The 57,671-nt window shown below is 46.5% G+C and carries 54 protein-coding genes and 1 other annotated feature (2 of these 55 cut by a window edge); of the genes, 38 read left to right on the top strand and 16 right to left on the bottom strand.

The window, feature by feature from the left end:
• From murC to B3G15_RS10635, 3 genes are all read left to right on the top strand, one after another.
• Positions 1–650 carry the 3' portion of a UDP-N-acetylmuramate--L-alanine ligase gene (gene murC / locus B3G15_RS10645; protein ID WP_023469075.1) on the top strand. It extends 646 nt beyond the left edge of the window, so the window shows 650 of its 1,296 coding nt (coding positions 647–1,296); its start codon lies beyond the left edge, outside the window; the stop codon is at positions 648–650.
• 172 nt (positions 651–822) lie between these two features.
• Positions 823–1,338: a DUF2179 domain-containing protein gene (locus tag B3G15_RS10640; protein ID WP_023469074.1), complete on the top strand. Its 516-nt coding sequence runs from the start codon at positions 823–825 to the stop codon at positions 1,336–1,338.
• A 92-nt stretch (positions 1,339–1,430) separates the two neighbouring features.
• Positions 1,431–1,871, top strand: a complete 441-nt coding sequence (locus B3G15_RS10635; RefSeq protein WP_023469073.1) for a Dps family protein — start codon at positions 1,431–1,433, stop codon at positions 1,869–1,871.
• Between the two features lie 53 nt (positions 1,872–1,924).
• Here the strand turns inward: B3G15_RS10635 and B3G15_RS10630 are convergent, their stop codons facing one another.
• The gene (locus B3G15_RS10630; protein WP_029342360.1) at positions 1,925–3,037 is read right to left on the bottom strand and encodes an aminopeptidase; all 1,113 of its coding nucleotides are present in this window, start codon (positions 3,035–3,037) and stop codon (positions 1,925–1,927) included.
• 139 nt (positions 3,038–3,176) lie between these two features.
• On the opposite strand from B3G15_RS10630, the gene B3G15_RS10625 reads away from it, so the two are divergent.
• The 4 genes from B3G15_RS10625 (at position 3,177) to ccpA (ending at position 6,733) form a co-directional block, all read left to right on the top strand.
• Positions 3,177–3,746 carry a DUF948 domain-containing protein gene (locus tag B3G15_RS10625; RefSeq protein WP_029342359.1) on the top strand — a complete coding sequence of 190 codons (570 nt, stop codon included), beginning with the start codon at positions 3,177–3,179 and terminating at the stop codon, positions 3,744–3,746.
• The gene (locus tag B3G15_RS10620) at positions 3,743–4,279 is read left to right on the top strand and encodes a YtxH domain-containing protein (protein ID WP_064299494.1); all 537 of its coding nucleotides are present in this window, start codon (positions 3,743–3,745) and stop codon (positions 4,277–4,279) included. Before B3G15_RS10625 ends, B3G15_RS10620 begins: the two co-directional genes overlap by 4 nt.
• A gap of 199 nt (positions 4,280–4,478) precedes the next feature.
• Complete coding sequence (locus B3G15_RS10615) at positions 4,479–5,564, top strand: bifunctional 3-deoxy-7-phosphoheptulonate synthase/chorismate mutase (RefSeq protein WP_290720749.1); 1,086 nt, start codon at positions 4,479–4,481, stop codon at positions 5,562–5,564.
• A 158-nt stretch (positions 5,565–5,722) separates the two neighbouring features.
• Positions 5,723–6,733: a catabolite control protein A gene (ccpA, locus tag B3G15_RS10610; protein ID WP_023469068.1), complete on the top strand. Its 1,011-nt coding sequence runs from the start codon at positions 5,723–5,725 to the stop codon at positions 6,731–6,733.
• Between the two features lie 53 nt (positions 6,734–6,786).
• Here ccpA and B3G15_RS10605 read toward each other — a convergent pair whose 3' ends face one another.
• From B3G15_RS10605 to B3G15_RS10590, 4 genes are all read right to left on the bottom strand, one after another.
• Positions 6,787–7,542 (bottom strand): FixH family protein, encoded by a 756-nt coding sequence (locus B3G15_RS10605; RefSeq protein WP_156501819.1) that lies wholly within the window; start codon positions 7,540–7,542, stop codon positions 6,787–6,789.
• 105 nt (positions 7,543–7,647) lie between these two features.
• Positions 7,648–8,841: an acetoin utilization protein AcuC gene (locus tag B3G15_RS10600; protein ID WP_290720743.1), complete on the bottom strand. Its 1,194-nt coding sequence runs from the start codon at positions 8,839–8,841 to the stop codon at positions 7,648–7,650.
• Positions 8,838–9,470 carry an acetoin utilization AcuB family protein gene (locus B3G15_RS10595; RefSeq protein WP_023469065.1) on the bottom strand — a complete coding sequence of 211 codons (633 nt, stop codon included), beginning with the start codon at positions 9,468–9,470 and terminating at the stop codon, positions 8,838–8,840. The genes B3G15_RS10600 and B3G15_RS10595 overlap by 4 nt, the downstream gene beginning before the upstream one ends.
• An 18-nt stretch (positions 9,471–9,488) precedes the next feature.
• Entirely contained in the window at positions 9,489–10,121 is a 633-nt protein-coding gene (locus B3G15_RS10590) for a GNAT family N-acetyltransferase (protein WP_023469064.1), read from the bottom strand.
• Between the two features lie 146 nt (positions 10,122–10,267).
• Here B3G15_RS10590 and acsA point away from each other — a divergent pair, with 146 nt between their 5' ends.
• A complete protein-coding gene (acsA, locus tag B3G15_RS10585) occupies positions 10,268–11,971 on the top strand; it encodes an acetate--CoA ligase (protein ID WP_290720738.1) in 1,704 nt (567 codons plus the stop codon).
• Positions 11,972–12,015: 44 nt separating this feature from the next.
• On the opposite strand, the gene B3G15_RS10580 is transcribed toward acsA, so the two are convergent.
• Complete coding sequence (locus tag B3G15_RS10580) at positions 12,016–14,556, bottom strand: transglycosylase domain-containing protein (protein ID WP_214858155.1); 2,541 nt, start codon at positions 14,554–14,556, stop codon at positions 12,016–12,018.
• Between the two features lie 148 nt (positions 14,557–14,704).
• Positions 14,705–14,911: a binding site (T-box leader), on the top strand.
• Positions 14,912–14,967: 56 nt separating this feature from the next.
• Between B3G15_RS10580 and tyrS the strand changes: the two genes are divergently transcribed.
• Positions 14,968–16,215 carry a tyrosine--tRNA ligase gene (tyrS, locus tag B3G15_RS10575; RefSeq protein WP_029342350.1) on the top strand — a complete coding sequence of 416 codons (1,248 nt, stop codon included), beginning with the start codon at positions 14,968–14,970 and terminating at the stop codon, positions 16,213–16,215.
• 45 nt (positions 16,216–16,260) lie between these two features.
• Here tyrS and B3G15_RS10570 read toward each other — a convergent pair whose 3' ends face one another.
• The 3 genes from B3G15_RS10570 to B3G15_RS10560 form a co-directional block, all read right to left on the bottom strand.
• Positions 16,261–16,788 carry a biotin transporter BioY gene (locus B3G15_RS10570; protein ID WP_023469060.1) on the bottom strand — a complete coding sequence of 176 codons (528 nt, stop codon included), beginning with the start codon at positions 16,786–16,788 and terminating at the stop codon, positions 16,261–16,263.
• A 153-nt stretch (positions 16,789–16,941) separates the two neighbouring features.
• On the bottom strand, positions 16,942–17,541 hold the full coding sequence (rpsD, locus tag B3G15_RS10565; RefSeq protein WP_023469059.1) for a 30S ribosomal protein S4: 600 nt from the start codon (positions 17,539–17,541) through the stop codon (positions 16,942–16,944).
• Between the two features lie 233 nt (positions 17,542–17,774).
• Positions 17,775–18,260, bottom strand: a complete 486-nt coding sequence (locus B3G15_RS10560; protein WP_023469058.1) for a GAF domain-containing protein — start codon at positions 18,258–18,260, stop codon at positions 17,775–17,777.
• A gap of 223 nt (positions 18,261–18,483) precedes the next feature.
• Between B3G15_RS10560 and ezrA the strand changes: the two genes are divergently transcribed.
• Positions 18,484–20,190, top strand: coding sequence for a septation ring formation regulator EzrA (gene ezrA / locus B3G15_RS10555; protein ID WP_064299501.1), 1,707 nt, complete (start codon positions 18,484–18,486; stop codon positions 20,188–20,190).
• A gap of 67 nt (positions 20,191–20,257) precedes the next feature.
• Positions 20,258–21,817 (top strand): amidohydrolase, encoded by a 1,560-nt coding sequence (locus B3G15_RS10550; protein WP_290720725.1) that lies wholly within the window; start codon positions 20,258–20,260, stop codon positions 21,815–21,817.
• Here B3G15_RS10550 and B3G15_RS10545 read toward each other — a convergent pair.
• Entirely contained in the window at positions 21,809–22,576 is a 768-nt protein-coding gene (locus B3G15_RS10545) for a MerR family transcriptional regulator (RefSeq protein WP_290720723.1), read from the bottom strand. The genes B3G15_RS10550 and B3G15_RS10545 overlap by 9 nt on opposite strands.
• A gap of 90 nt (positions 22,577–22,666) precedes the next feature.
• Complete coding sequence (locus B3G15_RS10540) at positions 22,667–23,482, bottom strand: NAD kinase (protein WP_023469054.1); 816 nt, start codon at positions 23,480–23,482, stop codon at positions 22,667–22,669.
• A 172-nt stretch (positions 23,483–23,654) separates the two neighbouring features.
• Between B3G15_RS10540 and tpx the strand changes: the two genes are divergently transcribed.
• The 4 genes from tpx to B3G15_RS10520 all read left to right on the top strand — a co-directional run bounded on the left by tpx (position 23,655) and on the right by B3G15_RS10520 (position 27,397).
• Positions 23,655–24,146: a thiol peroxidase gene (gene tpx / locus B3G15_RS10535; RefSeq protein ID WP_035396538.1), complete on the top strand. Its 492-nt coding sequence runs from the start codon at positions 23,655–23,657 to the stop codon at positions 24,144–24,146.
• Between the two features lie 100 nt (positions 24,147–24,246).
• Complete coding sequence (locus B3G15_RS10530) at positions 24,247–25,155, top strand: class I SAM-dependent methyltransferase (RefSeq protein ID WP_064299503.1); 909 nt, start codon at positions 24,247–24,249, stop codon at positions 25,153–25,155.
• A gap of 120 nt (positions 25,156–25,275) precedes the next feature.
• The gene (locus B3G15_RS10525) at positions 25,276–26,487 is read left to right on the top strand and encodes an acetate kinase (RefSeq protein WP_023469051.1); all 1,212 of its coding nucleotides are present in this window, start codon (positions 25,276–25,278) and stop codon (positions 26,485–26,487) included.
• Between the two features lie 304 nt (positions 26,488–26,791).
• Positions 26,792–27,397 carry a 3D domain-containing protein gene (locus B3G15_RS10520; RefSeq protein ID WP_050678579.1) on the top strand — a complete coding sequence of 202 codons (606 nt, stop codon included), beginning with the start codon at positions 26,792–26,794 and terminating at the stop codon, positions 27,395–27,397.
• A 108-nt stretch (positions 27,398–27,505) separates the two neighbouring features.
• On the opposite strand, the gene B3G15_RS10515 is transcribed toward B3G15_RS10520, so the two are convergent.
• Positions 27,506–27,943 (bottom strand): universal stress protein, encoded by a 438-nt coding sequence (locus tag B3G15_RS10515; RefSeq protein WP_029342342.1) that lies wholly within the window; start codon positions 27,941–27,943, stop codon positions 27,506–27,508.
• Positions 27,944–28,097: 154 nt separating this feature from the next.
• Between B3G15_RS10515 and B3G15_RS10510 the strand changes: the two genes are divergently transcribed.
• The gene (locus tag B3G15_RS10510) at positions 28,098–28,823 is read left to right on the top strand and encodes an SDR family oxidoreductase (protein WP_064299505.1); all 726 of its coding nucleotides are present in this window, start codon (positions 28,098–28,100) and stop codon (positions 28,821–28,823) included.
• Positions 28,824–29,259: 436 nt separating this feature from the next.
• Here B3G15_RS10510 and B3G15_RS10505 read toward each other — a convergent pair whose 3' ends face one another.
• The gene (locus B3G15_RS10505) at positions 29,260–30,363 is read right to left on the bottom strand and encodes a M24 family metallopeptidase (RefSeq protein ID WP_064299506.1); all 1,104 of its coding nucleotides are present in this window, start codon (positions 30,361–30,363) and stop codon (positions 29,260–29,262) included.
• Between the two features lie 155 nt (positions 30,364–30,518).
• Here B3G15_RS10505 and B3G15_RS10500 point away from each other — a divergent pair, with 155 nt between their 5' ends.
• Positions 30,519–31,829 (top strand): DRTGG domain-containing protein, encoded by a 1,311-nt coding sequence (locus B3G15_RS10500; protein WP_023469046.1) that lies wholly within the window; start codon positions 30,519–30,521, stop codon positions 31,827–31,829.
• A gap of 51 nt (positions 31,830–31,880) precedes the next feature.
• Here B3G15_RS10500 and B3G15_RS10495 read toward each other — a convergent pair whose 3' ends face one another.
• Positions 31,881–32,189, bottom strand: a complete 309-nt coding sequence (locus B3G15_RS10495; RefSeq protein ID WP_023469045.1) for a YtpI family protein — start codon at positions 32,187–32,189, stop codon at positions 31,881–31,883.
• A gap of 63 nt (positions 32,190–32,252) precedes the next feature.
• Here B3G15_RS10495 and B3G15_RS10490 point away from each other — a divergent pair, with 63 nt between their 5' ends.
• Positions 32,253–33,188, top strand: a complete 936-nt coding sequence (locus B3G15_RS10490) for a DHH family phosphoesterase (RefSeq protein ID WP_290720706.1) — start codon at positions 32,253–32,255, stop codon at positions 33,186–33,188.
• A 65-nt stretch (positions 33,189–33,253) separates the two neighbouring features.
• On the opposite strand, the gene B3G15_RS10485 is transcribed toward B3G15_RS10490, so the two are convergent.
• Positions 33,254–33,448, bottom strand: a complete 195-nt coding sequence (locus B3G15_RS10485; RefSeq protein ID WP_023469043.1) for a hypothetical protein — start codon at positions 33,446–33,448, stop codon at positions 33,254–33,256.
• Between the two features lie 146 nt (positions 33,449–33,594).
• Here B3G15_RS10485 and dnaE point away from each other — a divergent pair, with 146 nt between their 5' ends.
• The 11 genes from dnaE (at position 33,595) to B3G15_RS10430 (ending at position 47,876) form a co-directional block, all read left to right on the top strand.
• A complete protein-coding gene (dnaE, locus tag B3G15_RS10480) occupies positions 33,595–36,756 on the top strand; it encodes a DNA polymerase III subunit alpha (protein ID WP_290720703.1) in 3,162 nt (1,053 codons plus the stop codon).
• A gap of 102 nt (positions 36,757–36,858) precedes the next feature.
• A complete protein-coding gene (locus tag B3G15_RS10475; protein ID WP_050677654.1) occupies positions 36,859–37,377 on the top strand; it encodes a FadR/GntR family transcriptional regulator in 519 nt (172 codons plus the stop codon).
• A gap of 21 nt (positions 37,378–37,398) precedes the next feature.
• Positions 37,399–38,259 (top strand): acetyl-CoA carboxylase, carboxyltransferase subunit beta, encoded by an 861-nt coding sequence (gene accD, locus B3G15_RS10470; RefSeq protein WP_023469040.1) that lies wholly within the window; start codon positions 37,399–37,401, stop codon positions 38,257–38,259.
• Positions 38,246–39,181, top strand: a complete 936-nt coding sequence (gene accA / locus B3G15_RS10465; RefSeq protein ID WP_290720699.1) for an acetyl-CoA carboxylase carboxyl transferase subunit alpha — start codon at positions 38,246–38,248, stop codon at positions 39,179–39,181. Before accD ends, accA begins: the two co-directional genes overlap by 14 nt.
• Positions 39,182–39,328: 147 nt before the next feature.
• Positions 39,329–40,297, top strand: a complete 969-nt coding sequence (pfkA, locus tag B3G15_RS10460; protein ID WP_029342336.1) for a 6-phosphofructokinase — start codon at positions 39,329–39,331, stop codon at positions 40,295–40,297.
• A gap of 65 nt (positions 40,298–40,362) precedes the next feature.
• Entirely contained in the window at positions 40,363–42,111 is a 1,749-nt protein-coding gene (pyk, locus tag B3G15_RS10455; RefSeq protein WP_050677653.1) for a pyruvate kinase, read from the top strand.
• A 60-nt stretch (positions 42,112–42,171) separates the two neighbouring features.
• A complete protein-coding gene (locus tag B3G15_RS10450; RefSeq protein WP_023469036.1) occupies positions 42,172–42,642 on the top strand; it encodes a DUF441 domain-containing protein in 471 nt (156 codons plus the stop codon).
• A gap of 218 nt (positions 42,643–42,860) precedes the next feature.
• On the top strand, positions 42,861–43,973 hold the full coding sequence (citZ, locus tag B3G15_RS10445; protein WP_290720692.1) for a citrate synthase: 1,113 nt from the start codon (positions 42,861–42,863) through the stop codon (positions 43,971–43,973).
• 71 nt (positions 43,974–44,044) lie between these two features.
• Positions 44,045–45,319, top strand: a complete 1,275-nt coding sequence (icd, locus tag B3G15_RS10440; RefSeq protein WP_149427711.1) for an NADP-dependent isocitrate dehydrogenase — start codon at positions 44,045–44,047, stop codon at positions 45,317–45,319.
• Between the two features lie 22 nt (positions 45,320–45,341).
• Complete coding sequence (gene mdh / locus B3G15_RS10435) at positions 45,342–46,280, top strand: malate dehydrogenase (protein ID WP_050677650.1); 939 nt, start codon at positions 45,342–45,344, stop codon at positions 46,278–46,280.
• A 456-nt stretch (positions 46,281–46,736) separates the two neighbouring features.
• A complete protein-coding gene (locus tag B3G15_RS10430; RefSeq protein WP_035396552.1) occupies positions 46,737–47,876 on the top strand; it encodes a zinc-dependent alcohol dehydrogenase in 1,140 nt (379 codons plus the stop codon).
• 59 nt (positions 47,877–47,935) lie between these two features.
• Here B3G15_RS10430 and B3G15_RS10425 read toward each other — a convergent pair whose 3' ends face one another.
• Positions 47,936–48,361, bottom strand: coding sequence for a divergent PAP2 family protein (locus B3G15_RS10425; protein WP_133207611.1), 426 nt, complete (start codon positions 48,359–48,361; stop codon positions 47,936–47,938).
• A gap of 221 nt (positions 48,362–48,582) precedes the next feature.
• On the opposite strand from B3G15_RS10425, the gene B3G15_RS10420 reads away from it, so the two are divergent.
• The 9 genes from B3G15_RS10420 to nrdR form a co-directional block, all read left to right on the top strand.
• Positions 48,583–49,293 (top strand): response regulator transcription factor, encoded by a 711-nt coding sequence (locus tag B3G15_RS10420; protein WP_064299909.1) that lies wholly within the window; start codon positions 48,583–48,585, stop codon positions 49,291–49,293.
• Positions 49,290–51,023, top strand: a complete 1,734-nt coding sequence (pnpS, locus tag B3G15_RS10415; protein WP_290720684.1) for a two-component system histidine kinase PnpS — start codon at positions 49,290–49,292, stop codon at positions 51,021–51,023. The genes B3G15_RS10420 and pnpS overlap by 4 nt, the downstream gene beginning before the upstream one ends.
• Before the next feature lie 212 nt (positions 51,024–51,235).
• Positions 51,236–53,833 (top strand): DNA polymerase I, encoded by a 2,598-nt coding sequence (gene polA / locus B3G15_RS10410; protein WP_290720681.1) that lies wholly within the window; start codon positions 51,236–51,238, stop codon positions 53,831–53,833.
• Positions 53,834–53,849: 16 nt separating this feature from the next.
• On the top strand, positions 53,850–54,680 hold the full coding sequence (gene mutM, locus B3G15_RS10405; protein ID WP_290720678.1) for a DNA-formamidopyrimidine glycosylase: 831 nt from the start codon (positions 53,850–53,852) through the stop codon (positions 54,678–54,680).
• Positions 54,677–55,282 carry a dephospho-CoA kinase gene (gene coaE, locus B3G15_RS10400; RefSeq protein WP_290720676.1) on the top strand — a complete coding sequence of 202 codons (606 nt, stop codon included), beginning with the start codon at positions 54,677–54,679 and terminating at the stop codon, positions 55,280–55,282. The genes mutM and coaE overlap by 4 nt, the downstream gene beginning before the upstream one ends.
• Positions 55,283–55,414: 132 nt before the next feature.
• On the top strand, positions 55,415–56,458 hold the full coding sequence (locus B3G15_RS10395) for a glyceraldehyde-3-phosphate dehydrogenase (protein ID WP_023469025.1): 1,044 nt from the start codon (positions 55,415–55,417) through the stop codon (positions 56,456–56,458).
• 258 nt (positions 56,459–56,716) lie between these two features.
• Positions 56,717–57,103, top strand: a complete 387-nt coding sequence (gene speD / locus B3G15_RS10390; RefSeq protein ID WP_023469024.1) for an adenosylmethionine decarboxylase — start codon at positions 56,717–56,719, stop codon at positions 57,101–57,103.
• A 107-nt stretch (positions 57,104–57,210) separates the two neighbouring features.
• Complete coding sequence (locus tag B3G15_RS10385) at positions 57,211–57,579, top strand: hypothetical protein (RefSeq protein ID WP_023469023.1); 369 nt, start codon at positions 57,211–57,213, stop codon at positions 57,577–57,579.
• Positions 57,580–57,592: 13 nt separating this feature from the next.
• Positions 57,593–57,671: the 5' portion of a transcriptional regulator NrdR gene (gene nrdR, locus B3G15_RS10380; RefSeq protein ID WP_023469022.1), read on the top strand. Its footprint extends 398 nt past the window's final position; the window shows 79 of its 477 coding nt (coding positions 1–79); the start codon lies at positions 57,593–57,595; its stop codon lies off the right edge, out of view.

Here is a 57,671-nt window from a genome sequence, read left to right as displayed (position 1 = left end):
TACCTGTTCTCTATTATGGATTTGGAGAAAACAATGATTTCCGCGCGGAAAACGCGACGTCAACGCCAGATGGTACATCATTTGATGTTTATTTACGTGATGATTTCTACGGCACGTTCCTCATTCCAGGATTCGGTCGTCATCATGTCTTGAATGCACTCTCTGTCATTGCGATCTGTCAGTACGAAGGATTGAGCAAAGACGACGTTGCTGAACGTTTAGCCACATTTGGTGGTGTAAAACGTCGCTTCAGTGAGTCGGAATTCGGCACACAAATCCTAGTAGATGACTACGCGCACCATCCGAAGGAAATCAGCGCGACGATTGAGTCGGCACGGAAGAAATATCCGGACCGCGAAGTCATTGCGATTTTCCAACCGCATACGTACACACGCTTGAAATCATTCATGGATGATTTCGCGACTTCTTTACGTGAAGCAGATGCGACATATCTATGCGAAATCTTTGGATCGGCACGTGAGCAGGAAGGGCAAGTTCGCGTCGAAGATCTGCAGGAGAAAATCCCGCAAGCTTCTATTCTGACGCGCGATAACGTGTCTGTTCTACGTCAGCATGAAAATGCTGTGCTTCTGTTCATGGGAGCGGGCGATATCCAAACGTATCAGCATCAGTATCAAAGTGTGAAATAAGCGAGAATCAAAAGTGTCACTCGACTCGAGTGGCACTTTTTTTGTCGTATTTTTGAATTATGATAGTAATTTCAAAAAAACGATGAGGAAAATCTAAAATAGGATTGCATCTTGAAAAAAAGTTTGAAATAGTGTGTATGTGTTGAAGTTATTAACAGAAAGGAAAGACACCATGGGACAGATTTTACTCATCTTATTGCTCCAGTTGATTTACGTTCCTGTTTTGACATTACGGACGATCATGCTCGTCAAAGGGCGAACTGTCATTGCCGGATTATTTGGCACAGTCGAAACATTGATTTACATTTTTGCACTAGGAATCGTATTCCAAGACTTAACGACACTCGGTATGGTCGTTTACGCGCTTGGATTTGGTCTAGGAATACTCGTCGGTGGATATGTCGAGCGAAAACTCGCCATCGGTTACAATATGATTCAAGTGCATACGCAAGAATTTCCAGCGGAACTGATTCAAGTCATTCGCGATAATGGTTTTGGTGTGACACATTATCAAGGTCAAGGACGAGACGGTGTCCGTTATCGGTTAGATGTGCTCGCGGCTCGAACACGTATGAAAGTGCTTCGTAATCTCGTCGAAGAATACGAACCGAAAGCATTCCTCGTCGCATTCGATTCTGTCGACTTCAAAGGTGGGTATATGTTGAAAGGATTAAAGCGTCCTCGATAGAGCACTTTTCCTGAGAATGATGTTTATTCTTTGTTATTTAAGGATAAAGATGAAATAGAACGTCATTTGAAATCAGGAAAGGGGAATATCAGATGATTAGTAATCATGCAAAATCAGCTTTGAATCAACAGGTAGCAAACTATGGGGTGCTGTTCGTCAAACTCCACAATTATCATTGGTACATTAAAGGACCAGACTTCTTAACGCTTCACGAGAAGCTTGAAGAACTTTATACATGGGTGTCTGAACAATATGATGTCGTTGCAGAACGTCTCCTGATGAATAACGGAACACCTTCTGCGACACTAAAAGAGTATTTAGAGCAAACAACGCTTGAAGAAGCGAAATCGGGATTATCGGCAGATGAGATGATTGATTCCGTCATCAAAGACTTCCAACAAGTCCGAAAAGAGATGCTCGATGCGATTGAACATCTTGAGGCACAAGACGTGACGGTTGAAGATGATCTACTTGGTCAAGCGAAGGAAATCGAAAAACAAATTTGGATGCTTCGTGCGACATTGAAAAAATAAGATAAAGAAACGGATGACCCCGTCCTAATGAAGGACGAGCCATCCGCTTTTTCTTATTTCAGGTTTTCAGGATTGAGGACTTCGAGTTCTGGAAGAACGAAACGACCGTCTTTACGGATCAATACGTCGTCGAACCAGATTTCTCCACCACCGTAATCAGGACGTTGGATGTTGACGAGATCCCAGTGAACGGATGAGTCATTACCGTTGTAGGCTTCTTCGTAAGCTTGACCTGGTGTGAAGTGGAAGCTGCCATCGATTTTTTCATCGAATAGAATATCCTTCATTGGATGCTGAATGAAGGGATTGACGCCGATCGCGAATTCGCCGACAAAACGAGAACCAGCATCTGTATCGAAGACTTGGTTGATCCGATCCGTATCGTTCGCCGTCGCTTCGACGATTTTACCATCTTTGAACGTCAGTTTGACGTTTTCAAACGTGAACCCTTGATACGGAGATGGTGTGTTATATGAGATGACACCGTTGACCGAATCCTTGACGGGTGCCGTAAAGACTTCACCGTCTGGAATGTTAGCATTTCCGGCGCATTTGATGGCTGGGATGTCTTTGATTGAAAACGTTAGATCCGTTCCTGGTCCGACGAGACGAACACGATCCGTCCGGTTCATCAAGTCGACGAGTGGTTCCATCGCTTGTCCCATTTTTTCATAATCAAGCGTGCAGACATCGAAGTAGAAGTCTTCGAATGCTTCTGTCGATTGATTCGCAAGTTGCGCCATCGATGCAGTTGGGAAACGAAGTACGACCCATTTCGTTCCTTTGACACGATCTTGTGTGTGCATCTTACCGATCGTTTGACCGTAAAGTTTCATCTGTTCAGCCGGCACATCTGACAATTCATTGATGTTATCACCAGCACGTAGTCCGATGTATGCGTCCATCGCTTGCATTTGCTTGCGTTCGATGTCTGCCATCAATTGGAGTTGCTCTTCTGAAGCATTTCGGTATAATTTTCGTAGGATACGATTATCCTTAAGTAAGACGAACGGATGTCCGCCAGCCGCGTAGGCAGCTTCAACGAGTGCCTCGACCAGTTCGCGTTCGATGCCGAAGTTTTCAATCAATACTTTTTCACCAGGTTCAAGGGCAACCGAATAGTTAATGAGATTCGTTGCCAGTTGAGTAAGACGTGGGTCACGCATGAAATTTCCCCCTCGAAATGGATTATGTAGGTTTCATTTATCATTGTAACGGAAATAAACCATTTGGAGTAGCAGGAACGACTTGCTACATGTCGAACTAACAACAAAAGACTATGCAAAAAAATTGGAGGCAAGAACCATGGAAATCACATTAGGCGGAATCGCCGGATTAGTCGCTGCGATCGCATTCGTAGTGCTCGTCATTTTCCTTGCCCGTGTATTAGGTGCTGCGAGTAAGACGCTCAACAATGTAGCCAACACGACAGCAGGACTTGAACGTCAATTAGACGGTATCATGATGGAGACGACAGCGTTGTTACATAAGACGAATCGTCTGGTCGATACGATTGAAGAAAAAACAGAATTGCTTGCACCTGTCGCAAACTCGATCGAAGAACTCGGTACGTCTTTAAACAAAGTGACAGATTCTGTCCGGACAGTATCCGATACGGTTGCTGGTGCAGCGGATACGAATAAAGAACAGATTGCGCAAGCAGTCCGTTGGGGCTCAGTCGCTGTAGAGTTATTTAAGAAAAATAAACCGGCAGAGACTACGGTTCAAAATCATTCGACGGCAACGACGACGGTTGAGAAAAAGCCACGTCGTCGATTCCGGAAAAAGGCTGAGGCGCCGGTCACACCGGAAGTCGTGTCAGTACCGGACGTTGAAAGCATTCCAGATGAGTTGAAGGGAGATCGTAAATCATGACGAAACAACACCCATATCAAGCACAAGATTCTTCTAAAGGAGGAGGCTTCCTTGCCGGAGTCATCGTTGGTGGATTGATTGGTGCTGCGGCAGCTCTCCTTTCTAGCCCAAAATCAGGTCGTGAAGTACGCAATCTGATTGACGAGCGTACGGCGCCTGCGCGTCAACGTTTGACGGAACAGACACAAGTTGTCCGTGAAAAAGCGGAGCCACTCGTAGGTGAGTGGATTCAACTAGCGAAAGATAAGGCAGCACCTGTCATTGAAAAAGCGAAGAATAATTCAACGGTTCAAGAAGCGGCACAATATGCGGGCTTTGAGAAGGATCAAGCAAGCATTGATGCTGCTCTCGCAGAAGCGGAGCAACTCGTACGTGACATCGAACGTGAAATCGGCGACGAAGTGGATGGGGCGTCTGTTGCAGAAGAGATCGACACGGAGACGGTCGTTGAACTTTCGGAGTTACGCGAACAGTTAGCAGATGAACAAGAGGAAGACAATGATCCGCAGTCTGATGTGAATCATAAGAAATAATCAATATATGAGGAGCTCTCATCACGAGGGCTCTTTTTCTATGTTTCCTTATAGAGAAAACACAAAAAAATTATATGAAAAAACGTAATTTATTTTCATATTTTAAGAAATCATGCAGCTTCTTTATGTACAACAGGGAAAGAGTTCGCTATAATTAGTTGCTATTACGAGCTATATGCTGATTAGGGAGTGGTAGGACATGGATCAACATGCAGAATTAAAAAGATTACGTGATGAACTCGATTTAGTGAATGCAGAATTATTGGAATTGATGAACAGACGCGGTCAAATTGCCGTTGAAATCGGAAAAGTCAAACGAGCACAAGGGCTTGATCGATACGACCCTGTTCGAGAACGTCAAATGCTCGAATCAATTGCCGCTAATAACCATGGACCTTTTGAAACAGGACGCCTTCAGCATGTATTTAAAGAAATTTTCAAAGCTTCTCTCGAATTACAAGGAGAAGATCGGACTCGGAAATTACTCGTATCACGGAAACAAAAACCGACGAATACGATCATCCGGATCGGAGATGCCGTCATCGGAGACGGTTCGCAACAATTAATCGCTGGACCGTGTGCGGTCGAGAGCGAAGAACAAGTATTTGAGATCGCGGAACAGCTCGCGAAACATGGCGTGAAGTTCATGCGAGGCGGAGCGTACAAACCACGTACATCGCCTTACGACTTCCAAGGTCTAGGACTCGAAGGTCTAAAGATGTTGAAAAAAGCAGCGGACGCGCACGGTTTGCATGTCATCACTGAAATCATGACACCGAGCGCCGTTGAATCTGCTTTACCATATGTCGACATCATCCAGGTCGGCGCACGCAATATGCAAAACTTCGATTTACTCAAGGAAGTCGGTCGTACGAATAAACCGGTTCTTTTAAAACGAGGTCTTTCTGCAACACTCGAGGAATTCATGTACGCGGCTGAGTACATCATGGCGAGTGGTAACGATCAAGTCATCTTATGTGAGCGTGGTATTCGGACGTATGAACGTGCAACACGGAACACGCTTGATATCTCAGCAGTTCCGATTCTGAAGCAAGAGACGCATCTCCCTGTCATGGTCGATGTCACGCACTCGACAGGACGTAAGGATTTACTCTTGCCAACAGCAAAAGCGGCATACGCGATTGGAGCAGACGCTGTCATGGTCGAAGTCCATCCGTTCCCAGCACTTGCGTTGTCTGATGCGAACCAACAACTCGATTTCCAAGAATTCGATACGTTCATCGAAAACTTGACGACTACCTTTCCGGCACTAAACGTTCAATGATTTCCGAAAAAGGGTAACCTAAAGCGAATGAAAACGTTTTACAATGAAGGAAGAATGGGAAAAGAAAACTATCTTTTCCTGTCTTCCTTTCGTGTTGCCTAAAAATGAAAACGAAATGAAAACACTTGAGATGGATCATACTAAAGGAGGAATTTGTTTTGAATAGTAATATTACGATTTACGATGTCGCGCGAGAGGCTGCTGTTTCGATGGCGACTGTATCGCGTGTCGTCAACGGAAACCCGAATGTCAAACCATCTACACGAAAGAAGGTCCAAGACGCAATCGAACAGCTTGGTTATCGTCCGAACGCTGTTGCCCGTGGACTGGCAAGTAAAAAAACAACGACGGTCGGTGTCATCGTGCCCGATATTTCGAACATCTTCTTTGCGGATTTAGCACGCGGGATTGAGGACGTCGCGACAATGTATAAATATAACATCATTTTATGTAACTCCGACCAAAATCGGGAAAAAGAGATTCATTTGCTCAATACATTACTCGGAAAACAGGTGGATGGAATCATCTTCATGGGCGGACGTTTGCATGAGGATCTCGTTCGTGAGTTCAAAACATCACCAGTTCCGATCGTTCTTGCTGCGACGTTGAATCAAGATTATGATCTTCCCGCCGTCAACATCGATTATGAGAGTGCTGCGCACGATGCTGTTAAGTCTTTGATCGACCGTGGACATGAACGGATTGGATTCATCACTGGACCACTCGAACAGCAAATCAATGGTGAAAAGAAATTTGCGGGTTATCGCCGAGCACTCGAAGAAGCAAATCTTCCGTTTAACGAGCAAAATGTCGTCCTTGGAAACTATACGTATGATTCAGGAATGAAGGCGATGAATCAATTGCTTGAACTTGGAGAAGATTGCCCACGCGCGATTTTTGCTGGAACGGATGAGATGGCTCTTGGTGTCATCCATGCCTTACAGGATGCTGGACATCGTGTACCGGAAGACTTCGAAGTTATCGGACACGATAACACACGTCTTGCGACGATGATTCGTCCGAAACTGACGACTGTCGTTCAACCGATGTATGATATCGGAGCAGTCTCGATGCGTCTATTGACGAAAATCTTGAACAAAGAAGAAATTGAAACGAACGATGTCACGTTACCACACCGAATCGAACAACGGGATTCGACACGTCCTTAATCGAAAAAACGTCTCTTCTCTCAAGCAAGCTGCTTGAAAAAAGAGACGTTTTTTTATTTCGCGACGGTAATAAGTTCATCTTGGTGATGGTGGAGTTTGTCATTTTCGACATGGAGTCGAACCGTCGTCTGACCAGGTGCAGTCAATGTCACTTTCCCGCTGTAGGCATCACCCTTTTTTTCTAGAGGAACGTAGTTATGCTTTTCAATGCCCGTTTCAATGACTTCCACTTGTACGTTCGCTTTTAGCGGTTTCCCATCGAGGAAAACATGAAAGGAGACGGGAAGTTCAGCACCAGCTTTCGCTTTTGTTGCGCCCATGTAATGGACAGACAGGCCATCGACGGCTTCGTGATCATGTCCATGCTCGTGCGATGCTTCCTCTTTTTCATGTGAATGATCCATGACGACGAATGAGATCTTATCCATATGATGGAGTCCTTTTTTATCATTGATATGATACAGTCCTTCATACTCACCTTCAGCAAGCTTAGCTTCTGCTTGATAAGAACCCGTCTTTTTCAAGGTTGCCTTGAACTTTTGATGGGCACCGTCTTGTTTTCCGGCTTCCCAAACTTCAAATGTCACGTCCTCAAGATTGACTGGTTTCTTTTGTTCGACAGCTGACGCTTTAAAAACAACTTTATCTTCTTCCATTGTCTTGGCCGGAACATTGACGTTGACCTCGACCGTCGGTTTTCCTGACCCTTGCATGTTATCGTGATCCATTGCCTGTTTTTCATTGCCGCACCCTGCGAGTACGATCCCCGTCGATAGAATAAGACCGGAATAAAGCCATGCCTTTTTCATGATGATTCCCCCAACTATTATTCATTTACTAAGTAAAAATTCCATATTTAGTATAGCAACAAGTTGTGAACTCCGAACGAAATAAATGTGAAGATATAAAGTCGATTAATCAACGGAGTAAGGGGAAGTCGCAGTCAATTGTTTCTTACGCTCATCGCTCACGAACGGCCAAATTAGTCGTTTAACAGTCTCCCAATTTTTTTCTTCGATTTCAGGTCGTCGCGGAATGGCGGGGTAGAGTGGTGTTGAATCATGCCAGTGTGTTGGTGGGGGTGTTTCTTGTCCACTCCAACGTTCTTGCCATGAAGTAGGAATCTCTCCACGAAACGGAGCTTGTCCGGTCATGGCAGCAAAAACTTGACTCCACGCGCGGGGGACGACACGATACCAGTCATAGCCACCGCCTCCTAAAGCAACGATTTTTCCATTCGTATATTTATTTGCTGCAGCGACGGCGATTTGAGGGATCTGCTCATAACTTTTCATCGTTAAGGATAAATGAGTCAATGGATCAAGCGCGTGTGCATCGGCACCATTTTGCGTAATGATGAGATCCGGTTGGAACAATTCACAGGCTTCAAAGAGTGCCGTCTCATAAGCGAGTAAAAACGAATCATCTTCCGTAAAGGCGTCCAGTGGCACGTTCCAGCTAAATCCATATCCTTCTTCAGACCCTCGTTCCGTCACCATTCCCGTTCCTGGAAACAAGTAGCGACCCGTCTCATGGAGAGACAATGTCATGACGTCCTTTCGATTATAAAAGGCCCATTGTACACCATCACCGTGATGAGCGTCCGTATCGACATAAAGAATTTTACAGTGATATTTTTCAATCATGGCTGCCATGGCGACAGCGGTATCGTTATAGACACAAAAACCAGAGGCACGCCCACGGAATCCGTGATGCAATCCGCCACCGATATGAAAGGTCCGTTTATATTGACCAGATAAGACGAGGTCACATGCTTCGATCGTGCCGCCGACAAGGAGAGAAGCGCCCGAATGCATCCCCTGGAACAAAGGGGTGTCTTCTGTCCCGAGACCATACATCTGTGCCTTGAGAGGCGTTAATGCTCCGGTCCCGGCTGCTTTGACGGCAGCAATATAATCCTGATCATGAACGAGTGACAATTCTTCATCAGTCGCATGACGTGGCGCGATACAAGGAATGTCATCTAATTGATGCATCGCTTCAAGCAAAGAAACCGTTAATTCGAGGCGAATCGGATTGAATGGATGTGTCTCCGAAAACCGATAAGTCGCCTCTTCAGGACTGTACAGATAGGCAAAATCCTTCATCTGCTCACATCCGGTCCAAGTACATCGAATCCTTCTTTGCGCAACTTTTCGATGATCCGAATCGGATTCATCGTCTGGACACGAAACGCAACGATCCGGACATACGGATCGTCTGTTGGATATACGAGTACATTTAAGATATTGATATTCGTTTTGGCAAGCAGTGCGGCAATCTTTGCTAATGTTCCAGCAGTGTTCTCAACACGGATTTCGATTTGAGAACTTGGTTCGAGTGCACCCGTCAATTGAACGAATGTCCGCAACAAATCCGTTTCCGTGACGACACCGACAAGGCGTCGACCGCGGACGATTGGCAGACACGTCAATCGGTATTCATAAAACAGCACAGCCGCATCTTCGAGAAAATCGAGCGGATGAGCAGTGACAGGACTTTCAATCATGATGCTTGAGACCGGATACTGTAGGTCTTGTTTTGCTGTATCCGGATGAAAGATACTACTTGCGCTTTGAATTTCCTTTAATCCGACAAGACCGACGAGTTCATGGCGGGCATTGACGACAAGAACATGACGAATCTGATGACGTTGCATGAGTTCGACCGCATGCGCGATGGAATTCGTCGGTTGCATCGTGATGCACGTCGTATTCATGATTTGTTCGATTAACATGACGATTCCTCCTCGAGCTCAGTCATACATGAAGCGTCTTCTCAAGCGTAGCGCATCAAAATGAGCGACGACTTCAGGTGAGACGTGTTTTCCAATACGTGCCATCAGGCAGTTGGCAGGATGGGAGGCGATTTCCGGATCGTCGGTCGGGAAGAAGACAAGACCACCATGGTTCATCATCTTCTCCATGATCTTTCGGTAATCCCAGACCGATAGTCCGCTCCCTTTTAGGTCCCAATGCCAATAATATTCAGTCGTTAAAATCAAATAGTGTTCCATAGCAGGATCGAGCATAGAGATTTCAAGCAATTTTTTACCGATCTGTTGTCCGCGGAACCGAGAGGAGACTTCGATCGCTCCGAGTTCCAAGATGTACGGATTGTTTCCTTCGCTCCACGTTTCATAAGGATCAGGGTATAAGTAAGTCACATAACCGATGATTTCCGTTCCTTGACGAGCGACGATGATCCGTCCTTCCTCAAGGTCTGCAATCTCAACGAGTGCTTGATGTTGTTCAGCGGGTGGACGAAAAGCCGTCAACCCTGAATCGAGTGTATACGTTGCTAGTGTTTGACTCGGTACGGGACCTTCGATGTCAACAGGACCGAGTGATGTTTCATGCGTCCGATGATTGAATTGTTTTTCAAACATGTAAGCGTCACCACCTTCCTATTCATTATAGACGAAAGCGCTTGAGCAAAGAGAGGGATTTTTTAACAAATTGACGGCAAATGGATTGAACTGACGGATAACTAGCTTATAATAAAGAGGAAAACATAGAAGGGGAGGAACGAGACATGAAAGTTTTGAAAGCGCTTCCGGGGAAGCATTGGTTAGCAGAGTATGATGAAACGAACACGTACGACTGGAAAGATGCTGAGCAGTACTTTTCATGGGCGACAACGGGGAAAGTCAACATGGCTCATGAAGCAATCGACCGCCACGCAGAAGGCGAGCGGGCGAACAAGGATGCGCTGATCTATTTCGATGGAACGACGGAACAACGATTCACATATGCAGATATGAAACGATTGACGAATAAAGCGGCAAACGTATTAGTCGATGCAGGGGTCAAAATGGGTGACCGTATTTTCATCTTCATGCCACGTTCACCGGAATTGTATTTTGCCTTGCTTGGCGCACTGAAGGTAGGCGCAATCGTCGGTCCGTTATTTGAAGCATTCATGGAACAAGCGGTCCGTGATCGCTTGCTTGATTCTGAAGCGAAGTTACTCGTGACGACGAAGGCATTGCTCCCACGTGTTCCAGTTGGGGAACTGGAATCACTTGAAAAAGTAGTACTTGTCGACGAAGATATCGAAGAATCGGACACATTACTCGATTTCCGCAAAGCGTTCGAGCAAGCATCCGATGTATTCGAACCGGTCTGGTTAGATCGTGAAGACGGATTGATCCTGCACTACACTTCAGGATCGACAGGGAAGCCGAAAGGTGTGCTCCACGTTCAAAATGCGATGATTCAGCACTTGATGACAGGTCGCTGGGTACTTGATCTCCAAGAAGATGATATCTACTGGTGTACGGCTGACCCGGGATGGGTCACAGGAACAAGTTACGGTATCTTCGCACCATTCTTGAATGGCGCGACGAACATCGTCGTCGGTGGACGCTTCAATCCGGATTTCTGGTACAGTGTCATTGAGAAGTACAAGGTAACGGTCTGGTATAGCGCACCAACGGCTTTCCGGATGTTGATGGGAGCGGGAGCGGATGTTGCAAATCATCATGATCTCTCAAGTCTTCGTCATGTATTGTCTGTCGGCGAACCGTTGAACCCAGAAGTCATTCGTTGGGGGAAAGAAGCCTTTGATCAACGGATTCATGATACATGGTGGATGACGGAGACAGGCGCGATGATGATTTGTAACTACAAGTCGATGGACATCAAACCGGGATCGATGGGGAAACCGATTCCAGGAACTCAGGCTGCGATCATTGATGATCAAGGAAATGAGTTACCGCCATTCCGAATGGGGAACCTTGCTTTAAAAACACCATGGCCATCGATGATGCGTCAAATTTGGAACAATCCGCAGAAATATGAATCGTATTTCTTTAAAGGATGGTATGTCTCAGGGGATTCTGCCTATATGGATGACGAAGGTTACTTCTGGTTCCAAGGACGTGTCGATGATGTCATCATGACGGCTGGAGAACGGGTTGGTCCGTTCGAAGTCGAAAGTCGTCTCGTCGAGCACCCAGCTGTCGCAGAAGCCGGTGTCATCGGGAAACCAGATCCAGTCCGCGGTGAAATCATCAAGGCGTTCATTGCCTTGCGTGATGGTTACGAGCCGACGGATGAACTAAAACAAGAAATCCAAGCATTCGTCAAAGAGGGGCTGGCTGCTCACGCGGCACCGAGAGAAATCGATTTCCGGGATAAATTGCCGAAGACACGAAGTGGTAAAATCATGCGCCGTGTCCTGAAAGCATGGGAGTTGAATCTTGAAACAGGTGATCTGTCGACGATGGAAGATTAAACAAAAAAGGATGAATCACCGTGGCAGGTGATTCATCCTTTTTATTAGTTTTCAGAAGCAGCATCGTTTTTCTTTTCATCTTGTTTCTTCTGTTGTTCTTGCTGTTTCTTAGCGTCCGCTTCTTTTTTCTTAGCATCAGCTTCTTTTTTCTTAGCGTCCGCTTCCGCTTTCTTTTTTGCCTCTGCTTCGGCTTTTGCTTTTGCATCGGCAGCACGCTTGGCGTCGTCGGCTGCTTTTTTCTTAGCATCAGCTTCTGCTTTTTCTTTCGCCTGATCTTGTTCTTTCTGTTGCTCTTCTTTTTTCTGTGCGTCTGCTTCTTTTTTCTTTTCTTCTGCTTCTTTCTTTTTCTTCGCTTCGGCTTTTTTCTTTGCCTCTTCCGCTTTTTTCTTCTTATCTTCTTCTTTGAAGCGACCACTGTTCTTAAAGTCGTTTGCTGTTACAGAAGATGGTTGTGTGAAGCGGGCACCGGATTTGAAGTAACTACTGTTCGCGGCATACGTCGCATTCGCCATTTGTGACCACAGCGTTTGTGTTCGTTGGTAATACGTCGTTGGACCGATGAGCGAGTTGTTCTGATCGTGTCCTGTCCAAACGGCAAGCGTCACACCAGGAGTGGAACCGACAAGGTAAGAGTCTTTGACATCGTTCGTCGTACCTGTCTTACCAGCCCAATCTCCAGGAACGTTCAATCGATCTTTTGCAAACGTTGCTGTACCTTTTGAGAAGACGCCACGCATCATATCAAGCGTCAGGTAAGCTGTTCGTGGTTCATAAATTCGTTTTTTCTTCGGTTTTGCTTTATAGATATCTTTTCCGTCTTTCGTAATTTTCGAAATGACGTATGGTTGCACGAATTCACCATAGTTGGCGAGTGTCGCGTAAGCACCAGCAAGTTCGACCGGTGTAATCTCCATCGTTCCGAGTGCCGCCGAAGGAGCATAACGAATCGCATCCGGTACTTCAACACCCATATCGACGAGTTTTTGAATCGAGTTCGACATGTTCATCTTCTCGTAAATCTTAACGGCAGGTACGTTTAATGAGAGTTCAAGTGCTGTACGAACCGTCACGTTTCCACGATAACGTCCACCTTCGTTCTTGATCGGACGATCACCTGGTTGACGTGGTACGGTCTGGTAGTAGTACTCTTCATCATTGACGGTAGATGCCGGAGTGATCAAACGATTTTCAATCCCGTTCGAGTAGACGAGAATTGGTTTTGCCGTTGACCCGATTTGACGTTTCGCTTGGAATGCTCGGTTAAAATCATCGGCTTTTCCATCAAGGTAACGTCCACCAACGAATCCGAGGATACGCCCCGTCTCATTCTGAACCATGACTGCTGCTGTTTCTTCTGGATCTTGTTTCGAAACGGTTTTTTTCGTTTTTGGATCGACGACTTGTTTGTACTGCATGCCACCAGGGAAGTTCCCGTTGTTCTTCGCAGGTTGTTGCATCGATTCATGAATTTTTTTATCTAGCGTCATGTGAACTTTGTATCCACCTTGACGGAGTGCAACCAGTGCTTGATCTTGATAGTTTGCCCGGACTTCTGCCAGTTCAGACGGTTTGACTTCGTCTTCTTTCACACCATCTTGTTTCATCAAGTACTTCGTCATGATCTTCGTCGCTTCACGTTCTGCTAAATCATAGACATACGGATACGTGTCACGCGAACGTTTCGACTGTTTCGCGAAGTCTTTCGTGATGTCGTGTTTGATTGCTTTTTCATATTGTTCTTTTGTAATGTTTTTTGCAACATACATCCGCTTCAACACGGTCTTCATCCGATTGACACTTGGCGTCAAGTCTTTTTTGACGACACCACCTTGTAGATAAGGTGTGTAGTAGTAAGGGTTTTTCGGAATACCAGCGAGGAAAGCTGCTTGTGGTAACGTCAGTTTTTTCGCTGATTTGTTGAAGACCCCTTGGGAAGCAGCTTCGATACCAGCGATGTTACGCCCGAGTGAATTTCGTCCGAATGAGACGACATTCAAGTATGCCTGTAAAATTTCATCTTTTGACATCGCATTTTCAAGGCGGAGCGCTAAGATGATCTCTTTTGCTTTCCGTTCGAATGAAACTTCGTTCGTAAGGATTTGGTTTTTAATTAATTGTTGTGTCAGCGTACTTCCGCCGGTGCGTGACGCTGAATTCGTCAATTCTTGTAAGACTGCTCGTAAAGTCGCTTTTGGAACGACTCCATCATGTTGATAAAAATCTACGTCTTCCGTTGATAGAAGCGCATCAATTAAATAAGGGGAGATGTTCTTGATATCGACCGGCTGACGTTCTTCATCCGTTGAGATGTTCGTCAGCTTTTCGCCACTTCCCCAATAAATTTGACTTGTCACCGCATAACTGTTCACTTCTTGTTTCATCTCAGTCAAAGGTGGGGCTTTCGTATCTTTGACGAGGGAAGCGAAATATCCTCCAGCCGCTCCGACAGAGAAGCTGCCGATGAGAAGGACTGCTATGATGAGGAATAAAATGATGTTCCACGAAACATCGTATGTGATATTCGACCAGTGCCGAACGGCTTTCGTCCGGGGGTGATTCCAAAACTTGAACCAGTTCTCGCGCATAAATGATCTCCTTTGCATCTTAAACTTAGGTGTAAATTAATATTAAATCACAGATAGACGTATTATACCATAAATCCACCAGTGAAATCGGACTTGACAGCGGATTCGTCTTCGACGTATCATGAAACCATCTTATTTTCATATACTACGTTAAACAGTGATCGGAATACAGTAGTAAGTCACTCCCTGTGACAGAGACCTAGTGGTGCTGCGAACTAGGACACAGTGAACTTACGAATTACGCTTCCAGGAGTTTCTTGAGAAATCAAGCGGTCCGTCCCGTTATCGACGAACCAAGTGGTCCTTTTATGTAAAGGGCAATCAGGGTGGTACCACGGAATCTTCCGTCCCTTCGTCTTAGACGAAGGGGCGGTTTTTTATTGTTAAAAGTGAACTTTAGGAGGAAACACAATGACGTTATTAGAGGATTTAGAATTTCGCGGTTTAATTAACCAAATGACGGATGAAGAAGGATTGAAGACATTACTCGAGACACCAACGACGCTTTACACAGGCTTTGATCCAACAGCTGATTCATTGCATATCGGACACTTGTTGCCGATCTTAGTCTTAAAACGATTCCAACAAGCAGGTCACCATGTCGTAGGTCTCGTTGGTGGAGCAACGGGAATGATCGGAGACCCGAGTGGTCGCGCAACAGAACGTTCGTTGAATACATCGGATATCGTCGAAGAGTTCGCGAATCGGATTAAGGACCAGTTGTCACGTTTCTTACCGCTTGAAGGGGAAAACCCGGTCACGATCGCCAATAACTTGGACTGGACGAAAGATTTGACGATCATCGATTTCTTACGCGATATCGGAAAACACTTCCCGGTCAGTTACATGCTTGCGAAAGATTCTGTTGACTCACGCCTTCAAAACGGGATCTCATTCACTGAGTTCTCATACATGTTACTTCAATCGTTTGACTTTTTGAAACTCTACGAAGACAAAGGGTGCCGCCTTCAAGTCGGAGGAAGTGACCAATGGGGGAACATCACAGCAGGGATGGAATTGATTCGTCGTGCGGGTCATGAAGAAAAAGCATTCGGTTTGACGGTACCGCTTGTTACAAAAGCAGACGGTCAGAAATTCGGTAAGACAGCAGGTGGTGCGGTTTGGCTAGACGCTGACAAAACGTCACCGTACGAGTTCTACCAATTCTGGTTCAACGTTGACGATCTTGACGTCATCAAGTTCTTAAAATACTTCACGTTCTTAACGCACGAAGAACTCGACGCGCTCGCAGAAGAAGTCAAGGCAGCACCAGAGAAGCGTGTCGCGCAACGTCGTCTTGCAGAAGAGATGACCGTTCTCGTCCATGGTGAAGAAGGTCTGACACAAGCACAACGTATTACGACGGCACTCTTTAGTGGAGATATTAAATCGTTGCAAGTCGAAGATATCGAAGATGCGTTCAAAGGAATGCCACGCTTTACACTCGGTGAAGCGACAAACCTCGTCGACGTTCTCGTTGAGGCGAAGATCAGTCCGTCAAAACGTCAAGCACGTGAAGACGTCACGAACGGTGCAATCTACCTAAACGGAGAACGCGAGCAAGATTTAACGAAAGAAATCACGGAAGCTGATGCAATCGGTCGCTTTACGATCGTACGTCGCGGAAAGAAAAAATACTTCGTCGTCGAGCATGCTTGATGATATACGAAACGCTCCCTGCACTTAGATGCAGAGAGCGTTTTTTTAAGCTGTTCGGAATAAACGGAGTGGCAACAAGCGAACGGCAATCGTCGTGGCAATGACAGCTTTGATCGTATCCCATAAGACGAAAGGATAGTTAATCGCAAAAGCATCTTTGAACGATAGATCGAGTACAGCCATTAGACCAAATGTTCCAAGCAAGTAGACTAAACCAAGACCAAAGACGATCATCCCGATGAAGAGGGGAACGAAGCGACGCGTTTTTTCAGCAACAAGACCGATGAAGAATCCAGCAATCGGAAAGGCAATCAAATAACCAACGGTTGGTCCGACGAATGGGGCTAGCCCGCCTTTTCCGCCAAGCACCGGTAGACCAGCTGCTGCGAGTAATAAGAAAATCAAGACAGCGAGTCCACCACGTTTTCCACCGAGAATCGCGCTGACCGTCATGATTGCGAGCATCTGGAGCGTGATCGGAACAGCGCCGACAAGTTGAATTTGTGGCAAAGAGCTGACGGCTGCGATGATGGCAGCACCAAGGGCAATGAATGTTAAATCTCTTGTTTTCATGAATGAAGTCCTCTTTTCTATTTGTGTTAACTATGTATATTTAAAGGTTAACACAAACGAATGAATGACGTCACTCTTTTTTTAAGACCAGGTATACATTTTAGTCATAGGCATAAAAAAAGCACCCACCGAAGTGAGTGCTGGAACAATCGATTAACGTGAGTAGTACTCGACGACGAGTTGTTCTTGGATTTGATCGTTCAATTCAGAACGCTCAGGAAGACGGACGAACGTTCCTTCGAGCTTCTCAGCATCGAAAGTAACGAAGTCTTTAGTTGCTGGAGCAACTTCGAGTGCTTCTTTGATAACGACAAAGTTCTTCGATTTTTCGCGAACTGAGATCGTTTGACCTGGTTTCACGCGGAATGATGGGATATCAACGCGTTGTCCATCAACTTGGATGTGACCGTGGTTGACGAGCTGACGAGCAGCACGACGTGTACGAGCCATACCCATACGGTAAACGACGTTATCAAGACGTGCTTCGAGTAAGAACATGAAGTTCTCACCGTGGATACCAGGCATTTTGCCAGCATCGTTGAAGATACGGTTGAATTGGCGTTCGTTTACTCCGTACATGTGACGAAGTGTTTGCTTCGCTTGAAGTTGAAGACCGTACTCAGATACTTTACGACGGCTGTTACCGTGTTGACCTGGTGCGTAAGGGCGTTTTGCGATTTCTTTTCCTGTTTCAGTAAGTGAGATACCGAGACGACGTGAGAGTTTCCAAGCTGGACCTGTATAGCGAGCCATAATAAGACTCCTCCTTATTGTTCGTTATTATTTGCATAAAAATAATAACGCCATCAAACCCACATTACGCCCATTTCATGATGTGGCACCCTCGCTTGATAGCAAAGTTACACGATGCCCCTCCGGTTATTCACCGAGTCATGAAATGTGATACGTAAGCGATTTGACCGCTATCGTTATCATTTCTGCACTTTTACAAGTATACGGTGTGGACAATCGACTGTCAATCAGAATTACAGATGGCGAAGCAGTGTCGTACAGAATGCTTCTAGACCAGCTTGATCGACTTCGTCGAAACGGTTGAATTCTGGGCTGTCGATATCGAGGACACCGATCGTTTGTCCGTCTTTGACGAGTGGAATGACGATTTCTGAATTCGAAGCCGCGTCACATGCGATGTGACCTGGGAACTGATGCACATCTTCGATTCGTTGTGTCGTCTGTTCTGCTGCGGACGTTCCGCAGACACCACGACCGAATGGAATACGGACGCATGCTGGAAGTCCTTGGAACGGTCCGAGGACGAGTTGGTTTTGCTCCGTATCCGTCAAATAGAAGCCGACCCAGTTGATACGGTCGAGGAACTGGTTGAGCAACGCGCTCGCATTCGATAAGTTTGCAACTTGATTGTCTTCTCCCATTAATAGTGCATCGAGTTGTTTTGAGAGCATGTCGTATTGTTTCGTCCGGTCACCTTCATATGTCTTTGTTTCGAACATAATAAAAATTCCTCCCGTGAAAAGCGTATTTTTTTTAGTTTAACGAGTTTTCGCGTAGCTGACAAACAATTGATTTTTGGAAAAAGGATTTAAAACAGCGGAAGAAATCAGGAAAAGCCCTTGTAAATCTATGCAAAACGGTTGCGCTATACTATTATAAGGATAAGATTATTGCGATTTAGAGAAAATCTAAAGTCGTAGGACAGAGTGGAGGTCGTGACAAATGTGGGCATGGGTGATCGGAGTCATCGTCATCGTATTACTCGTCATGCTGTTTAGCATGATCAGTCGAAAAAAATACTACACGAAAATCGATGAACTTGATATGCGCAAACAAGGCATCGTCAGTGCATCGATTCCAAAGGAGTTGCAGGACTTAAAGCAACTACCGATGGCGGGTGAGACGGAGACGAAGTTCAGCTCCTGGCATCAAGCGTGGGAAGAGTTATTAACGGTCCACGTCGCCCAAATCGATGAGACCCTTTACCGGGCAGAGGAAGCGCTCGATAAATATCGGTTCATCGCCGTCAAGAATGACCTCGAAGTAACGGAACAATTGATTGCAGAACTCGAAGGGTTGATCGATGAGATGCTCGTCGAGATGTCGACGTTCAAAACGAATCAATCGGTTCTAGCCGAACTGAAAGCGCAAGGGGAAGCCGATTCAGGGCAAGTTCGGAAATCATTATTGATTCAAGCGAACTCATTTGGTCCGGCGCTTGCGCGTCTAGAAGAACGAAGTGAACAAATCGATGCGCACTGGAATGAGATGTGTCAGTACGAAGCTTCAGGTGAAGTGACGAAGGCGTATGAAACAAGCTTGCTACTCGAGCAAGAAGTAGCAACGACGCGTCAACTCGTCGAACTTGTACCGAAACAATGGAAGATTCTTGCTCATGAATTACGTCAACGGATTGATCAGCTCGGAGCAGGCTATAAGGAAATGTCGTTAGATGGGTATCCACTTGAACCACTCGGTCTCCAATCCGAGATCAAACGGTTCGAGGAACAACGCCTGAGCCTTTCTGAAAAAATCGAAATGCTAGAAGTCGATGGTTTGGAAGAGGCGATTCAACAGTTATCAGCCGATGTGGATCAAATGTATGATACGTTCCGTCGTGAGGTCGATGCGCGTCATCAAGTGAAAAAAGAAAACCAATTCTTGAAACAAAAAGCGCTACGGATGCGTGAACGGATTCATCAATTGGCACAAGAGTTCAGTATCTTACGTGAAAAATATGAAATCTCAGCAGATTTAGGGATTCACTATGAAACGATTCAGCGTGACGAAGAGCTGCTCTTTGAAGCAGCGAAAGATCTTGATGAGTCGATTGCCGGAAAAATCATCCCGTTCAGTATGCTCGAAGATCAGATGCGCGATGCGATTCGCCTCGAAGAACAGTTGATGATTCAGTACGAACGCTTTACGGTCGAACTCCAGGCACTTCGAAAAGAAGAGACGGAAGTTCGCGAACGAATCGTCGAATGGCGTCATCAGCTGTCGCAGACACGCCTCCGTCTGAAACGACTCGGATTACCGAACTTACCGGCTGAGGTGGAAGAAGCGCTCCGAAATGCGAATCGTTCACTGCAGACGCTTGAAACACGGCTCGAAGAGTTACCGTTTAACGTTCGATCGATCGTCGCACAAAGTCAAGACGTCCAAGAAACGTTTAAACATGTGCAAGAACGGTTAGATACATTAGTGTTCGAAGTCACGTATGCCGAACGGCTCGTCCAGTATGCGAACCGGTACCGTCGCCACGACAACGAGATACATATGTCGCTGACGATCGCGGAAACGAAGTTCTTAGCGGGAGACTATGAACGAACGATTGTCTTAGCGGAACGTGTCCTAAATGAATACGATCCGGCCGCGATCGAACGTATTAAACGGTCGTGTGCACCAGAAGAAACATTGCACGTTTAAATCAGGATCGACAATTCAGGGTGACCGTCATGGTCACCCTATTTTTGTAAAAAGAGGAGTGAGTGGAATGGGAACACTATACGTAAACGGATTGATTCGAACGATGGCACACGAAGAGGATGTCCATTCAGCGATGTTCGTCGAGAAAACGCGGATCATCGCGATGGGGGAGGAAGGAAAGCTACGCCGCCGTTTCGGTAGACGTATTGATCAGATTTACGATTTGAACGGAAAAGCTGTATATCCAGCCTTTACAGATGCGCATATTCATCTGATCGGTTACGGGGAAGCGATCAATCGTGTCGATGCCTCGCGTTATACGACGCTTGAAGCGTTAGGACAAGCTTTTCTCAAGGCGGAACCAGTCAATGGAATCCATGTGGCAGAAGGCTATGACGAAACGAAGCTTGATCGTGCACCGACGAAGGCGTGGCTCAATCAGTTGTTCCCTGACGCACCTGCCTTGTTGAAACGAACAGACCGGCATACAGCACTTGTCAACGATGTCTTATTCCAACAGCTCGGATATAAAGCGTCGACTGTCATCGAAGGTGGAAAGGTCGGTTTATCGGATAATGGAGAAGCTGACGGATTCTTGTACGATGCGGCGCTTGAACCTTTATATGCGTTACAAGCTGGAAACTTGGAGCGGAATAAAGCGTCCCTTCGATCAGCGATTAAGAACTTATACCAATATGGCATCATTGCGGCACACACAGAAGACTTGTCGTATCACGGGGATGTCGCGGACATTTTGCAAGCTTATAAGGAAGTGACGCAAGAGACAGGCTTCCATACGCATCTGCTCGTGCATCATCTTGTCATCGATGAGTTCGTGCAACAACAACCTACTTTACCGTCAACGATGTCAATCGGTGCGATGAAACTGTTCGTCGATGGCGCGCTCGGAGGACGAACAGCTCTTCTCGGTCGTGGTTATTCCGATGATCCGACGACACGCGGCATCGAAGTGCATACGCCAGAACAACTCGAACAACTCGTCAAACGCGCACGTAGTTACGGATTCACAGTCGCGGCACACGTCATCGGTGATTTAGCGATCGAGCGGTTCGTACAGGTGCTCGAGAAGTACCCGGCACCAAAAGGAAAACGAGATCGCATCATTCATGCGACGGTCGTCCGACCAGAAACGCTTGCGCGAATTCGGAAATTACCGGTCTTGATTGATGTTCAACCAGTCTTTTTATTGGATGACGCCGACTTCATCGTCGATCGACTCGGCTTGAACCGCTTAGACTGGAGTTATCGCTTACGTTCGTTAGCTGAGACCGGCGCACTATTGTGCGGCGGAGCAGATGCACCGATCTCTGACCCCGATGTCCGGCGGTCGCTTTATGCAGCGACGGAAGGAATGGCAGGGCGTGTCAATAAGACGAACGAGACGTTATCGATGTTTGAAGCCTTGTTGCTCTTTACGAAAAATCCACATCTCGCGACGGAAACACACGGTCGAAAAGGATTGCTCTTACCAGGCTATGATGCCGACTTCGTCATCTTTGAAGAAGACTTCTATCGCTTGCGTGGGGAAGCCATCTTGAATAACCGTTTGGTCGAGACAGTCCAAGCTGGAAAAACCGTTTATCAGGCGGAAGCCGCGTTAGTGTGATGTTTGCGCATAGTGTGAAATAGCTTCCGAATAGAACGTCGAAAGTCCGGGTGCATACGCATCGTAATAGGCACGAAATCGTTCGTCAGACACATACATCTGACCGAGTGAGGCAAAGAGAGATAATGCGCACGGGTAATAGTACGTATCGATGAAATCATGTTGTTCTTTGACGACTTGTTGAACGTCCGGATCCGTCGTCGCGTGCCCGTCGCGGTAAAGGGTCGTCAAGCGCTGATCGAGTTGCTTATGCATGCTGCTCAGTTGTTCTTTCTCTTTCGGTGTTCGTTGTTGTTGTCTTTTTGCACTGATTCGATAGGCGTCAGTGTCACCGTAGTGTTGCTGGACTTCATCTGCATGTTGCTTTTCATGCGTAACGATTTCTTCGTGGCGCAAACCGCGGAATAATTGTTCGTCTTTCATCGGGAGTCCTCCTTTTAAGGTGAGTAATGTCTGTTCAGCGAGTCGAGCAAGCATTTGATAATGCGAAGCTTTTTCTTGAAGGAGTGCAATCTGCTTTTTCAGTGTCGTATGATGATTGGGATCAGATTGCGTGAGTAATCTTTGGATTTCTGACAGTGGGAAATCAAGAGAACGGTAGAGCAGGATTTGTTGTAAACGTAAAAGATCCTCCCTGCTGTAACTTCGGTGACCAGCATCGGTGCGCTTTGGCACGAGGAGACCGATCGTCTCATAATGATAGAGTGTTCGTTTTGTGACGCCGGTCAGTTTGGCGATTTCCTGAGTGGAATACATCATTTGTGTACCTCCTTTGATTGGAGTATAAAGGGTGACGTAACGGGAGACGCAATAAAAAAATCTGCCCCGAGGAGGCAGATTTTTTTATTGTCATAAGAACGAGCGTTGAATCTTATGCCAAAATGTATTGTTCGTCAATTTGACGGTTTTCAGTTCTTTTTCAGAAAGCTGGATATCGACTGAATCTGTTCGTGTGAGACTGAGTGCTTCGTTATCCATCCCGATGATCGGATAGTCGTTTCCGTCCTCGATGATGCGTAACGAAAGTTTCCGTCCACGGTTTAATAGGAAAGCAGAACCGAGTGTCCGGTACCGGTTGTTGTTGACGGAAGCAATTTCGCTGACTTGAAGACAATGGATCAACGGATCGACGATCGCACCAGAGAGTGACTTATTATAAGCCGTAGAACCCGTCGGTGTTGAGATGACCATTCCATCCCCACGGAATGTCTCAAACAGGAAGTCGTCGATATAGACTTCGATCGCAAGTGATTTGATGATGCTCGACTTCACGGAACATTCATTCAGACAGAGCATCGGTGGTCCACCGTTGATGGATGCTTCGAGCAGTGGATAACGACGTACTTCGATTTCACCATCCGAGACACGGTTGCCTGTCTCTTTAAAGATGGCTTCGACCGCAGAAAGATCATTGATATCAAAATCACAGTAGAACGAGTTTGGTCCTTCAGCGAATCCAACATAGATCGCATCATCACGGAAACCTGTGAAGCGTGCCGCTTGCAAGAAAGCCCCATCTCCACCAATCGAGACGATGATGTTTGCTTGTCGGTGATCTTGGACGACGTTCAGTCCGTATCGTGTACCGACATCAATCAACTTTCGCACCTGCGTCTCGTGTCTTTGTGTATTTCGGTAGTACAGGTAGACATTATTTCGAGCCATGGTCAATTCCCCCTTGAAAGCGTTTCATGAACTCTTTCATTATACCTGTTTTTTGGAAAGACGGGTACTGAAGTCCATCAATTATGGCAGAATGCTTGCCATCTTCGCGGATCATTCCTATAGTTAAATAGAAAATACAGTATATCCATTCAGGGGAAAAGGGGAATTCATAATGGCAACGTTTAAAGGAAATCCAATCACACTTCAAGGTACGGCGGTTCAAGTCGGACAAACAGCTCCTGACTTTCAAGTGTTAGCTAATGACTTATCACCGGTAACACGTGATACATATCAAGGTGTCCGGATCATCAGCGTCGTCCCATCAATCGATACAGGCGTTTGTGATGCACAGACACGTAAATTCAATGAAGAAGCAGCAACAATCGAAGGTGTGACGGTCATGACGGTCTCAAACGATCTTCCATTCGCACAACGTCGCTGGTGCGCATCAAGCGGTCTCGATCAAGTCGTGACGTTGTCTGATCACCGTGATCTTTCATTCGGTACACAGTATGGCGTAGCCATCGAAGAATTACGCCTGCTTGCCCGTTCTGTTTTCGTTCTTGATTCAAACAACGAGATTACGTACGTTGAATATCTTGAAGAATCAACAGACGAAGTCAATTTCGAAGCAGCACTCGCTGCAGCACGTGAAGCGAAGTAAGAATGGTTTACAAACGCCGCTGAAGCGTTACAATGGAACTAATGATAGAAACGGCTCCCGCTCTACGGGGGGCCGTTTCGTTTTGGAGAGGATGACGTACATGGAACCGTTAGAAAAGTTATATAAGGAATTAACACGTCAAACAAAACAAATCGAACGTGATCTTGATATGCCCTATTTAGAAGCGTTGACGACGGTGATTGATCGATTGAACGATCGTCATACTGAAAATGTAGACAAAGAAGTCATTCGTAAGGCAGTATCGCTTGCTATTCTAGAAGGGATGAAACAAGCACAACCGAACCATTTGCCGACGCCAGACAGTGTCGCTTTGTTTGCTGGTTATCTAATCGGGAAATTGGTAGGTAAGGAGGACATCCGGCTACTTGAGTTGGGGAGTGGGACAGGTGGCATGTTGCATGCCGTCTTAAGTCAGCTTTCGACAGGTACATCCGCTGAGGCGGTCGAGGTGGATGAGACATTGATTCGTTTATCGGCAGCGGTAACGGAATTACTCGACTATCCAGTCACGTATACCCATCAAGATGCGTTACGTCCATTATTGTTGGATCCAGTTGATCTTGCGATGGCTGATCTTCCTGTCGGTTATTATCCGGATGAAGAGGCTGCCGCTTCTTACATCTTGAAACGAGACGAAGGCATGAGCTATAGTCATTTCTTGTTGATTGAACAAGCGATGCAATACGTCAAACCAGGTGGATTTGGTGTCTTCGTTATTCCGAACGGTCTGTTCCAGCATGATACGGAAGGCAAGTTGAAACAATACTTCGAATCAAAAGCGCATGTCATCGGTATTTTGCAGTTGCCGCTCACGATGTTCAAACAAGAACAGGCGGCAAAAAGTTATTTGGTCGTCCGTAATCATTTAGCCGGTATGAAGATGCCGAAACAAGCATTGCTTGCTGAGTTGCCATCGTTCACAGATGCCCGCGCGTTTGGTGGTATGGTGAAACAGATTGATGAATGGATTAACACAGAATTAAAATGAATTACGCAAAGTGATTGAAATCTGTCGTTAATTTGACTATTCTAGTTGTAGAACAGAAATAGAAGAAAACCTAAACAGATGTGAATGTTCATTGGATTCAAATGGAAAAGGGGAAAAATCATGGCAAAAATTATGGCGGTAAACGCAGGTAGTTCGTCTTTGAAGTTCCAATTGCTCGAAATGCCGAACGAAACGATGATCGCAGTCGGACTCGTTGAACGCGTCGGTAAAGACGATGCAATCTTTACGATTAAATATGGTGAAGGACAAAAGTATACAGATGTCCTCCCACTTGCAACACATAAAGAAGCAGTCGAGTTGTCACTCGAAAAATTAATGGAGTTCGGAATCATCTCGTCTTACGATGAGATTAAAGGTGTTGGACACCGTGTGCTTCATGGTAAAGAAAAATATGCAGACTCTGTATTGATTACAGATGAAGTCATGCACGATATCGAGTCGTACACAGAGCTCGGACCACTTCACATTCCACCAAACTTGATCGGAATCCGGGCATTCCAAGCATTGCTTCCGGAAGTACCACAAGTGGCAGTCTTCGATACGGCGTTCCACCAAACGATGCCAGAAGAAAACTTTCTTTACAGCTTGCCGTATGATTACTATACAGAATACGGTATCCGTAAATATGGTTTCCACGGTACGAGTCACAAATACGTTACGGAACGTGCATCTGAATTACTCGGTCGTCCGTTAAAAGACCTCCGTTTGATCTCGTGTCACTTAGGTAGCGGAGCATCAATCGCAGCAGTTTCAGGTGGCGAATCAATCGATACGACGATGGGCTTCACACCGCTTGAAGGGATCACGATGGGAACACGTTCTGGTTCACTTGACCCAGCGTTGATTCCATTCTTGATGGAGAAAACAGGGAAAACAGCAGAAGACGTCTTGAACGTCATGAACAAAGAGTCTGGAATCTACGGTCTCTCAGGTCTTTCAAGTGACTTGCGTGATGTCCAAACGGCTGCTAAAGAAGGAAACCATCGTTCAGAGATGGCACTCCGTATCTTCGCGAACCGTATCCACGGTTACATCGGGCAATACGCTGCTGAGATGAACGGTGTCGATGCGATCATCTTCACAGCCGGTGTCGGAGAAAACTCAGATTCAATCCGTGAGCGTGTCTTACGTGGTCTTGAATTCATGGGCGTTTACTGGGATCCATCACTCAACAACGGAGCTCGTGGAGAAGAACTCTTCATTAACTACCCACACTCACCAGTTAAAGTCATCATCATTCCAACGAATGAGGAATTGATGATTGCACGCGACACGGTTCGTGTTGGTGGATTAGTTGCTCAAAACGCATAATCATTTCAAAAGGACTGAGTCGTTATTCCAACGATTCAGTCCTTTTTTTAATGAAATCTACGAAAGAAAATATACGAACGTACGATCCATTGTTACGTTGTTTGTCATATAACGAAAAATGAAAGGTCATCTTTGTAAAAATAAACCCAAAAAAGGTCGATTTCTTAAAAAAATGAGTCGTTTGTAACATAAAAGTAATAGTACAGACATATTTTTGTGGTCTATATGTAACGGCACTCCCTCGTTTTGTCATGTATATTAATCTCAGTTAACAAACACGAAACAATGATGGAGGAGAAAATACATGATGAAACGGATGCTCGCAAGTGTTTTAACGGTCGTGTTAGCACTCAGTTCGTTTGCAGGTCTTCAAGCAGAGGCTGCAACTAAGAAAAGCGTCAAGTCAACAGTCGATAGCCTAGTCATTCGTCAGAAAGCTACTACTTCTTCGAAAAAGCTCGGTCTTCTATATAAGAACCAAACGTTATCGTACAAAGCAAAAACAGGTAACTGGTATAAAGTAAGTTACAAAGGTAAAACAGCTTACCTTAGCGCAAGCTACTCGAAAGTCGTGACATCAAGCAGTTCGAAAAAACAATCGACAGGTGGTTGGAAAACAATCACGAACGTAAGCGCAACAGCTTACACACCGTATGATCCAGGTAGTGGTAATCTGACAGCAATCGGTTGGAACATTAAAAGCTCGAAAAAGAAAGTCGTAGCGGTTGATCCACGTGTCATTCCACTTCGTTCGACAGTGAAAGTGTATTACAAAGGGAAATTAAAAGGGACGTATACAGCTGCTGATACTGGCGGTGCCATCAAAGGGAAGAAGATGGATATCCTTTACTACTCTCGTTCAGAAGCTTTCAACTGGGGTCGTCGTACGGTTACAGTAAAATACAAATGATTTTAAACCATCGGACATTGGTTCGATGGTTTTTTTATTTAAATAGGTCGTCAAAAAGCCTTTCTTCCTTTGAAATGAAGGAAGAAAGGCTTTTTGTAGAAGAGTGATTCATAAACGGACGATCAAGACGTCGCATTTTGCGTAACGCGTAATGCTTTCAGAGACACTACCGATGAAGAAACGCTCGACAGCGTTTAAACCAGTTGCGCCACAGATGATTAAATCGGCATCGTGATTAGGGGCAAGCTTTTTAGCGATCGTTACTTTCGGTGAGCCGTATTCAATCGCTACTTCGACTTCCTGTACACCGCGATCTTGAGCGGTCTTGACGTATTCGTCTAGCAATTCCTTCGCGTAAGATTCGGCACGTTCCGTGATGGTGCGGTCATAGGCTTCAACTGTTGCGAATGTCCGTGTATCAATGACGTGTGCGATGATCAATTTTGCATCATTTCGCAATGAAACATCGATTGCCGTCTCGAAGGCACGTTCTGCCTCTTTTGAGCCATCTACTGCTACGAGTACATTATGATAGACGATTGCCATGATGAATCCATCCCTTCGTAATCGATATGATGAGTACACCCTAATTATACCATTCTCTTACTGGGAGCGGACGAAACATTCAGTGAGTTCTAAAAATTGTTCTTCCTTTCCTTTCCGTCGTAAGATGGAGTCAGTGAAAGGGGGCGATGCCAAGATGAGGCACGCGTTAATTACAGCAGGTACAAAAGGACTGGGAGAACGAGTGACGCGCCAGTTACTGGAAGAAGGTTGGAAAGTGACGGCGTTTCATCGTTCCGAACCCGAATTTACACATCCGAATCTCATGACGATTCAAGCGGATGTGACGAATCAAGAAGAATTGGAACGCGCAACCCAACAAGCAATCAACGAGCATGGTCGGATTGATGCGTTGATACTTAATGCAGGACCTTATATATTCGAACGAAAAGCATTAGTGGATTACACTGATCAGGAATGGAATGAAGTGATCACTGGGAATCTGACAGCTAGTTTTTGGCTATTACGTCAAGTATTACCCGTCATGCGTAAGCAAGCCTATGGTCGAATCATTACGTATGGCTTTCCAGAGAGTGCAACAGCGCCAGGGTGGGTATGCCGGGCAGCGTTCGCTGCTGCTAAAAGCGGGATGGTGAGTTTGACGAAGAGTGTAGCGCTTGAAGAGGCAGAGCACGGCATCACGGTCAACATGGTCAACCCAGGAAACATCGTCGGTGACAATAAGACGAAGTTGATTTCTGAAGCGGAGCAAGATGAGGCGACGCCGGTCGGAAGAACGGGTGTCGGAGAAGATATCGCTCGCGCGATTTCCTTCTTGTTGGCAGAAGAATCAAGTATGATCACGGGAGCAATCCTCGATGTTACAGGTGGCGTCAATGTCGTCCATCAATCCCGTAAATAAGCAAAAACATCTAATCCAAGCAATGGATTAGATGTTTGAAACTGAAGATAAGGTGCAATTTTTCTCTAACGAGAAGGATTGCGCTTTTTTGTTCGTCTCGCATCGTTTTCCTGGGACAAGCATCGCGCCGCTTCGCTTCGTTGCAGGGTCGTTCTTGCTTGTTTTCCCTAGGAAGCGATGTCGAGTGAACAAAACGTTCCTCAAATCCTTCGGTATAAAAAGAATGACGCGTCACACGCCACTCCTACAGGAAAAAGCGCAATTTTGCGCTGTCAGAGACAAACAAGACCCGTTTTCCTGCTTGAATGAAGCGGGAAAACTGGCTTGTGTCTCGCCTGAGGGAAGGGCATGAAAAGACGAGATATTTTTTAGTCAGACATTTTGTCTATAATCAGAAACACCTAATCCGAGCGATGGATTAGGTGTTTGTCTTGAGTTAAGATGACGGAATGGATTGAAGATGTTTGGGTGTGCGAGTTAACGCAACTGGACCTTCCGCAGTGAGATGAATATCATCCTCGATACGGACGCCACCGACACCTGGAACATAAATGCCTGGTTCGAGTGTGTAGACGATACCAGCTTCAGCCGTCAGTAGATTGTTTGACGCGAGAGATGGGAATTCATGAACCTCGATTCCGAGTCCGTGACCGACACGGTGCGTGAAGTACTGTCCGTAGCCAGCGTTTGTAATAACGTCACGGGCTGCCTTATCTAATGAACCGAGTGTCGTGCCGATCTGACTCGCTTCTGTCGCGGCTTCAAGTGCTTGGCGAACCGTTTCATAGATCTTTTTCTGTTCTTCGTTCGCTTCGCCATAAATGAAGGTCCGTGTAATATCGGAACAGTAGCCTTTCCAAACGACGCCGAGGTCAAATAAGACGAAATCGCCTTCTTGGATGACACGGTCGCCGGGTACACCGTGCGGATCAGCACTGTTTGCACCAAATAGGACAAGCGTATCAAATGACATCTCACGGACACCTTTTTTCTTCATTTCATATTCGATTTCTGCAATGAGTTCGATTTCCGTGATCCCTGGGCGGATCGCTTGTTTACCGATTTCGATTGCTTCGTCCGCAAGTGCGGCTGCTTCTTGAAGAATAGCGATTTCTTCCGGTGTTTTCTTCAGACGAAGCGCTTGTAAAGACTCACCGATATCCAGAATGGCTGCGTTCTCGAGACGTGAGCTTAGTTCCTGATAGCGACTGAACGTCATGTGTTCCCCTTCGATACCGATTCGGTTATTCGAGTGCTCGAATGTCGCGAATAATTCTGCTAATCGATCAAACGGGTTTTCGTGATCCTCATACGTCACGACGTCTCCTTTCCAAGGACTCGCTGCAACGATACTTGCTTCGAGTGCCGGACAGAATAATACATGTTTGCCGGTTACATCGACGAGGACCGCCATGACACGTTCGTGGGGTTCAGCGTAGACTCCTGAGAAATAAAAGACATTTGCCTTCGAAGTGACGACGGCTAAGTCGATTCCTTGTTCTTTCAGGAATTCACTGATTTGGTTCGTACGTTCGCTCATATATGATTCCACCTCTCTACTCATTTTCTACATAAGTATATCATCGTCCGGTTCGAAAAACATTTATCGTAAATCAGACTAGTACACGTTTTCATCTTTAGAGTAGTACAGTATAATGACAGGAGAGTAGAAAAAAGGAAAAGAAGGGATACAGTATGCCTACGAAACACGAACAGATCATTCGACATATCGAAGATCTTGATGTCGGAACAAAGATTTCCGTCCGACAAATCGCGAAGGATTTGACCGTATCCGAGGGGACGGCTTATCGCGCCATCAAGGAAGCAGAAAATTTAGGGTTCGTCTCGACGATTGAGCGAGTCGGAACGATTCGGATTAAAAAGAAACAAAAAGAAAATATCGAGAAGCTGACATTCGCGGAAGTCGTGAACATCGTTGACGGTCAGGTGCTCGGTGGTCGAAATGGATTACACAAGACGCTGACGAAATTCGTCATTGGTGCAATGAAGCTCGAAGCCATGATGCGCTATATCGATGTCGATAGTCTCGTCATCATCGGAAACCGCGAAAAAGCACATGAACTCGTGCTTGAAGCAGGAGCTGCTGTATTGATTACCGGTGGCTTTGATACGACGGAGGATGCAAAACGATTAGCGGATGAGATGGAGTTACCGATCATTTCGACATCCTACGATACGTTCACGGTGGCGACGATGATCAACCGAGCGATTTATGATCGATTGATCAAAAAGGAGATTTTACTCGTTTCGGATATTTTAATTCCGTTGCATGATACGTTCTATTTACAGACGACGGATCCGATTTCACGCTGGCACGAGTTGAATGAGCAGACGAAACACAACCGTTATCCCGTCATCGATGAACAAATGAAGGTCGTCGGTGTCGTGACAGCGAAGGACATCATTGACCGTCCACATGACTGGGCTGTTGAAAAAGTCATGACCCGTCATCCGATCACGGTCGGTATTCGAACGAGTGTTACGAATTCTGCGCATCAGATGGTCTGGGAAGGAATCGAGATGCTGCCAGTCATCGATCAGTACGGTCGATTACTCGGGATCATTAGCCGTCAAGACGTCCTCAAGGCACTGCAACTCGCGAATCGTCAGCCACAAGTCGGAGAGACGTTCGACGATCTAATTACAGGACAGATCAAGGCGGCAGAGGACGAACGGGGACCGTACTTATCGCTTGAGGTCTCGCCGCAAATGACGAACTTCATGGGGACTGCTTCGAGTGGGGTGTTGACGACGCTTCTAGTCGAAGGAGCGACGCGAATGTTGCGCCATATGAAAAAAGGTGACCTTGTCATCGAGAACGTCAGCATCTATTTCATTAAACCTGTTCAAATCGAGAGCACGGTAACGATCCGGGCGAATGTCTTTGACGTCGGTCGAAAATTCGGGAAAGTCGATGTCGAGATGTATCAAGGCACACAAATCGTTGCGAAGGCACTCGTGACATCCCAACTCATCGATCGTTAAATGAATCAAAAAGAACCGAAGTCAATGGACTTCGGTTCCTCTGAATCTAGCTCAGGATTGCTCCATCTCGCGGACGACATACGGATAAATCTTTTTGTAACGGATGAATCCGGCGATGAATGAAGCAACACCAACGATGATTAAAATGGAACAAACGATTTTCCCGACGAGTGTCGTTAATCCGTTTCCGGAAACGAACTGGTTGACGGCGAATAGGATGACGAACAAGCTCAACCAAATGCTCGCTTGCGTATTGAACAAGTATTTTCGGTTCGTGCTTTTCGTATGGAACGCGCGGCGTTTTGCTAACAAATACCCACCAAGCGAGAAAACGATGAGGGCGATGAGGATGAATTGCATGTTAAAAGGACCTCCTTTTTGTCTTCATCTCATATCATATCAAGATTAGAGGAGCTGTGCACAGTGAAAGAGCAAATCAAACAAATGATTGAAGCGGCAGATACGATCATCATTCATCGTCATGAACGTCCAGATCCCGATGCACTCGGTAGTCAATTCGGTTTGCAATTGACGTTACAACATCAATTCCCTTGCAAAACGGTATTAACGGCCGGAGAGATGGCGACATCATTGTCATTCATGGGAGAGCTCGATCAAGTAGACGATGAACTATACAAAGAGGCGTTAGTCGTGATTCTGGATACAGCGAATCAAGCGCGGATTGACGGGAAGGTCGCAATGACAGGAAAAGACGTCATTAAAATCGACCATCATCCGGATGAAGATCCATACGCACCAGTACAACTCGTCGATACGACGATGAGTTCGACATCGGAACTGCTCGTTCATTTATTGAACGAATGGGGATACGACATTCCAGCATCAGCTGCCATTCAATTCTACGCTGGGATCGTTGGTGATACGGGACGTTTCCAATTCCGTGGCACGACGAAACGAACATTTGAAGTCGCAGCGCAATTGATTGATGCAGGAATCGATACGGACTGGTTGTATCGCAATATGTACGAAACAGAACTTGCGGCGCTTCATTTACAAGGATATGTCCTTCAACATATTCAATTGACGGATCAAGGTGTCGGTTATGTCGTATTGACACAAGATTCGTTGAAGCAGTTTGGGGCGACGGTTGAGCAAGCATCGTTGCTCGTCAATAGTTTTGCCGGTTTAAAAGGCATGAAGTGTTGGGCATTGTTCCTTGAAACGGACACGGAGGTTCGCGTCCGAATTCGTTCGAAGGGTCCCGTCATCAATGAAGTAGCAAAAGAATTCAATGGTGGTGGACATCCGATGGCGTCTGGTGCAACGATTGGACAGTTGAGTGAGGTCGAACGTGTCATCCGTCGTCTGGACGAGGTCGCTGCTAACTTCCAGTTTTAAATGGAAAAAGGCTGCTCGGTCTCACTCCTCTCATTGAGGAAGCGAAGCGAACAGCCTTTTTACGCTTATTGCGTTTTTGTTTCGTCTTGCGGAATGAACCAAACGCCACGATCTGTGTGATCTTCAATGACATTCAGTTGAAGTTCAGCGACAGATTTGCGAATCTTCTCAGCGATTTCTTCCGTTTCAGTAAAAGCGGTAACACCGAGCTTTAATTGTTCGACTTTTTCACGTGCGATTTGACTGCGATTCAAAATCATGAGAAACGCTCCTTCCGTACCCGTCATGATATTTCTATACTTATTGTATCGAATAATAAATCAGATGGCGAGTACTTGAGTCAGTTAGATATGAATGTTCTGAAAACTTTTAAAAACATCCATCAGAAGAGAAAGGAGAATGGAAGATGCATATAAATGTTCGAACGCAGTTTAGTCCATTGCAGAGTTTAGTTCGAATCGAGCCCTATCTCGATGAACTAGTCCGTCGACACATCGGACGAGCGGTCATCTGTGAAACGACATTGACAGGAGTTCCCGCATTCATCGATGCATGTCAGCGTCGAAATATGCAACCGATCGTCGGATGGGAGCAGCGAATCGAAGAAGAAGAATTTTGTATCTTATGGTTTGCTTTTTCTTCTGATGGACTGCGTCAACTGTATCGACTAGCCAGTCAACAAGAGGAGACTGAAGTTTCATCACTGATCGCGGTGCTCGTGCCACTGCGTCAAGCCTCTGAAGATGCGACGCGTCTACGTCGTTCCTTCGTTCAATGGATGGGACACGTTCAAGGAGCGCGTACATATATGGGCGTGACCTCTAGTCGCTCAACGGTCGAACGAGAGAGTCGTGCGCGTTACCGCGAAGTAGCAGCAGCGCTTGGTGTTGAGACCATCCCAGTCGATCCTGTTCGTTACATTCGTCGAGATGAAGCGTCAGCGTATCAAGCAATACGTGCGATTGGTGAGGCGACGACGTTCCAAGACCAAAAGACAGATCGTCTGATGCATTTAAAGACCCGGGAAGAGTTACTCGAAGACTTTACCGAGCGAGAAATTACGATGGCGGAGCAGTTTGCTACGACATCTGAACGCTTGGAATTACCGTTTCAACAACGTCCACTGCCACGTATCGCGGAAGACTCGAATGCGTTATTACGAAAACGTGCTGAGGAAGGGTTACTGGCACATGGTCATGAAAGTAACGAAGCGCGGGAACGTCTCGCTTATGAACTATCAGTCATCGATAAGACGGGATTTGCTGATTACTTCTTAATCGTTGAAGAACTCGTACGTAGTGCAAAAGCGAAAGGCATTTTCGTTGGACCTGGTCGAGGCTCAGCAGCTGGATCACTTGTCAGCTATGCGCTTGGGATCACGACGGTGGATCCATTGAAATATGGATTACTATTCGAACGATTCTTGAACCCTGAGCGGATTTCCATGCCGGATATCGATATCGATATCGAAGATGAACGACGCGAAGAAGTATTAGAGGATCTCGTGATGCGTTACGGAAAAGATCACGTTGCTCAAATCGGTACATTGTCGACGCTCGGTGCCAAAGCCGCTTTGCGAGACGTCGGACGGACGCTAGAGTTTTCGAAGGATGAGTTAGATGCTGCGGTCAAACAGCTTGGAAAATCAACGACGTTACAAGGGATTGAACAAAACAAACAGACATATCGCTGGTTCTCTGGAAGCGAAAAGCGCCGGCAACTGTTGCAACTAGCGCAAGCGGTCGAGGGTCTCCCGCGACAACGTTCGGTTCACGCGGCCGGTGTCGTCATTGGATCTGAACAGCTCGTCGAGACGACACCCGTTGAAACGGGACCAAATGAACGCTATGTGACGCAGTTTTTGATGCAGGCATTGGAACGTCAAGGATTGTTGAAAATTGACTTGTTAGGATTACGAAATCTCAGTCGTTTGCGTCGGATGGAAGAATTGATTCGACGAGAACAGCCATCCTTTACGCTCACGCAAATTCCAGAAGAAGACCGCGCGACATTCCAAGTCTTTGCCCGCGCCGAGACGGATGATATTTTCCAATTCGAGTCGACAGGTATGAAACAGACGTTGCGCGAAGTCAAACCGAATCGGTTCGAAGATTTGGTGGCAACGATGTCACTCTATCGTCCGGGACCAATGAAATTCATTGATCTGTACGCGAAACGAAAAGCTGGTCAACCTTATCAGATGTTGCATCCTGTATTAGAAGACGTACTTGCACCAACGTATGGCATCATCGTCTATCAAGAGCAAGTCATGGAAATCACCCGTCGAGTGGCTGGATTTACACTCGCACAAGCAGATTTATTACGACGTGCGATTTCTAAAAAAAGTACGGATTCGCTCGAACAGGAACGGGTTCGTTTTCTTGAAGGAGCAAAGTCGAATGGATTCGATGATGCGATTGCACAATCACTTTATGAACAAATTGAGCGATTCGCTGGGTATGGATTCAACCGAAGCCATGCAGTCGCCTATTCAAAGATTAGTTATGCCCTCGGATATATCAAAGCGCATTTCCCGCACATTTTCTTACTCGTTTCGGTCGAACAACCGGAGCGTCTCGTCCGATTGATGCGCGAACGACGTCTCCCGGTCCTATCGCCGGATGTCTGGATTTCGGATTATCGTTCTTCACTAGAAGGCAAAGGGATTCGACTCGGTATCCATGTCATCAAAGGTATTTCCGAGCGTGAGTTCGAGCGTGTAAAGGAAGCATCGAAGCACACAGCGACGATTGCTGATCTGTTGACCCACGTCGGATGGGGCAAGAAGGAGCGCGCAAAAATTGAATTGTTACTCTACAGTGGTGCGCTAGACCGAGCGACGCACGGCGATCGAGGACTCGCTGAACAAGAGGTGCTCGAGTATTTCACCGAGTCGTCGAATACATTACTTCCAGACGAGTTGGCAATTCTCGGGAAACGCCGGACACAGAAGTCATCGAAACGAAGTGATTCCGACTGGGCACGATTAGAACGGGAAGTGCTTGGATTCTGGTTGACGTATTCGCCGTTGACGACAGCGATGAAAGCTCCGGTTGAATCTGCTTATTTTCATGACCTTGGCGTCGGTTCGGAAACACATTATTTAGTCTGTTATATTGATCAGATTCGAGACTTCAAGACGAAACGCGGTCAAACGATGGCGGTCATTCAGGCAGTCGACGGATATTCGAATGAAGAGGTCGTCGTCTTCCCGAATCAATATGAACGATTCTGTCGATCACTTTATTTAGGGAACGTCTTGCTGATTGAACTAAAGGTGCAGGATCGCGAAGGAGAGCGTCAGTTCATATTGGAACGTCTCCGTCCGCTTGGACAAGATGTGCTATTCGTCAAGTTAACATCAAAAAATGAGCTGGCTACACTCGAGCAGTTGCTGGAAGCGGCACCAGGCGATATTCCAGTTGTCGTCCGCTACGCGGATTCACGCGAGACGAAATCGTTACCGCCGCTTTATGCAGTGCAGCATGATGAGGAATTACTAGCTCGGCTACGTATTCGGTTTGGCGAGGATCATGTCGTCCTGAAAAATGTCCCCCGCTCAAACTAGTACTAGGTAATAAGATTTGTTATAATAAGGGGTAATTGGTCTGACCAATGCCACCGATTGAAGCAACCGACTGAAGGGTCAGAAAGGTGGTGCCGTATCGATATGGAGAAGAAACGAAATGCGTTTGAAGCCAATATCGCGGCGATTAAATTGATGATCGAACAAGATGGATTAGTTCCAGGAGACCGTATTCCATCGGAACGGGAACTGGCAGAACGACTATCTATCAGTCGACCGTCCGTACGAGAAGCATTACGGACGCTCGCTTATTTAGGGATCGTCGAGACACGACATGGAGGCGGAAGCTTTCTATTGAACCGTGACGATCATACCTATATTCAAATCATCGCTCAATTCTTAGTGACTGGCGATTCGAAGTTCGAAGACTTGGCAGGAACGCTCCGCTTGCTTGAGCAAGCAGCGCTCGCGCAGCTGGATGACCTTTCGGTGCTTGCACCAGTCGTATCATCCGATGCAGCGTTTCGTGAGACGTTGATTCAGACGGTCGATAACGATTTGTTTGAACGAATCTGGCGACAAGTCAATGCCTTCCATAAAAGCTTCGGTCAAGGGGAACTCTATACGCAGGCGGAACGGGAACAACTCTTGAACCGCCCATAGGATGACAAGGGGGAACTGAACGTGCAAGCATTTTTTCGAAAACCTAAAAAGTTCGTCACGCTGACTTCGAAGGAGCAGCGTGTCGATGTGCCAGTTGGCCTAATGACGAAATGTCCGAAATGTAAATTAATCCAATATACGAAACAACTGGAGGCGAACTTACGTGTCTGTTCATGTGGGTATCATCACCCATTGACCGCGCAAGAACGTTTTACGCAATTATTCGATGAAGGTTCGGTGACGTATTTCGACTTACCGGCAGTTCAAGCGGATCCGCTCGGGTTCCAGGATTACCCGGAAAAATTAAAGGGCGACCAAGTCAGAACGGGTCTTGAGGAAGCGATCGTCTGTGGCGTCGGGAATGTGAATGGTCACCCACTCGTCGCTTGTGTCATGGATGCACGATTCCGGATGGGCTCGATGGGTGCAGCGGTCGGTGCTGCGATTTCTGAAGCGGTTCGCTACGCAACAAAACATCGTCTACCTGTCACGATTTTCTCCGCTTCAGGAGGAGCACGGATGCAAGAGGGAATGGTTAGTCTCATGCAGATGGCAAAATCGAGTCTCTTCTTAAAACAGCATTCAGATGCTGGATTACTTTATATTTCTTGTATGACTCATCCGACGACCGGCGGTGTATCAGCAAGTTTTGCGATGCTCGGTGACTTTAACATCGCTGAACCGGGGGCGTTGATCGGGTTTGCAGGTCGACGGATCATCGAACAGACGATACGTGAAAAACTACCGGAAGATTTCCAAACAGCAGAATTCTTATTACAAGCAGGTCAACTGGACGATGTCGTATCACGACATGATCTGAAAACGTACTATACGCGAATCTTAAAGCTACATGCGGAGGGAACGAACCATGCAACCATTTGACCAACCAGTCATCGCGTTACGCGAAAAAATTCTTGAGCTCCATGATATGGCGGAAACACAAGGTCTAGACTTCAAGGAAGAACTCCAACTTCTTGAAGAACGCCTTCATCGGTTAGAACTCGATATTTACGGGAATATGAAAGCGTGGAATCGTGTTCAATTGGCACGTCATCCAGAACGTCCAACGACACTCGATTACATTGAATCCATCTGTGAAGATTTCATCGAACTACACGGCGACCGTCATGGATATGATGATGCGGCAATCGTCGGTGGAATCGGAACACTGAATGGTCGTCCGGTGACGATCATCGGTCATCAACGCGGAAAAGATACAAAAGAAAACATTCGTCGTAATTTCGGGATGCCACATCCGGAAGGATATCGAAAAGCACTACGTCTCATGCAACAAGCGGAGAAATTTAATCGACCGATCATTACGTTCATCGACACGAAAGGGGCTTACCCAGGACGTGCGGCAGAAGAACGTGGTCAGAGTGAGGCCATCGCGAAAAACTTATTTGAGATGGCTGGCATGACGGTTCCAATCATCTCAATCGTCATCGGTGAAGGTGGATCAGGTGGTGCTTTAGGAATCGGAGTGTGTGATCAACTCTTGATGCTCGAGAATTCAACGTATTCGGTCATCTCTCCTGAAGGTGCTGCAGCATTGTTATGGAAAGATGCAAGTCTTGCGGAGAAAGCGGCAGAATCGATGAAGATCACAGCACCTGATTTATTACGACTCGGGATCGCGGATGCCATCATTCCAGAAGTCGTCGGAGGGGCGCATCTCGATGTGTCATTACAGGCGGATAAATTAAAAGCTGTATTGGTACAGAAGCTTGAATCATTGGTTCATCTGACCAAGGAAGAGCTCATCGATCAGCGGACCGAAAAATATCACCAAATTGGCACATAAGCACCATGTAATCGCTATCATGATTGATATTCCTCATTTCCGGAATCGATGATGAAAAAGCTAGTGAAAGTTTATGCAATCTGCCCTGTTGTAAAACAAGAAAACAACGTGCTATTTTAGATTCAGATTAATGGAGAGGTGATTAACGTGAGTTTAAAACGGATTGCTGTCTTAACGAGTGGCGGCGATGCACCAGGTATGAATGCCGCGGTGCGTGCTGTCACGCGTAAAGCGATTTTTCATGGCTTAGAAGTATTTGGTGTCTATAACGGTTATCAAGGATTAATCAACGGGGACATCGTCCAGTTGAACCTTGGGTCAGTCGGTGACATCATTCAACGAGGCGGAACGTTCCTACGTTCAGCACGTTGCCCTGAGTTCCGTACAGAAGAAGGACGAGCAAAAGCGGTCGTCAATCTTAAGAAATTTGAAATTGATGCACTCGTCGTCGTAGGCGGAGACGGGTCGTATCGTGGTGCTCAAAAATTGACGGGACTTGGCTTCCCGACAATTGGACTTCCAGGTACGATTGATAACGATATCCCTGGAACGGACTATACGATCGGTTTTGATACAGCGCTCAACACGGCGCTTGAAGCGATCGATAAAATTCGTGATACGGCATCGTCGCATGAGCGGACGTATGTCATTGAAGTCATGGGACGCGATGCGGGTGATATCGCATTATATGCAGGACTTGCTGGTGGAGCAGAATCGATTCTTGTTCCTGAGCGTCCTGAAGATTTAAAAGAAGTCCTCGATCGCATTCAAAGTGGTGTCAATCGCGGTAAGAAACACTCAATCGTCATCGTCGCTGAAGGTGCAGGTCGTGCTCAGGACGTTGGAGACGCGATCGCAAAAGAAACAGGTCTCGATACACGCGTCACGGTTCTTGGTCACGTTCAACGTGGTGGAGCACCAACGGCAGCGGACCGTGTACTTGCAAGTCGGATGGGGGCGCATGCCATCGAAATCCTACTTCAAGGAAAACAAGGACGTGTCGTAGGTGTACGTGGTGGTAAGATGATCGATCTCGATATCGATGAGGCACTCGACGAAAATAAACATGAGCTGGATCTTGATATTCTCGAGCTTTCAAAACAGCTTTCGATTTAACGAACGTCGATAGGATTGGAATGGACAAGAGAACTTGGCCAAACACCGTAGGAGGTTTATGGAATATGCGTAGAACTAAAATTGTATGTACGATTGGACCGGCGTCAGAAAAACGTCTTCCAGAAATGATTGAAGCAGGTATGAACGTCGCTCGTTTGAACTTCTCACACGGCGATTATGAAGAACACGGTGCACGTATCACGGATATCCGTCGTGCAGCGAAAGAAGCAAACAAAATCGTTACGATTCTTCTTGATACGAAAGGACCAGAAATCCGTACACATTCGTTTGAAGAAGGAAAAGCGCTTCTCGAACGTGGTCAAGAAGTCATCATCGTTAGCGGAGACGCAAACGAAATCGTCGGAACGAAAGATAAATTCTCTGTCACGTATGAAGGACTCTATGATGACGTCGAAGTTGGTTCGATGATCATGCTTGATGACGGTCTCATCGGTCTTCGTGTCACTGAAAAACTTCCGAACCGTGAGCTTCGTTGTTCAATCGAAAACGAAGGCGTCATCAAGACGAAAAAAGGCGTTAACTTGCCAAACGTGAAGGTTAACCTTCCTGCTTTGACAGAAAAAGATATTGCGGATATCGAGTTCGGTATCAAGAGCGATATCGATTTGATCGCGGCATCTTTCGTGCGCCGTGCGTCAGACGTCGTTGCGATTCGTCAATTGCTTGAGAAAAACAACGCGAGCCACATCAAAATCTTCCCGAAAATCGAGAACCAAGAAGGTGTCGATAACATCGAAGAAATCCTTGCGATTTCGGACGGTTTGATGGTAGCGCGTGGTGACCTCGGTATCGAGATTCCAACGGAAGAAGTCACGCCAACTCAAAAAGACTTGATCAAGCTTTGTAACGACTTCGGTAAACCAGTCATTACAGCAACACAAATGCTTGACTCGATGCAACGTTTTCCACGTCCAACACGTGCTGAAGCATCAGACGTCGCGAACGCGATTCTTGATGGTACGGATGCAATCATGCTTTCAGGTGAGACAGCAGCAGGGGACTACCCGATCGAATCTGTCCAAATGATGCACTCGATCGCAAAACGTACAGAAAAAATGCTCGACTACAAGCTCTTGTTGAAAGATCGTCAGACACGTAGTGAGCACACAGTAACGGATGCAATCGCTCAAGCGGTTACGCACACTGCGATCAACTTGGACGCAAAAGCAATCTTGACACCGACACAATCGGGTTACACGGCTGCACGTATCTCGAAATACCGTCCAGAGCCAAACATCGTCGCTGTTACACCAAGCGCACGTGTCGCACGTCAGTTGAACATCGTATGGGGCGTGTACCCAATCGTCGTTGATCATCTTTCAGACAACACGGATGACATGTTGACACTTGCTGCGGACACAGCAAAAGACGCTGGTTTCGTCACAGATGGTGATCTCGTCGTCATCTCAGCAGGTATTCCTGCTTTGACTGCTGGTACAACGAACATGTTGAAAATCCACATCGTCGGTAAAGAGATCGCAAACGGTCGCGGTATCGGTGAGCGTGGAGTCGTTGGCGAAGTCGTCATCGCAAACAATGCTGAAGAAGCAAACTCTAAAGCGAAGCCAGGCATGATCCTCGTTACGAACTCAACTGATCGTGACATGATGCCTGCAATCGAGATGGCTGCAGCGATGATCACAGTTGATGGCGGATTGACAAGCCATGCTGGAATCGTTGGACCATCACTCGGTAAACCAGTCATCGTTGGTGTCGAAGATGCATTGACAGTCTTCAAAGACGGTCAAATGATCTCAATCGATCCATTGACAGGTAAACTATATAACGCATAATCCATTCATGACGGACGTGACTTAGGTCATGTCCGCCTTTTTTTTGTATGAGGAGGACGTATGGAAGCTTATCTTTTTTTGATTGCCCTCGTCTTCATCGGGGTCATCGCACAAAATAAATCATTAATCATCGCTGCAGCCTTCCTGCTGATCATCAAGGCAATCGGGCTGGATGGTAGACTGTTTCCTTCCTTGCAGGCAAAGGGGATCACGTGGGGCGTCACATTGATCACGGCAGCGATCCTCGTACCGATTGCAGCAGGGGATATCGGATTTAAGGAGTTGCTCCAAAGTATTCGGGGACACATCGGCATCATCTCATTTTTATCAGGAATTTTTGTTGCAATCGTCGCAGCACACGGTGTTGGACTGATGAAAGAAGATCCACTCGTGACGACAGCCTTGCTAGCTGGAACGATACTTGCGGTCGGACTCTTTAGAGGTGTACCGGTTGGACCATTGATTGGTGCTGGAATCGCGGCGCTCGTCATTGGAATGTGGGATGTCATCGCAAAAGCGTTCACAGGATGAGCTGAATCAGCAAAGTAACTGAATTAATTTTTTGATAATAGTATGCAAGTTCATTCACTTTTTGGGTAATTTTGTTTATACTAAGAACAGAAACAAGATGGTCTATTCAAGAGTACAGCGCTACAAGCATGGGGAACGACTCTTGAGTGGACGTCTTTTTTTCAATACGGAAATGAAAGCGTTTTAAATTTCTGGGGAAAAAAAGGGGGATTATTGTCATGACGCAAACTAAAGGTTTAGAAGGAATCGTCGCGACTTCATCGAAAATCAGTTCGATCATCGATGGTCAATTGACGTATGGCGGTTATACGATTGATGATTTGGCGGAGCACGCCTCATTTGAGGAAGTCGTCTTCTTATTGTGGAACGACCGTCTACCAAAAGAAGAGGAATTGAAGCAACTATCGGAAGCACTCATTTCCGAAGCAACGGTTGCGACTGCCGTTCTTGAAACGATGAAGGCAGCACCGAAGTCGGCGAATGCGATGGCGACGATTCGAACAGCGCTCTCTCAACTCGCGCTTTACGATGAGACATCGGAAGATATGTCGACTGAGGCGAATTACGCTAAAGCCATCAAATTACAGGCACAAATCGCAACACTCGTCACAGCTTACGCCCGTATCAAAAAAGGACAAGAGCCGATCGCACCTAAAACAGGTCTTTCATACGCAGGAAACTTCTTGTTCATGTTGACGGGTGACGAGCCAACGGAAGTTGCAGAAAAAGCCTTCAACCAAGCGCTCGTTCTTCACGCTGACCACGAGTTGAACGCTTCGACGTTCACGGCACGTGTGTGTGTCGCGACGCTCTCTGACGTCTACTCAGGTGTGACGGCAGCGATGGGCGCATTAAAAGGACCACTTCACGGTGGCGCGAACGAAGCCGTCATGAAGATGTTGTTAGAAATTGATTCGGTTGAAAAGGTTGACGAGTATGTTCATAATAAACTTGAGAACAAGCAAAAAATCATGGGCTTCGGTCACCGTGTCTACAAGGACGGCGATCCACGTGCGAAGCACCTTCAAGAAATGAGTCGTCAGCTGACTGCTCAAATCGGGGAGCCGAAATGGTATGAGATGTCAGTTAAGATCGACGAAATCGTCCAATCGGAAAAAGGATTGAAACCAAATGTTGATTTCTATTCCGCTTCTACGTACCATGCACTTGGACTTGATACAGAACTATTCACTCCAATCTTTGCAGTAAGTCGGATGTCAGGTTGGTTGGCGCACATTTTAGAGCAGTATAGCGATAACCGTCTGATTCGCCCGCGTGCAGACTACACGGGTGAAACGCACCGGACATACGTGTCCATCGAAGAACGTTAAAAGGACGGGGAGGAGCAATCCTCTCCTGATTTTTGATGTAGATTACAATTACTTAAGGGGGATTTTTAGACATGGCTACACTTCAAGGCGAAAACATCACAGTAACTAACGGTACACTTCAAGTTCCAAACGCTCCAATCATTCCGTTCATCATTGGTGACGGAACCGGACCTGACATCTGGAACGCAGCGGTACGTGTGTTTGATGCAGCAGTTGAAAAAGCATACAACGGTGAAAAGAAAATCGAATGGAAAGAAGTCTACGCTGGTGAAAAAGCATTCAACAAAACAGGCAACTGGTTACCAGAAGAGACACTCGATCTCATCCGTGAGCACATCATCGCAATCAAAGGACCACTTACGACACCAGTCGGCGGCGGAATCCGTTCATTGAACGTTGCTCTACGTCAAGAGCTTGATTTGTACACATGTCTTCGTCCAGTTCGTTACTTCACAGGTGTTCCTTCACCGGTTAAACGCCCAGAAGATACAGACATGGTCATCTTCCGTGAAAATACTGAAGACATCTACGCAGGAATCGAATACGCAGAAGGTAGCGAAGGCGCTGCAAAACTGCTTCAGTTCCTTCAAAACGAAATGGGTGTCAATAAAATCCGCTTCCCTGAGACATCTGGTCTTGGAATCAAACCGATTTCAAAAGAGGGAACAGAACGCCTCGTTCGTGCAGCAATCGAATATGCACTCGAGAACAAACGTGCTTCATTGACGCTCGTTCATAAAGGAAACATCATGAAGTTCACTGAGGGTGCTTTCAAAAACTGGGGCTATGAGCTTGCTGAGCGTGAATACGCAGAGCACGTCTTCACTTGGAACCAGTACGATCGCATCAAGGAAGAAGAAGGAACAGATGCTGCGAATAAAGCACAAGCAGACGCAGAAGCTGCTGGTAAGTTGATCGTGAAAGACTCAATCGCTGATATCTTCTTACAACAAATCTTGACTCGTCCAAAAGAGTTCGATGTCGTTGCGACAATGAACTTGAACGGTGACTACATCTCGGATGCACTTGCAGCACAAGTCGGTGGTATCGGAATCGCACCTGGAGCAAACATCAACTATATGACAGGTCATGCGATCTTTGAAGCCACTCACGGTACGGCACCGAAATACGCTGGACTTGATAAAGTAAACCCATCGTCTGTCATCTTGTCAGGCGAAATGATGTTCCGTCACCTCGGCTGGAACGAAGCGGCAGATCTCATCATCAAATCGATGGAAACATCGATTGAATCGAAAGTCGTCACATACGACTTCGCACGTCTCATGGATGGTGCGACTGAAGTGAAGTGTTCTGAATTCGCGGACGAACTCATCAAAAACATGTAATCCGATCAGGAGGAATGAGTCGATGAACAGACGGAAGAAGATCGCAGTCATAGGAAGTGGCTTTACGGGCGCAACGACAGCACTCTATCTTGCTCAGCGAGAGCTAGGAGATGTCGTCCTCGTCGACCGACCCGAGCAAGAGAATCCGACGAAAGGAAAGGCGCTCGATATGCAAGAGGCAGCGCCGATCCTCGGGTTTGATGCTTCAGTAAAAGGGACATCGAACTATGCCGACATCAACGGTGCGGATATCGTCGTCATCACTGCCGGTATCGCTCGGAAGCCGGGTATGAGCCGCGAGGACCTCGTGAGTACGAATGCTGCCGTCATGACAGCTGTGACGAAGGAAATCGTCGCGCATGCACCGGAATCGATCATCATCGTTTTGACGAATCCGGTCGATGCGATGACGTACACGGTCTATCAAGCATCTGGTTTTCCGAAAGAGCGTGTCATCGGTCAATCCGGTGTCCTCGACACAGCACGCTTCCGGACATTCTTAGCAGAGGAACTGAACGTTTCTGTAAAGGATGTATCGGGATTCGTACTCGGCGGACACGGGGATGACATGGTGCCACTACTGCGCTATTCGCAGGCGGGGGGCATTCCAATCGAGAAACTGATATCCAAGGAGCGGTTAGATGCGATCGTTGACCGAACACGTAAAGGCGGCGGTGAAATCGTTCAGTTACTCGGAAACGGTTCCGCTTACTACGCACCGGCAGCAGCAATTGCTGAGATGGTCGAGGCGATCTTGAAGGACCAGCGACGTATTCTCCCTGCCATTGCTTATCTCGAAGGCGAATATGGATATGACGATATGTATTTCGGTGTACCGGTCATTCTTGGCGGAAACGGTGTCGAGCATGTCTATGAACTCGAACTGACGACTGAGGAGCAAGAGGCTTTGAATCGCTCTGCCTCTACAGTCCGCTCTGTACTCGACTTATTAAAATCTTGATTCTAAAAAAAGACGAACTTGTCACTTTCGACAAGCTCGTCTTTTTTCATCTCGTCATAATCGATGAGGAGAAGCATAGTGCGATAACTTGGCATACCAAGGGCAGACCAGTATAAGAAGAAACGTCAGCCAAGGAATCAAGTATCCGATTCGAAGGAAGTAACCTTGGTGTTCCATATGTAGGTGTTGTGAGTTTTGACAATGTGGACAGGGCAGTCCGTGAGCAGACCAGATTAAATGATAGATTGTTCGAGCAGACCAGGATTGACGACAAACGGTGCATCGTGCCACGTGAGTGCCTCCTTTCATTCATAGGTTTATTGTGTAAAGTGTGTTTTTCACAACATACGAGACACATAGGCGAAAAGTTCCAATTTTAATAAACATGTAGAAAAGATGATTGTATTAGGGTAAGGACAAAGGTACGTCATTTTATTCCACTAAGGGGGATGCCACATGCGCGCCGTAACGTACCAAGGAGCAAAAGATGTTCAAGTCAAACAAGTCCAGGATCCATCGATTGATAAAAACGATGATATCATCGTCAAAATCACATCGACTGCCATTTGTGGATCAGATTTACACATCTATCAAGGAAATATGCCGGCTCACAAAGATTATGTCATTGGTCATGAACCGATGGGCATCGTTGAAGAGGTTGGACCAGGTGTGACGAAGGTCAAGCGTGGCGACCGCGTCGTGTTACCGTTTAATGTTGCTTGTGGTCACTGTTTCTTTTGTGAACATGATATGGAGAGTCAATGTGATAACTCGAACGGAAATCCCCATGTCGATACAGGTGGGTACTTCGGTTTTACAGAAGAGTTTGGTGGACATCCCGGTGGTCAGGCGGAATATTTAAAAGTTCCGTTCGGGAATTTCATGCCACTCGTGATTCCTGAATCATGCGAATTAGAAGATGAGGCATTATTGTTCTTATCTGACGTTTTACCTACGGCGTATTGGAGTGTCCTGCATGCGGGTGTGAAAAAAGGAGATACAGTCGTCGTACTCGGATCAGGACCAGTTGGACTAATGACACAAAAATTTGCATGGATGCAAGGAGCAAAGCGAGTCATTGCGGTGGATGATCAAGTGTATCGATTAAATCATGCTAAAGTCACGAATAAAGTCGAGACAGTAAATTTCTCGGATCACGCAGAAAGTGGTGCGTATATTAAAGAGCTAACACAAGGTGGAGCAGACGTCGTCATTGATTGCGTCGGTTTTGATGGGAAGATGTCCCCTGTAGAAAAAATTGAACAAAAGATTGGTCTGCAAGGTGGAACGTTGAGTGCCATTGACATTGCAAAGGACGCTGTCCGGAAATTTGGTACTGTGCAGTTGACAGGCGTCTACGCTAAAAAATATAATCAGTTTCCGCTTGGCGATTTCTTTACCCGAAATATTACGCTGAAAATGGGACAAGCACCAGTCGTTCATTTGATGCCGGAACTGTTCCAGAAAATCATCAATCAAGAATTTGATCCGACGGATATCGTGACACACCGAGTGGCACTTGATGATGCTGCTTCTGCCTATCAGACATTTAATGATCGGACAGATGGATGTATCAAGGTCGTCTTGAAACCATAAGCTATATCATACTCAAACAGCCCATCCGATTTTTGGATGGGCTGTTGTACATCATAGGATTAAAAGAAGAAGACGGGCCACAGAATACCGACGGCTAGTCCGAGTAACAGACCGACGAACACCTGAAATTCGGTATGACCGACGAGCTCATTCAGGAGAGGAGTCTCATGGCGAATTCCTTTGAAATAATCATTGAGAAGTTTTGCCTGAACACCGACTGCTTGTCTGACACCCGTCGCATCATACATGATGATTGTCGCAAAGATGACAGCCAGTGCGAAAATCGAAGACGAGAAGCCCTCCTGAAAACCGATGACAACGGCTAAGGCGACGACAGTCGAACTATGTGAACTAGGCATACCACCGGAAGCAAACATGATTTCCAGGTCGAACTTTCGTGTCCGAACCAAACTCGTGACAAGCTTCGCTGCTTGAGCGATGAACCACGCCGTGATGGCTGCAAAAAGGGGATGGTTCCATTCCATACATTCTACCTCCTACAATTAACGATATGTATTGTTTCCCCGTTTTATTAGCTTTTACACGAACGATCTAGTTGGATTCGGCATCTCCTTTAAAGATTATGTAAAGAAACTGCAGAAAGATTTGTGGTTTTCCATTAAAAGTCGGTAAGATGAAGACAGACGAAGCGGATTCCACGGAATTCCTCATTCGAAAAGAAGGAAACTTGAGGGGGATGCAAGGTTTGAAAGATAAAATTATCGTGGTAGATGATGAGTTGTCGATTGCAACGTTGTTGAAGTTCAACTTAGAACAAGCCGGCTTCATCGTTGAAACAGCTCATGATGGGATGTCTGGTTTAAAATTAGCAGAAAAACAAGATGCGGCATTGATCGTCTTAGATTTGATGTTACCGGAGCTTGATGGTCTTGAAGTATGTAAACGTCTCCGCCAGCAAAAAATCAATACACCGATTTTGATGTTGACGGCAAAAGATGACGAATTTGATAAAGTTCTCGGATTAGAACTTGGAGCGGATGATTATTTGACGAAACCATTCAGTCCACGTGAAGTCGTTGCGCGTGTGAAAGCAATTTTACGACGAATGAGTCATCAGACAACACCTTCGGAAGAAGTGACGGATGGGACGATTCTGATTGGTGATGTCAAGATCGTTCCAGATAACTACGAAGCTTTCAAAGCAGAAGAGCGTCTTGAACTGACACCTAAAGAATTCGAATTGCTCGTATATCTTGCTAAAAATAAGGGACGTGTCCTGACACGAGATCAACTGTTATCCGCAATATGGAACTATGATTTCGTCGGCGATACACGAATCGTGGATGTGCACATTAGTCATGTCCGTGAAAAAATCGAGCCGAATACGAAAAAACCGATTTATATCAAAACGATTCGTGGTCTCGGGTATAAGATGGAGGAGCCGAAACCGGAATGAGTAAGTATCGCAAGCGGTTCATCTTCAAAATGTTTTCGTTCATCAGTCTCGTGCTGATTGCACTCGGTTTCTTACTTGGACAATCCTTCAAAGAGTTCTATGTCCAAAATGAAAAAGAAAAATTGATGGATGAGACTTCTCTTGTCGAGACGATCTTACAAGGACGCGATATTTCGGAGATGGCCCAGTACGTGAATCAATTGTACGCTGAATCGAACTTCGACATGATTTTATTCAATGGTAGGGGTGAGATCATTGCCGGTACACCGGTTGATGTGACGAAGCTAAAAGTCGCGACCCTCAATTTTTCAGCGATTCCTGATGAGGGGACGTTTGAATCGAAAACAGATGACAGTGTCGTTCAATTCACGAAGCCTGTTCCGACAGCGGACGGTGGCGAGGTGTACGTCAGTTTCATTCGTTACGCAAAAGACTTAAACGTCATTTATTCACGGATTTGGACGGTCATCATCCTTTCTCTCGTTGCGTCGTTATTGGTTATATTCTTGACGATTTATCGGTCGACGAAACGATTCCTTCGACCGATCGCGGAGGCAACCGATGTCCTGCACGAACTGTCGCATGGAAATTACAAGTCACGCGTCTATGAGTTGTCGGCACCCGACGAATCACGCGATTTAGGGCGCTCCATCAATCTACTAGCGCGAAATCTCGAGAACGCATCGTCTGGTGAAGCGATGCAACGGGCACGTCTCGAATCCTTGATCGAATACATGGGAGCCGGTCTCATGTTGATTGATGAAAAAGGATACGTCCTGCTCGTCAATCGGACGTATCGGGAAATGTTCAATATTCATGAACCGTCTAGCGGGAAGCTGTACTATCGTGTATTGCCAAACGAAAAGATGAGCCAGGTGATTGAAGATGTCTATCTGACGGAAAAACCGAATCGAAAGCAGTCGAGTGTTCGATTCGGTATCAATAGTCGGACGTTCATGGTCAGTGCCGCTCCGATTTTCGATAAGAACGGTCGCGTGCAGGGAACGACCGTCGTCTTTAACGACATCACGGAAATCAAAAAGCTGGAACAGATGCGTAAAGACTTCGTCGCGAATGTCAGCCATGAATTAAAAACACCACTGACGTCCATCAAAGGGTTTGCGGAAACGTTACTTGATGGCGCGCAAGAGGTTCCGGAAATCCGTGAACAATTTTTACAAATCATTCATGACGAGTCGGAACGGATGCAGACATTAGTGGAAGACTTGCTTGAACTCTCTCGTCTGGAACAGGATAATTATCAGCTCGAGACCGCAATCGTTGATGTGACAAGTCTTGTTCGGGAAACGGCAGCACTCCTGGACCGACGAGCAACAGAAAAAGAGATGACGATTCATATCGAAACGGAAGAAGAAGTCTTCATTCGGGCAGATTTGAATCGATTAAAACAGGTCGTCGTCAACTTGGTAGCGAATGCGTTGAATTATACGCCAAATGGTGGCAACGTCTGGATTCAGCTCGAGGATGGAGAAGAGTCTGTCCAGCTCATCATCAAAGATGACGGAATTGGTATCCATCCGAAAGAAACCCAACGGATTTTCGAACGTTTCTATCGTGTCGATAAGGCAAGAAGCCGTAATTCCGGGGGTACGGGTCTCGGACTAGCTATCGTCAAACACATCGTCGACCTTCATCATGGTGAAATCGAAGTCGCTTCAGAAGAGCAGAAAGGAACGACATTTACGATTCGTTTACCAAAACACGGCTGAATTTCACAGTGGATTCACATTTCCTTAATAGACATATCTTATGATGAAAGTACCTTCTTCATCATCTGTATGGCGACTGGATCAGCTCCCATGTCGTCATGCCCTTGGCGATTGACTCCCCGTGAGTCAATCGTCTTTTTTTGGTCATTTTTAGCGAACAAATGTGTGTAGAGTGATACAATAGGAACAGAAAATCGATTAAAGGGGCGTAGATGATGGAAAATAAATTGCTATTGATTGATGGGAACTCGTTGACCTATCGGGCGTTTTTCGCCTTACCACCAATGACGGATGCGCAAGGACGAAATACGAACGCAGCTTATGGCTTTACGATGATGTTATTGAAGTTGCTCGAGGAAGAACAACCGACACATATGCTCGTTGCCTTCGATGCTTCGAGTGAAACGTTCCGTCATGATGTCTATCAGGAGTATAAAGGGAGTCGGGAAAAGACACCGTCCGAACTACGTGAGCAATTCCCGATCGTCCGGGATATCTGTGAAGCGCTCGGTATTCAAATGATGGAACTCCATCGCTATGAGGCAGATGATTTGATTGGTACGCTCGCACGAACGATGCCGACGGATCGGACGCGGATCGTCACAGGTGATAAAGATTTACTTCAACTTGTCACGGATAAGGTCGAAGTCTTGATCACGAAGCGGGGGATTACGGACGTCCAGTGCATGACGGAGGAACTGTTCGCTGAGACATATGGTGGTCTCAAACCGATTCAAATGATTGACCTGAAAGGGTTAATGGGGGATAAGTCGGATAATATTCCAGGGATTCCTGGGATTGGTGAAAAGACAGCGATCAAATTGATTTCAGCATACGGTTCTGTTGAAGGATTGTATGAGCACGTCGAGGACTTAAAAGGAAAGCAAAAAGAAAAAGTCATCGCGAACGAAGAACTGGCCCGGTTATCAAAAGAACTCGCGACAATCAAGGTAGATGTGCCACTTGAGACGACGCTAGATGATTTGCAAATTCGCGACGTTGATACCCAAGTGCCGTATTCGTTGTTCCAGTCGCTCGGCTTCAAGTCGTTGACGAATCGATTCGCCCCTGTCGTCAAAGAAGAGGATAAAGAGCAGTTGAACGTCGTGACGATCACTTCACTTCCTGAAGACGTCACCGATGCGGTGTTGCTTGCTGAACAGTTGCGAGAGGATTACATGGAAGAGGACATCATCGGGTTTGCGATCGCAACGCCTGACACGATCTATGTTGCTGCCCCGACGCTTGTCGAGGATCCGGCATTCCGCCAATGGATCGAGTCGGAACATCGGAAGATTTGTCTTGATGCCAAACAAGTCGCATTCGCGTTGCGTAAGCACGGCTTAACATTAAACGGTTATGAGGATCTGTTATTAGCGGGTTACTTATTGAACTTAAGTGGCGGCACGACCCTCGCTTCAATTGCTGGTCATTATGCATTGATGGCACCAAACGAAGAAGCAGTCCTCGGTAAGGGAGCCAAACGTCTAGCCCCAGCTGATGACGTATTACACCCTTATCTTGCAGAGAAAGCACGGATGATCGAATTATTGTTCCCGAAAGTCCGGGAAGAGTTGAAGGCGAATCAGCAATATGAGCTGTATGAAACACTAGAGCGTCCATTATCAGGTGTCCTCGCTGAGATGGAGTGGACCGGGATTCGTGTCGATGTCGCGACGCTCCAATCGATGCAAGCAGATCTTGCCGGACGTCTTACGGAACTTGAGACGCTGGTCTTTGAAGCGGCAGGTGAGTCGTTCAATATCAATTCACCGAAACAACTCGGGGTGATTCTGTTTGAAAAACTCGAACTACCCGCCTTCAAGAAAACAAAGACCGGCTACTCGACTGCCGCAGACGTTCTTGAAAAACTGCGCCCATTGCATCCGGTCATCGATCACATCATGTTATACCGGGAGCTCCAAAAATTACAGTCGACATATGTCGAAGGCTTACAAAAAGTCATCAAGGAAGACGGAAAGATTCACACCCGTTTTGCTCAGACGATTGCCCAGACAGGTCGTTTAAGTTCGGTCAATCCGAACCTTCAGAATATCCCGATTCGGATCGAAGAAGGACGGAAGATTCGAAAAGCCTTCGTTCCAAGTGAGACAGGCTGGTCACTGTACGCTGCCGACTATTCACAAATCGAATTACGTGTCATGGCTGATATGTCGCAGGATCAGACGCTTGTCGATGCGTTCTTACATGATGAGGACATCCATACCCAAACGGCAAGTAGTGTCTTTGGTGTCGAACCGGAGGATGTCACAGGAAACATGCGTCGTCAGGCGAAAGCCGTCAACTTCGGCATTATTTATGGAATCAGCGATTATGGACTGTCACAAAACTTGAACATCACGCGGAAGGAAGCACAATCGTTCATCGATCGTTATTTCGAGCTGTTCCCGCAAATCAAACAGTTCATGGATACGGCGATTGAGACGGCACGAGCGAATGGGTTCGTCGAAACGTTGATGAACCGGCGCCGTAACATCCCGGATATCAATTCGAAAAACTTCAACTTACGTGGTTTTGCGGAACGTACGGCAATCAATACGCCGATTCAAGGTTCGGCTGCGGATATCATTAAAAAAGCGATGCTTGATGTGCATGCTGCCTTACAGGCATCTGATCTGAAAGCACGTTTGTTACTACAAGTACACGATGAATTGATTTTTGAAGCACCAGACGAAGAACTCGATGCGCTACAAGCGCTGGTCAAACAAGCGATGGAGCAGACCGTCGAACTATCCGTACCGCTACGCGTCGATGGGGGCGCAGGACATACGTGGTACGAAACGAAGTAAGCAAGGAGGAATAGACGTGCCTGAATTACCTGAAGTCGAGACCGTTCGCCGCAGTTTAGAACGTTCGGTCTCTGGAAAAACAGTCTCTTCCGTCAAAGTCTACCACCCGAAAATGATTCGGGGGATGGAAGTGGCACCATTTGCAGATGCCTTACATCAAGAACGGATCGAACGCGTCGAACGTCGCGGTAAGTTCCTACTCTTTGATTTTGATCGTTTTTATCTCGTCAGCCATTTGCGGATGGAAGGGAAGTACTTCCCGTATCCGCAACCGGTCGAGCGGGATAAACATACTCATGTCGTCTTCCGTTTCACGGATGGTTCGGAGCTGCATTACAATGACGTCCGGAAGTTCGGAACGATGGAATTACGTGATAAGGAAACAGCGATGCAAACTGCTCCACTGGGACAGCTGGAGCGTGAACCATTTGATCCAGAGTTCACAGCAGAAGTGTTAGCGGAGAATTTAATTCGTAAAAAAAGAAGTCCAATCAAAACGGCATTGCTCGACCAATCGATTTTCCTCGGTCTCGGTAACATCTATGTCGATGAGACCCTTCATGCGGCACGTGTCCATCCGTTGACGAAGGCTGGTGCCTTGACGCTTGATGATATTTCACGCATCCATCAAGCCGGTGTCGACGTCTTACGACAAGCAGTGGAAGCGGGGGGAAGTACGATCCGAAGTTATGTCTCACCTTCCGGAAAAGGTGAGTTCCAGCTTCAACTCGCGGTATACGGTCAAAAGGGCGAACCATGTCCCCGTTGCGGCACTGCCATTGAAAAAATCAAAGTCGGTGGACGAGGAACGCACTTCTGTCCGACGTGCCAACAGGTCGCCTTATGAGGGTTGGTCTGACGGGCAGTATCGCCACTGGTAAAAGTACGGTCTCTAGCTATCTGAAGCAAAAAGGAATAGCGGTCATCGATGCGGATCTTGTTGCGCGAGAAGTCGTTGAGCCAGGAGGGCGAGCCTATGAGGCGGTCAAGATGGCCTTCCCGGAAGCATTCGAGGAAGGACGTCTCGTTCGTCCAAAACTTGGACAAATCATTTTTCAGGATAGCGAAAAACGACAACAGCTGAATCAGTTGATGCACCCAAGTATTCGACGACAGATGCTTGATGAAGCAGATGCCTATGAACGTTCAGGACATTCGCTCGTCGTATTTGATATTCCGTTATTACTTGAAGGCGATTGGCGGACGCTGTTCGACCGTGTCGTAGTCGTTTATTGTCCGGAAAACATGCAGTTAAGACGATTGATGCAACGTAATGATCTATCGGAAGAAGAAGCATATGCACGTATTCATTCGCAACTTAGCATTGAACAGAAAAAAGAGCTTGCGGATGATGTGTTCTTTAATGATGGGAGTCTTGATTCGTTATATCAACAAATCGATAAATGGTTAGTATTATATGACACCGATAAGCATGAGAGCGACATATGAAAAGTGTGAAGTGAGAGAAGTTTCCATCTTCTCTCACTTTTTTTAGAGAACATAATGAAATCGCTTACATTTCATGATATAGTTCTATCTGTAAACGGAGCTACATCCGTCACATTGAAGGGGGATCCGCACATGGGAGTCAAGGTGGCAGTCAATGGTTTTGGTCGAATTGGTCGAATGGTCTTTCGACGTCTGATCGCTGAGGGGAAAAGCGAAGTCGTAGCAATCAATGCAAGCTATCCAGTCGAAACACTTGCACATTTAATCAAGTACGACACGGTACATGGGAAATTCAATTATCCGGTCGACATCATCGATGGGGCGTTGATGGTTGACGGAAGACAAATTCAAATCGTCAGTGAACGCAATCCTGAACTATTGCCGTGGGGGGAACTCGGCATCGATATCGTCGTCGAAGCGACAGGAAAGTTCAACTCAGATACGGGTGCTGCGAAGCATTTAGTGGCAGGCGCAAAAAAGGTCGTCATCACGGCACCTGCTAAAGGGGATGTCCGGACGATCGTCATGGGTGTCAATGACGACATGTATGATCATGAAACAGATGCTATCGTCTCGAACGCATCGTGTACGACGAACTGTCTCGCACCTGTCGTGCAAGTCATCGACCGGGCATTCGGAATCGAATCGGGTCTCGTGACGACGGTTCACGCGTTTACGAACGATCAAAATAATATTGATAATCCACATAAGGATTTACGACGCGCCCGTGCATGTGGCTCATCCATCATTCCAACATCGACAGGTGCGGCAAAGGCGATTTCTCTCGTCTTGCCACACTTGGAAGGAAAATTGAATGGACTCGCGCTTCGTGTTCCGACACCAAACGTCTCACTCGTCGATCTCGTCGTCGAAGTCAGTCGCGATACGACAGTTGCTGAAGTGAACGAAGCGTTCACGAAAGCAGCGGACGGTGCGCTTGAAGGCATTCTCGGAATGACGATGGAACCGCTCGTTTCGATCGACTTCAACGGAGAAGAGCGTTCGACGGTCGTCGATGGACTCTCGACGATGGTCATGGGTGGTCGTCAGGTGAAGGTCCTCGCTTGGTACGATAATGAGTGGGGTTACTCCTGCCGCGTCGTCGACCTCGTACATCTTGTTTCGGCGCACTTAGAGGCGATGGGAACGGTTGAAAAAGAACTTGAATTGAATTAATGACAACGGGCAGATCCCAGTAACGACGGGACCTGTCCCGTTTTTTTTCTAGAAATGAATTAATTTTTGAAATTTATCCTTGTGTATCTTTTTGATACTCGCTATAATTCAAATCGTGAACTTCAATCGGTCTGGCAATCGCAGCTTAAAGGGTTAGGACCTCTCTGGACTAACTTTCCCCCGTGGGTGCGAACGACTCAGGCGCAAAGTAAGTGATCAACTACTTTGAAGACCATTGAATGTAGGGGGGATCCACAAATGGATACTATGGGAAGACACATTATTGCAGAACTTTGGGATTGTAATCCTGAAAAATTGAACGACATGGAATTCGTTGAACGACTTTTCGTTGACGCAGCACTTCAAGCAGGTGCAGAAGTACGAGAAGTAGCATTCCACAAGTTTGCACCACACGGCGTCAGTGGCGTCGTCATTATCTCTGAATCGCACTTGACGATTCACAGTTTCCCAGAGCACGGGTATGCATCGGTTGATGTCTTTACTTGTGGGGATCGGATCGATCCAGCCATCGCAGCGAACTACATTGCTGAAAAGCTCGATGCGAAAATCCGTGAAAATGTCGAAATTCCACGTGGTATGGGACCTGTTCAAGTTCCAGCGGCTACTGTCCAGCACGTCAACTGACAACACACACGAATTCGTCAAGCCCTCGTCGTTCAGACGAGGGCTTTTTAATATGTCTGACGTCTGTTATTCTTAATAGTAGAAGAAACAAAGAAAAGAGGATGACCATGGGACTGAAGGAACGCTTGCAAAAACAGCTAGAGACATCCGATACACATAAAAACGAAAATTTACGCACACACTACTATGCGGCAACAGTCGAGATGTTGTTTGCTGGTTTAGAAAATATCTTAAAGCAAGAGGGTGGAACGGTGCGTCGTGTTGACGCGGAACGTGGAGAACTCGCTTTTACATTAAAAGAAGTCGACGGACTCGCGACCGTCATCATGGTGGCGGGCGGACGTACAGCCGTCGATCTATTTTTACATCGTGAAAGTCTTCTCGGGCCTGATCTCGAAAAACACATCGAGCGAATCTATGCATCACTTGATGCGGGATACCGATTAAAAATGATTGGAACAAAAGAAATCACGTGAACGGAGGTACGGCATGCGCTGTCCAGCCTGTAATTTTAACGGAACAAAAGTACTGGACTCAAGACCGGTCCAGGATTTCGGTTCGATTCGGA

The organism is Exiguobacterium sp. UBA1053 (genome assembly GCF_002316465.1).
In the GTDB taxonomy this organism is placed as follows: domain Bacteria; phylum Bacillota; class Bacilli; order Exiguobacteriales; family Exiguobacteriaceae; genus Exiguobacterium_A; species Exiguobacterium_A abrahamii.
The sequence above is the reverse complement of the archived record's forward strand: the minus strand, read 5'-3'. Positions and strand labels throughout refer to the sequence as shown.

Coding starts and splice junctions, on each gene's coding strand:
- B3G15_RS10515 (WP_029342342.1), bottom strand. CDS start 27,943: ATGGCAATCGTCTATCATAATGTACTCGTAGCAGTAGATGGCTCAAAA.
- B3G15_RS10450 (WP_023469036.1), top strand. CDS start 42,172: ATGGAAGCTTATCTTTTTTTGATTGCCCTCGTCTTCATCGGGGTCATC.
- dnaE (WP_290720703.1), top strand. CDS start 33,595: ATGCATATAAATGTTCGAACGCAGTTTAGTCCATTGCAGAGTTTAGTT.
- speD (WP_023469024.1), top strand. CDS start 56,717: ATGGATACTATGGGAAGACACATTATTGCAGAACTTTGGGATTGTAAT.
- pnpS (WP_290720684.1), top strand. CDS start 49,290: ATGAGTAAGTATCGCAAGCGGTTCATCTTCAAAATGTTTTCGTTCATC.
- B3G15_RS10615 (WP_290720749.1), top strand. CDS start 4,479: ATGGATCAACATGCAGAATTAAAAAGATTACGTGATGAACTCGATTTA.
- B3G15_RS10430 (WP_035396552.1), top strand. CDS start 46,737: ATGCGCGCCGTAACGTACCAAGGAGCAAAAGATGTTCAAGTCAAACAA.
- B3G15_RS10640 (WP_023469074.1), top strand. CDS start 823: ATGGGACAGATTTTACTCATCTTATTGCTCCAGTTGATTTACGTTCCT.
- B3G15_RS10425 (WP_133207611.1), bottom strand. CDS start 48,361: ATGGAATGGAACCATCCCCTTTTTGCAGCCATCACGGCGTGGTTCATC.
- B3G15_RS10485 (WP_023469043.1), bottom strand. CDS start 33,448: ATGATTTTGAATCGCAGTCAAATCGCACGTGAAAAAGTCGAACAATTA.
- B3G15_RS10550 (WP_290720725.1), top strand. CDS start 20,258: ATGGGAACACTATACGTAAACGGATTGATTCGAACGATGGCACACGAA.
- B3G15_RS10620 (WP_064299494.1), top strand. CDS start 3,743: ATGACGAAACAACACCCATATCAAGCACAAGATTCTTCTAAAGGAGGA.
- B3G15_RS10560 (WP_023469058.1), bottom strand. CDS start 18,260: ATGTTCGAAACAAAGACATATGAAGGTGACCGGACGAAACAATACGAC.
- B3G15_RS10395 (WP_023469025.1), top strand. CDS start 55,415: ATGGGAGTCAAGGTGGCAGTCAATGGTTTTGGTCGAATTGGTCGAATG.
- tyrS (WP_029342350.1), top strand. CDS start 14,968: ATGACGTTATTAGAGGATTTAGAATTTCGCGGTTTAATTAACCAAATG.
- B3G15_RS10530 (WP_064299503.1), top strand. CDS start 24,247: ATGGAACCGTTAGAAAAGTTATATAAGGAATTAACACGTCAAACAAAA.
- coaE (WP_290720676.1), top strand. CDS start 54,677: ATGAGGGTTGGTCTGACGGGCAGTATCGCCACTGGTAAAAGTACGGTC.
- pyk (WP_050677653.1), top strand. CDS start 40,363: ATGCGTAGAACTAAAATTGTATGTACGATTGGACCGGCGTCAGAAAAA.
- B3G15_RS10580 (WP_214858155.1), bottom strand. CDS start 14,556: ATGCGCGAGAACTGGTTCAAGTTTTGGAATCACCCCCGGACGAAAGCC.
- B3G15_RS10595 (WP_023469065.1), bottom strand. CDS start 9,470: ATGTTAATCGAACAAATCATGAATACGACGTGCATCACGATGCAACCG.
- B3G15_RS10495 (WP_023469045.1), bottom strand. CDS start 32,189: ATGCAATTCATCCTCATCGCCCTCATCGTTTTCTCGCTTGGTGGGTAT.
- B3G15_RS10605 (WP_156501819.1), bottom strand. CDS start 7,542: ATGAAAAAGGCATGGCTTTATTCCGGTCTTATTCTATCGACGGGGATC.
- ezrA (WP_064299501.1), top strand. CDS start 18,484: ATGTGGGCATGGGTGATCGGAGTCATCGTCATCGTATTACTCGTCATG.
- B3G15_RS10385 (WP_023469023.1), top strand. CDS start 57,211: ATGGGACTGAAGGAACGCTTGCAAAAACAGCTAGAGACATCCGATACA.
- B3G15_RS10635 (WP_023469073.1), top strand. CDS start 1,431: ATGATTAGTAATCATGCAAAATCAGCTTTGAATCAACAGGTAGCAAAC.
- polA (WP_290720681.1), top strand. CDS start 51,236: ATGATGGAAAATAAATTGCTATTGATTGATGGGAACTCGTTGACCTAT.
- B3G15_RS10520 (WP_050678579.1), top strand. CDS start 26,792: ATGATGAAACGGATGCTCGCAAGTGTTTTAACGGTCGTGTTAGCACTC.
- B3G15_RS10590 (WP_023469064.1), bottom strand. CDS start 10,121: ATGTTTGAAAAACAATTCAATCATCGGACGCATGAAACATCACTCGGT.
- B3G15_RS10475 (WP_050677654.1), top strand. CDS start 36,859: ATGGAGAAGAAACGAAATGCGTTTGAAGCCAATATCGCGGCGATTAAA.
- B3G15_RS10525 (WP_023469051.1), top strand. CDS start 25,276: ATGGCAAAAATTATGGCGGTAAACGCAGGTAGTTCGTCTTTGAAGTTC.
- citZ (WP_290720692.1), top strand. CDS start 42,861: ATGACGCAAACTAAAGGTTTAGAAGGAATCGTCGCGACTTCATCGAAA.
- B3G15_RS10625 (WP_029342359.1), top strand. CDS start 3,177: ATGGAAATCACATTAGGCGGAATCGCCGGATTAGTCGCTGCGATCGCA.
- B3G15_RS10505 (WP_064299506.1), bottom strand. CDS start 30,363: ATGAGCGAACGTACGAACCAAATCAGTGAATTCCTGAAAGAACAAGGA.
- icd (WP_149427711.1), top strand. CDS start 44,045: ATGGCTACACTTCAAGGCGAAAACATCACAGTAACTAACGGTACACTT.
- B3G15_RS10540 (WP_023469054.1), bottom strand. CDS start 23,482: ATGGCTCGAAATAATGTCTACCTGTACTACCGAAATACACAAAGACAC.
- B3G15_RS10570 (WP_023469060.1), bottom strand. CDS start 16,788: ATGAAAACAAGAGATTTAACATTCATTGCCCTTGGTGCTGCCATCATC.
- accA (WP_290720699.1), top strand. CDS start 38,246: ATGCAACCATTTGACCAACCAGTCATCGCGTTACGCGAAAAAATTCTT.
- B3G15_RS10510 (WP_064299505.1), top strand. CDS start 28,098: ATGAGGCACGCGTTAATTACAGCAGGTACAAAAGGACTGGGAGAACGA.
- B3G15_RS10630 (WP_029342360.1), bottom strand. CDS start 3,037: ATGCGTGACCCACGTCTTACTCAACTGGCAACGAATCTCATTAACTAT.
- tpx (WP_035396538.1), top strand. CDS start 23,655: ATGGCAACGTTTAAAGGAAATCCAATCACACTTCAAGGTACGGCGGTT.
- B3G15_RS10500 (WP_023469046.1), top strand. CDS start 30,519: ATGCCTACGAAACACGAACAGATCATTCGACATATCGAAGATCTTGAT.
- B3G15_RS10600 (WP_290720743.1), bottom strand. CDS start 8,841: ATGAAGGATTTTGCCTATCTGTACAGTCCTGAAGAGGCGACTTATCGG.
- mdh (WP_050677650.1), top strand. CDS start 45,342: ATGAACAGACGGAAGAAGATCGCAGTCATAGGAAGTGGCTTTACGGGC.
- acsA (WP_290720738.1), top strand. CDS start 10,268: ATGAAAGTTTTGAAAGCGCTTCCGGGGAAGCATTGGTTAGCAGAGTAT.
- B3G15_RS10545 (WP_290720723.1), bottom strand. CDS start 22,576: ATGATGTATTCCACTCAGGAAATCGCCAAACTGACCGGCGTCACAAAA.
- rpsD (WP_023469059.1), bottom strand. CDS start 17,541: ATGGCTCGCTATACAGGTCCAGCTTGGAAACTCTCACGTCGTCTCGGT.